At 63.1% G+C, this 43,238-nt stretch carries 46 protein-coding genes, 1 tRNA gene and 1 rRNA gene (1 of these 48 running past the window's edge); 28 read left to right on the top strand and 20 right to left on the bottom strand.

Annotated features, from left to right (window positions below; all coding sequences use genetic code 11):
* Nucleotides 1–7: 7 nt before the first annotated feature.
* The 5 genes from rrf (at nt 8) to DDE76_RS10020 (ending at nt 5,625) form a co-directional block, all read left to right on the top strand.
* A 5S ribosomal RNA gene (gene rrf, locus DDE76_RS10040) occupies nt 8–123 on the top strand.
* Between the two features lie 125 nt (nt 124–248).
* On the top strand, nt 249–755 hold the full coding sequence (locus DDE76_RS10035; RefSeq protein ID WP_104893003.1) for a hypothetical protein: 507 nt from the start codon (nt 249–251) through the stop codon (nt 753–755).
* A 101-nt stretch (nt 756–856) separates the two neighbouring features.
* The gene (locus tag DDE76_RS10030) at nt 857–3,076 is read left to right on the top strand and encodes a mechanosensitive ion channel domain-containing protein (protein WP_157955745.1); all 2,220 of its coding nucleotides are present in this window, start codon (nt 857–859) and stop codon (nt 3,074–3,076) included.
* 131 nt (nt 3,077–3,207) lie between these two features.
* Nucleotides 3,208–4,413, top strand: coding sequence for a lytic murein transglycosylase (locus DDE76_RS10025; protein ID WP_104893005.1), 1,206 nt, complete (start codon nt 3,208–3,210; stop codon nt 4,411–4,413).
* Nucleotides 4,414–4,626: 213 nt separating this feature from the next.
* Nucleotides 4,627–5,625 (top strand): alpha/beta hydrolase, encoded by a 999-nt coding sequence (locus DDE76_RS10020; protein ID WP_245891871.1) that lies wholly within the window; start codon nt 4,627–4,629, stop codon nt 5,623–5,625.
* A 536-nt stretch (nt 5,626–6,161) separates the two neighbouring features.
* On the opposite strand, the gene DDE76_RS10015 is transcribed toward DDE76_RS10020, so the two are convergent.
* The 3 genes from DDE76_RS10015 to DDE76_RS10005 all read right to left on the bottom strand — a co-directional run bounded on the left by DDE76_RS10015 (nt 6,162) and on the right by DDE76_RS10005 (nt 7,423).
* Nucleotides 6,162–6,575, bottom strand: a complete 414-nt coding sequence (locus tag DDE76_RS10015; protein ID WP_104893006.1) for a VOC family protein — start codon at nt 6,573–6,575, stop codon at nt 6,162–6,164.
* Nucleotides 6,576–6,660: 85 nt separating this feature from the next.
* Nucleotides 6,661–7,146 carry a bacterioferritin gene (gene bfr / locus DDE76_RS10010; RefSeq protein WP_104893007.1) on the bottom strand — a complete coding sequence of 162 codons (486 nt, stop codon included), beginning with the start codon at nt 7,144–7,146 and terminating at the stop codon, nt 6,661–6,663.
* Nucleotides 7,112–7,423, bottom strand: coding sequence for a (2Fe-2S)-binding protein (locus DDE76_RS10005; protein WP_104893008.1), 312 nt, complete (start codon nt 7,421–7,423; stop codon nt 7,112–7,114). Before DDE76_RS10005 ends, bfr begins: the two co-directional genes overlap by 35 nt.
* Nucleotides 7,424–7,434: 11 nt before the next feature.
* Here DDE76_RS10005 and DDE76_RS10000 point away from each other — a divergent pair, with 11 nt between their 5' ends.
* Complete coding sequence (locus DDE76_RS10000) at nt 7,435–8,463, top strand: alpha/beta hydrolase (protein WP_104893009.1); 1,029 nt, start codon at nt 7,435–7,437, stop codon at nt 8,461–8,463.
* Here DDE76_RS10000 and DDE76_RS09995 read toward each other — a convergent pair.
* Complete coding sequence (locus DDE76_RS09995; RefSeq protein ID WP_104893010.1) at nt 8,393–9,118, bottom strand: DUF599 domain-containing protein; 726 nt, start codon at nt 9,116–9,118, stop codon at nt 8,393–8,395. The genes DDE76_RS10000 and DDE76_RS09995 overlap by 71 nt on opposite strands.
* 108 nt (nt 9,119–9,226) lie before the next feature.
* The gene (locus DDE76_RS09990; protein ID WP_104893011.1) at nt 9,227–10,264 is read right to left on the bottom strand and encodes an aldo/keto reductase; all 1,038 of its coding nucleotides are present in this window, start codon (nt 10,262–10,264) and stop codon (nt 9,227–9,229) included.
* 244 nt (nt 10,265–10,508) lie between these two features.
* Between DDE76_RS09990 and DDE76_RS09985 the strand changes: the two genes are divergently transcribed.
* Nucleotides 10,509–10,585, top strand: a tRNA-Met gene (locus DDE76_RS09985).
* Nucleotides 10,586–10,698: 113 nt separating this feature from the next.
* On the opposite strand, the gene DDE76_RS09980 is transcribed toward DDE76_RS09985, so the two are convergent.
* Nucleotides 10,699–11,820, bottom strand: a complete 1,122-nt coding sequence (locus tag DDE76_RS09980) for a 5-methyltetrahydropteroyltriglutamate--homocysteine S-methyltransferase (RefSeq protein ID WP_104893012.1) — start codon at nt 11,818–11,820, stop codon at nt 10,699–10,701.
* Nucleotides 11,821–11,948: 128 nt separating this feature from the next.
* Between DDE76_RS09980 and DDE76_RS09975 the strand changes: the two genes are divergently transcribed.
* The 3 genes from DDE76_RS09975 to DDE76_RS09965 are packed head-to-tail and all read left to right on the top strand — an operon-like array spanning nt 11,949 to nt 14,699.
* Nucleotides 11,949–12,995, top strand: coding sequence for an aromatic ring-hydroxylating dioxygenase subunit alpha (locus tag DDE76_RS09975; protein WP_104893013.1), 1,047 nt, complete (start codon nt 11,949–11,951; stop codon nt 12,993–12,995).
* A complete protein-coding gene (locus DDE76_RS09970) occupies nt 12,992–13,726 on the top strand; it encodes a GntR family transcriptional regulator (RefSeq protein WP_104893014.1) in 735 nt (244 codons plus the stop codon). The genes DDE76_RS09975 and DDE76_RS09970 overlap by 4 nt, the downstream gene beginning before the upstream one ends.
* Before the next feature lie 4 nt (nt 13,727–13,730).
* Entirely contained in the window at nt 13,731–14,699 is a 969-nt protein-coding gene (locus DDE76_RS09965) for a PDR/VanB family oxidoreductase (protein WP_104893015.1), read from the top strand.
* A gap of 3 nt (nt 14,700–14,702) precedes the next feature.
* Here DDE76_RS09965 and DDE76_RS09960 read toward each other — a convergent pair whose 3' ends face one another.
* Nucleotides 14,703–16,097, bottom strand: coding sequence for an L-serine ammonia-lyase (locus DDE76_RS09960; RefSeq protein ID WP_104893016.1), 1,395 nt, complete (start codon nt 16,095–16,097; stop codon nt 14,703–14,705).
* Between the two features lie 140 nt (nt 16,098–16,237).
* Here DDE76_RS09960 and DDE76_RS09955 point away from each other — a divergent pair, with 140 nt between their 5' ends.
* Together DDE76_RS09955 and DDE76_RS09950 are read left to right on the top strand one after the other, a co-directional pair.
* Nucleotides 16,238–16,825, top strand: coding sequence for an alpha/beta hydrolase (locus DDE76_RS09955; protein WP_104893017.1), 588 nt, complete (start codon nt 16,238–16,240; stop codon nt 16,823–16,825).
* 58 nt (nt 16,826–16,883) lie between these two features.
* Entirely contained in the window at nt 16,884–18,665 is a 1,782-nt protein-coding gene (locus DDE76_RS09950) for a sensor domain-containing diguanylate cyclase (RefSeq protein ID WP_104893018.1), read from the top strand.
* Nucleotides 18,666–18,711: 46 nt separating this feature from the next.
* Here DDE76_RS09950 and DDE76_RS09945 read toward each other — a convergent pair whose 3' ends face one another.
* Both DDE76_RS09945 and DDE76_RS09940 read right to left on the bottom strand, forming a co-directional pair.
* Nucleotides 18,712–19,008 (bottom strand): GNAT family N-acetyltransferase, encoded by a 297-nt coding sequence (locus DDE76_RS09945; RefSeq protein WP_104893019.1) that lies wholly within the window; start codon nt 19,006–19,008, stop codon nt 18,712–18,714.
* Nucleotides 19,009–19,092: 84 nt separating this feature from the next.
* Entirely contained in the window at nt 19,093–19,662 is a 570-nt protein-coding gene (locus DDE76_RS09940; RefSeq protein WP_104893020.1) for a tetratricopeptide repeat protein, read from the bottom strand.
* A gap of 126 nt (nt 19,663–19,788) precedes the next feature.
* On the opposite strand from DDE76_RS09940, the gene DDE76_RS09935 reads away from it, so the two are divergent.
* Nucleotides 19,789–20,175: a RidA family protein gene (locus tag DDE76_RS09935; RefSeq protein ID WP_198650887.1), complete on the top strand. Its 387-nt coding sequence runs from the start codon at nt 19,789–19,791 to the stop codon at nt 20,173–20,175.
* Here DDE76_RS09935 and nadA read toward each other — a convergent pair.
* Nucleotides 20,172–21,239 (bottom strand): quinolinate synthase NadA, encoded by a 1,068-nt coding sequence (gene nadA / locus DDE76_RS09930; protein ID WP_104893021.1) that lies wholly within the window; start codon nt 21,237–21,239, stop codon nt 20,172–20,174. The two genes, DDE76_RS09935 and nadA, sit on opposite strands and share 4 nt — an antisense overlap.
* A gap of 207 nt (nt 21,240–21,446) precedes the next feature.
* Between nadA and eda the strand changes: the two genes are divergently transcribed.
* From eda to DDE76_RS09910, 4 genes are all read left to right on the top strand, one after another.
* A complete protein-coding gene (gene eda / locus DDE76_RS09925; protein WP_104893022.1) occupies nt 21,447–22,082 on the top strand; it encodes a bifunctional 4-hydroxy-2-oxoglutarate aldolase/2-dehydro-3-deoxy-phosphogluconate aldolase in 636 nt (211 codons plus the stop codon).
* A gap of 113 nt (nt 22,083–22,195) precedes the next feature.
* Nucleotides 22,196–22,897, top strand: a complete 702-nt coding sequence (modA, locus tag DDE76_RS09920) for a molybdate ABC transporter substrate-binding protein (RefSeq protein WP_245891869.1) — start codon at nt 22,196–22,198, stop codon at nt 22,895–22,897.
* Nucleotides 22,897–23,577 carry a molybdate ABC transporter permease subunit gene (modB, locus tag DDE76_RS09915; RefSeq protein WP_104893024.1) on the top strand — a complete coding sequence of 227 codons (681 nt, stop codon included), beginning with the start codon at nt 22,897–22,899 and terminating at the stop codon, nt 23,575–23,577. Before modA ends, modB begins: the two co-directional genes overlap by 1 nt.
* Before the next feature lie 63 nt (nt 23,578–23,640).
* Nucleotides 23,641–24,816 (top strand): alpha-hydroxy acid oxidase, encoded by a 1,176-nt coding sequence (locus tag DDE76_RS09910; protein WP_104894871.1) that lies wholly within the window; start codon nt 23,641–23,643, stop codon nt 24,814–24,816.
* Here DDE76_RS09910 and DDE76_RS09905 read toward each other — a convergent pair.
* From DDE76_RS09905 to DDE76_RS09895, 3 genes are read right to left on the bottom strand one after another with little or no spacing between them, the layout of a single operon-like run.
* A complete protein-coding gene (locus DDE76_RS09905; RefSeq protein ID WP_157955743.1) occupies nt 24,813–25,613 on the bottom strand; it encodes an anti-sigma factor family protein in 801 nt (266 codons plus the stop codon). The two genes, DDE76_RS09910 and DDE76_RS09905, sit on opposite strands and share 4 nt — an antisense overlap.
* Nucleotides 25,610–26,116: a sigma-70 family RNA polymerase sigma factor gene (locus tag DDE76_RS09900; RefSeq protein WP_104893026.1), complete on the bottom strand. Its 507-nt coding sequence runs from the start codon at nt 26,114–26,116 to the stop codon at nt 25,610–25,612. The genes DDE76_RS09905 and DDE76_RS09900 overlap by 4 nt, the downstream gene beginning before the upstream one ends.
* A 31-nt stretch (nt 26,117–26,147) precedes the next feature.
* A complete protein-coding gene (locus tag DDE76_RS09895; RefSeq protein WP_104893027.1) occupies nt 26,148–26,540 on the bottom strand; it encodes a COG4315 family predicted lipoprotein in 393 nt (130 codons plus the stop codon).
* A gap of 250 nt (nt 26,541–26,790) precedes the next feature.
* Here DDE76_RS09895 and DDE76_RS09890 point away from each other — a divergent pair, with 250 nt between their 5' ends.
* Both DDE76_RS09890 and DDE76_RS09885 read left to right on the top strand, forming a co-directional pair.
* Nucleotides 26,791–27,894 carry a TRAP transporter substrate-binding protein gene (locus DDE76_RS09890; protein ID WP_104893028.1) on the top strand — a complete coding sequence of 368 codons (1,104 nt, stop codon included), beginning with the start codon at nt 26,791–26,793 and terminating at the stop codon, nt 27,892–27,894.
* Nucleotides 27,895–28,063: 169 nt separating this feature from the next.
* Nucleotides 28,064–29,686, top strand: coding sequence for an ABC-F family ATP-binding cassette domain-containing protein (locus DDE76_RS09885; protein ID WP_104893029.1), 1,623 nt, complete (start codon nt 28,064–28,066; stop codon nt 29,684–29,686).
* A gap of 8 nt (nt 29,687–29,694) precedes the next feature.
* Here DDE76_RS09885 and DDE76_RS09880 read toward each other — a convergent pair whose 3' ends face one another.
* Nucleotides 29,695–30,405 (bottom strand): SDR family NAD(P)-dependent oxidoreductase, encoded by a 711-nt coding sequence (locus DDE76_RS09880; RefSeq protein ID WP_245891868.1) that lies wholly within the window; start codon nt 30,403–30,405, stop codon nt 29,695–29,697.
* A gap of 173 nt (nt 30,406–30,578) precedes the next feature.
* Here DDE76_RS09880 and DDE76_RS09875 point away from each other — a divergent pair, with 173 nt between their 5' ends.
* Together DDE76_RS09875 and DDE76_RS09870 are read left to right on the top strand one after the other, a co-directional pair.
* The gene (locus DDE76_RS09875; protein ID WP_198650882.1) at nt 30,579–31,922 is read left to right on the top strand and encodes a TrkH family potassium uptake protein; all 1,344 of its coding nucleotides are present in this window, start codon (nt 30,579–30,581) and stop codon (nt 31,920–31,922) included.
* Nucleotides 31,915–32,586: a potassium channel family protein gene (locus DDE76_RS09870; protein ID WP_104893030.1), complete on the top strand. Its 672-nt coding sequence runs from the start codon at nt 31,915–31,917 to the stop codon at nt 32,584–32,586. The genes DDE76_RS09875 and DDE76_RS09870 overlap by 8 nt, the downstream gene beginning before the upstream one ends.
* Nucleotides 32,587–32,676: 90 nt before the next feature.
* Here the strand turns inward: DDE76_RS09870 and DDE76_RS09865 are convergent, their stop codons facing one another.
* Both DDE76_RS09865 and DDE76_RS09860 read right to left on the bottom strand, forming a co-directional pair.
* The gene (locus DDE76_RS09865) at nt 32,677–34,065 is read right to left on the bottom strand and encodes a TRAP transporter large permease (protein WP_104893031.1); all 1,389 of its coding nucleotides are present in this window, start codon (nt 34,063–34,065) and stop codon (nt 32,677–32,679) included.
* Nucleotides 34,065–34,643, bottom strand: coding sequence for a TRAP transporter small permease subunit (locus DDE76_RS09860; RefSeq protein ID WP_104893032.1), 579 nt, complete (start codon nt 34,641–34,643; stop codon nt 34,065–34,067). The genes DDE76_RS09865 and DDE76_RS09860 overlap by 1 nt, the downstream gene beginning before the upstream one ends.
* Before the next feature lie 189 nt (nt 34,644–34,832).
* Between DDE76_RS09860 and DDE76_RS09855 the strand changes: the two genes are divergently transcribed.
* The 5 genes from DDE76_RS09855 (at nt 34,833) to DDE76_RS19545 (ending at nt 37,948) form a co-directional block, all read left to right on the top strand.
* Nucleotides 34,833–35,777: a carbohydrate kinase family protein gene (locus DDE76_RS09855; RefSeq protein ID WP_104893033.1), complete on the top strand. Its 945-nt coding sequence runs from the start codon at nt 34,833–34,835 to the stop codon at nt 35,775–35,777.
* 85 nt (nt 35,778–35,862) lie between these two features.
* On the top strand, nt 35,863–36,579 hold the full coding sequence (locus tag DDE76_RS09850; protein ID WP_157955742.1) for a cytochrome c biogenesis CcdA family protein: 717 nt from the start codon (nt 35,863–35,865) through the stop codon (nt 36,577–36,579).
* A gap of 12 nt (nt 36,580–36,591) precedes the next feature.
* Nucleotides 36,592–37,002 (top strand): thioredoxin family protein, encoded by a 411-nt coding sequence (locus DDE76_RS09845; RefSeq protein ID WP_104893035.1) that lies wholly within the window; start codon nt 36,592–36,594, stop codon nt 37,000–37,002.
* 70 nt (nt 37,003–37,072) lie between these two features.
* Nucleotides 37,073–37,681: a c-type cytochrome gene (locus DDE76_RS09840; protein WP_104893036.1), complete on the top strand. Its 609-nt coding sequence runs from the start codon at nt 37,073–37,075 to the stop codon at nt 37,679–37,681.
* 99 nt (nt 37,682–37,780) lie between these two features.
* Nucleotides 37,781–37,948: a hypothetical protein gene (locus DDE76_RS19545; RefSeq protein ID WP_157955741.1), complete on the top strand. Its 168-nt coding sequence runs from the start codon at nt 37,781–37,783 to the stop codon at nt 37,946–37,948.
* Here DDE76_RS19545 and DDE76_RS09835 read toward each other — a convergent pair whose 3' ends face one another.
* A complete protein-coding gene (locus DDE76_RS09835; protein WP_104893037.1) occupies nt 37,949–39,535 on the bottom strand; it encodes an L-aspartate oxidase in 1,587 nt (528 codons plus the stop codon).
* A gap of 157 nt (nt 39,536–39,692) precedes the next feature.
* Here DDE76_RS09835 and DDE76_RS09830 point away from each other — a divergent pair, with 157 nt between their 5' ends.
* Together DDE76_RS09830 and DDE76_RS09825 are read left to right on the top strand one after the other, a co-directional pair.
* Entirely contained in the window at nt 39,693–40,268 is a 576-nt protein-coding gene (locus tag DDE76_RS09830) for a TetR/AcrR family transcriptional regulator (RefSeq protein ID WP_158672395.1), read from the top strand.
* Entirely contained in the window at nt 40,265–41,431 is a 1,167-nt protein-coding gene (locus tag DDE76_RS09825; RefSeq protein ID WP_104893039.1) for an FAD-dependent monooxygenase, read from the top strand. Before DDE76_RS09830 ends, DDE76_RS09825 begins: the two co-directional genes overlap by 4 nt.
* An 81-nt stretch (nt 41,432–41,512) precedes the next feature.
* On the opposite strand, the gene DDE76_RS09820 is transcribed toward DDE76_RS09825, so the two are convergent.
* The 3 genes from DDE76_RS09820 to DDE76_RS09810 all read right to left on the bottom strand — a co-directional run.
* Nucleotides 41,513–42,364, bottom strand: a complete 852-nt coding sequence (locus DDE76_RS09820) for a fumarylacetoacetate hydrolase family protein (protein WP_104893040.1) — start codon at nt 42,362–42,364, stop codon at nt 41,513–41,515.
* A 77-nt stretch (nt 42,365–42,441) separates the two neighbouring features.
* Entirely contained in the window at nt 42,442–42,876 is a 435-nt protein-coding gene (locus DDE76_RS09815) for an RbsD/FucU family protein (RefSeq protein WP_104893041.1), read from the bottom strand.
* 18 nt (nt 42,877–42,894) lie between these two features.
* On the bottom strand, nt 42,895–43,238 hold the final stretch of the coding sequence (locus tag DDE76_RS09810; protein WP_104893042.1) for a GntR family transcriptional regulator. 406 nt of this gene lie beyond the right edge of the window; 344 of the gene's 750 nt are visible here — the last part of the coding sequence; the start codon falls outside the window, past its right edge — the gene reads right to left on this strand; its stop codon occupies nt 42,895–42,897.

The following is a 43,238-nucleotide window of genomic DNA, read 5'->3' as shown; positions in this document are numbered from 1 at the left end:
TCGCTGACCTTGTGGTTCTTGCGAGGGGCCCAGGACCCGATCCCATCCCGAACTCGACCGTCAAATCCCTCCGCGCCAATGGTACTAAGTCTCAAGACTTGGGAGAGTAGGTCACTGCAAGGTCTGCAAAAAACACTCAAATCTCGTCACAATCCAAAACAAACAAAAGCCCCCGCAAAAGCGGGGGCTTTGTCGTATTCAGAACAAGCTGATCAAGAGCCCCTCGAACCCAGGCCCACAGGTGCAGCATGGACGAGATCGCGTTTTCCGCCGATTGCAGCAAGTGTTTTGGCCTTTGCTGCACGGCTCTGTCCTTTGAGCGCTCAAGCCAGTTTGGACATGACAAGCTGGCCGGACAGCCATGCCAGTATTTGGCCGATGACTTCCGCTGCCGCATCCACGAGCGGCTGGAAGATCTGGGTTATGGCGGTTGTGACGCCTTCGACTGTCTGGGTGCCGGGCAGCGCGCCAGTGCTGCTTTTGCCACGGAGAACTGGCGGCGCGATACGGCGATTGCCCGGCGGCTTTATGCGCGGTTTTCGCAATTGCTGTTGCTGCAGGAAATGCGGCAGGCTCTGGTGACTGCAGCAAGTCTGGATATTCCGGCAGAACTGCATCAGCGTCGCCTCGCACTGCTGGACCGGGTGGGCGACGAGGCCGACAGCGATGACAAGGATACCACCGCGGCGGCGCAGGCCGTTCTGGCTGATGGCAAGGCCTTCCTCAAGAGCCTGGCGGCAGTGCTTGCGGCGTAGTTGGGTTGGCTGACGCAAAGCGTGAGCGGTGAAGGGGTTGACCTTGTGGCCGCAAAGGCCATGCTGGCGCCAACAATCCTGCCAGCCAAATGAGCCGCATGTTGCTGATCCGTATTCTTTTTCTGTCCCTGCTTCTGGTCTTTCCCGCCACCGCGCAAGACATCCTGACGGGTGGCTCAACCACGTCGGCCGAGGAGAGCGCTGACCCTGGGGCCAGCTCGGCCGCTGTCGACGACCTGATCCGCATTCTGCAAGACGACACTGCACGCGCCGCGTTGATCGAGCGGCTGCAGCAGGCTGCCCCTGAGACCGATGGGGCGCAGGCACAAGAAGCCGCCGCGCCGGATATGAGCATTGCGCGGCAATTGGCGGAATATACGCAGAGCGTGGCGGAAGGCGCTGCCACTTCAGTGCGCTCGATCGGGACGGCATTGTCCAATCTCCAGGCACTGTTCAGTGGCTCGATCAGTGCGGATAGCACGGCGCTGCGGGAGTTTGCCGTCAATATTGGCCTGTTGCTCCTGGCCTTGTTCGGCAGTTTCTTTGTTCTGCGGTTGATCACCAACGGGTTGGGGCATGGCATCGCCGCGCGCGCCACAGAGCGGGGCATTCTGGCACGACTGGCGGCTTTGGTTGGGGTGGGAATGATTGACGCTGCCAGCATCTTTCTGGCCTGGGGGCTGGGCTATGTATTGGCGCTGAATTTCGGCACCACCTCGCGCGGCACGATGGGGATCAACCAGTCCCTGCTGCTCAATGCCTTTGTCGTGGTTGAAATGATCAAACTGATGGTTCGATTGGTTTTGATGCCGCGTTTCCCGGCGCTGCGCTTCCTGCCATTGGCCGATACCAATGCTGCCTATTGGTCGTTCTGGAGCGCGCGGATCATTTCTCTGCTGGGCTATGCCTTCATGTTCGTTGCCCCAATGCTGAGCGGCTTGGTATCGCGGCCGGCCGGTGGCGCCGTGCAGGTGCTGGCGATGGCAACGGCCGTGACTATCGGTGTCATCATCACCTTGCAGAACAAGGACGATGTGCGAGACTGGCTGGCCGAAATCAGTGCCAAGCGGGATAATGACGGGTTGGGGCGCCTGTTGGCGACAATCGGGCGGCAATGGCACGTGCTGGTCATTGCCTATCTGCTGGCGCTGCTGGTGGTGTGGTTCGCCAATCCCGAGACAGCGCTGCCCTTCATGCTCAGCGCCACTGTACAGTCGGCCCTGGCTATTCTGGTCGGGTCACTGATCGTTGGGTTCATTACCCGTTTTGTCAGCGCCGGCTTGAGCCTGCCTGATGATGTGCGCCAACGCCTGCCCTTGCTTGAAGCGCGGCTTAAATCCTTTGTGCCGGCGGTGATGCGCGTGGTCCGTTGGGTGGTGATCGCTGGGGTGGTGGTGGCTATTGGCCAGGCCTGGGCCCTGTTCGACTTTGCCGCCTGGATCGGCAGCGAAGAGGGGTTGGCAGTCGCCGGGTCGGTGGTTTCGGCCGCCTTGATCATCCTTGCGGCCATCGTGCTCTACGTGGTGGTGGCGTCCTGGGTCGAATTTCGGCTCAACGCCAATTTCGGCAAGGTGCCGACCTCGCGCGAAAAGACGCTGCTCAACCTGTTCAAGAACGCCTTCACCATCGCCCTTGTAGTGTTTGGGTCGATGCTGGCCCTGGCCCAGATCGGGGTCAATATTGCGCCGCTGCTGGCTGGCGCAGGCGTGGTTGGCCTAGCCATTGGTTTTGGTGCGCAGAAGCTGGTGCAGGACATCATTACAGGCATCTTCATCCAGTTCGAGAACATCATGAACGAGGGCGATGTGGTTGCCGTGGGCAGTTGGACCGGGGTGGTGGAGAAGCTCACCATCCGCTCGGTGACCATTCGCGACCTGTCCGGCACGGTGCACCTGATCCCGTTCTCATCGGTCGATCAGGTCAGCAATATGATGCGCGGCTTCTCCTATCATGTCGCCGAGATCGGGGTGGCCTATGACAGCGATATCGACGTGGTCAAGGCGGCCATGCAGGAGGCGTTCGCGCGGCTGATGGAGACCGAGCACAAGGAGGATATCCTGGACGAGCTGGACATGCAGGGCGTGACTGCGTTCGGCGACTCGGCGATCACCATGCGGGCCCGCATCAAGACGCTGCCGGGCAAGCAATGGGGCGTGGGGCGCCGCTACAACGAATTCGTCAAGCTGGTATTTGCCGAAAAGGGTATCGAGATCCCCTATCCCCATGTCACCTATGTGCCCGCCGCAGGCAGCGGCGGCGCATCCAAATCGCCACCGCCGGCCGGGCGCGTCGAGGACCAGAGCGAAGACAGCACGGACTGACAGCGATGTGAACGGGGAAGGCGGTTTGCCTTAAGGTCATCTTAATCGGGTGCGTTAATGATTTGATACGCGCGCCCGGCATGGCCGGTGCGTTCGTGACTTCCTGTTACCGCGTATGCACGAGGCCCGAGATGATCCGATCCGGTGGTTCTTCCAATTTTCTTCGCCTGCTGATGAGCGCTGTTCTGGCTGGCCTGGCCTTGGCGGGGCCAGCCCAGGCCAACAGCGCCAGTTTCGTGCGCGATCTCTGGCCCGAGGCGGAACGGGCCGGGGTCAGCCGTCAGGCGTTTGAGGCCGCCTTTGCCAGCTACAACCCGATCCCCCAGGTGATCGAGCTGACGCAGAAGCAGCCCGAGTTCACCCAGACCGTGCAGCAATATGTCGACAAGCGTGTCACCGCCTCGCAGGCTGCCAAAGGCCAGGCCATGCGCGGGGAATGGGCACAGACGCTTGCCGGTGCCGAGCAGCGCTATGGGGTGCAGCCGGAAATCGTGCTCGCCATCTGGGGCATGGAAACCAATTTCGGCAGCTTCATGGGGGGCAACAATACCATCCATGCGCTGGCCACGCTGACCGAGAAGGGCTACCGCGCGAGCTTCTTCCGCTCCGAACTGGTCACGGCGTTGCGCATCGTTTCGGACGGGCATATCGCGCCCAATGCCATGGTCGGCTCCTGGGCCGGAGCGATGGGGCATACCCAGTTCATGCCCTCGAGCTTCATGCGCTATGCGGTCGACTATAATGGCGACGGGCGCAAGGACATCTGGAACTCGGTGCCCGATGCGCTTGGTTCGACCGCCAATTATCTCAAGAGCTTTGACTGGCGGCCGGGGGAAACCTGGGGCTATGAGGTCAAGCTGCCGCAAGGGTTCAATTTCGCGGCGGCCCGGGAGATGGGCAAGGCGCCGCTGAGCCAATGGCAGGCCATGGGCATCAGCCGTGCTTCGGGCAGCGCCTTTCCGCGCCCCGGCGACATGGCCCGGCTCTATCTGCCGGCAGGGGCCAGCGGCCCGGCCTTTTTGCTGCTGCCCAATTTCGACGTGATCAAGCGCTACAACAATTCGGACAGCTACGCCCTGGCCGTGGGTCATCTGGCTGACCGGATTCTGGGCGCCGGCAGCTTTGTGACGCCCTGGCCTGCGGGTGATTACGCGCTGAACAAGGCGCAGCGGGCCGAAGTGCAGACCCTGCTCGGGCGGGCCGGTTTCGATGTCGGCACGGCCGATGGGGTGGTCGGCCCCAAGACCCGCGCCGGGGTGATTGCCTATCAGCAGGCGCGCGGTTTGCCAGCCGATGGCCATGTTTCGGGGCTGCTGCTGGAGCGGCTGAAACGCTGAGATTGGCGTCAACAAGCTGTTAACGAACTGGGTGCAAAGTTTTCCCGCTTAAGTAGAGGGCAGGCCAGCGACCGGAGGACCGGCGCGCCTGCCCTCGCCCATTCTGGCGGCCCTCTGATCACAACTCCGGCACATGGCTGCGCGCCACAAAATCCCCGATTTTTCGGCGCACACACCCGGCCTTATCTTTCCAACAGACCTGATTGATTTTCGATGCCCTTGCTTCGCACCCTGCTTGCCGCCCTGACCATGGCCGCCTTGCTGCTGCCCAATGCGGTCCAGGCGGTTTCCATCATGGATCCGTTCAACATCCCCGCGGCCATGGATGGGGGGACTTCCAAGGTGGGCGACGGAATTGCCTATGCGGATGGGGCGCGCACCAAGCTCGATGTCTATGCGCCCGAAGAGCGGGGCGCGCCCGCGCCGGTGGTGTTCTTCATCTATGGCGGCGGCTGGAGCCGGGGCGAGCGCGGGGAATATGAATTTGTCGGCCGTGCCCTGGCCTCGCGCGGTTTCGTCACCGTGATTGCCGATTACCGACTCTATCCAGAGGTACGCTATCCCGATTTTCTTGAGGACGGCGCCCGCGCCCTGCGCTGGGTGCAGGACAACATCGCCAATTATGGGGGCGATCCAAACCGGCTGTTCCTGGCCGGCCACTCCGCAGGCGCCTATAACGCGGTGATGCAGGCGCTCGATCCTGCGTTCCGCGCCGAATATGGCGTCACCATGCCGATCCTGGCGGTTGCGGCGCTGTCGGGACCTTATGATTTCTACCCCTTTGAATACAATGAAGTGCGCGATGTGTTTGGCGAGGCACCCAATCCGCAGGGCACCCAGCCGATCAATCTGATTACCGCCGAAGCGCCACCCATGTATCTGGCCACCGGCACCACCGACCCGATCGTGCGGGTACAGAACACCGAGCGCTTCGCTGAACGGCTGCGGGCGCAGGGCGTGTGGGTCACCAGCCAGTACTATGACGGGTTCGGGCATATGGAGCCGGTGCTGGCCATGGGCGCGCTATGGCGCTGGCGCATGCCGGTGCTTGACGACATGGTCGGCTTTTTCCAGCGTTTCGGGGCCTTCCCCAGCGGCGTGCCCTATCTGGCGGTGGCGCCGGAAGAGCCGCAAATGCTGCCCGACTCGGTCGCACCGATCGACCAGATCGTGAGCGAGCTCAACGCGAAGTTCCAACCGATCGAGGACTAGCGGGCAGGGTCGCCGCCCTCTGTCATGGCGCATGTCAAAGAGCGTTCCGCGCTGCGCGATGGCATGCCGAAGAGCCGGATAGCCAGAGGCCTCCGGTTGCATGTGGACGTGTCCCGAGGCGCGTGCGTCTCAGTAAACTAGAATAAATAGAGACGTCGCCGCCTCGGAACACCGGGTTTCTCCTGCTGTCGTGGCCCCTATTGATCGCTCGTCGCAAGGTGGCCCAACGAGCAGGCAGGCCCTGGAGCGACCCAGCACCCAACCGGCTCCCCCCGCAAAAGTTCGCTGCAGTCCGTCCGCGCGGGAGTGATGAGAAGGATTATGGGAGAGGTTTGGGTGCCGGGGATTATTTTGTGATTAGCCTGTCAACTCAATGCGTTGAGAGCCATAGACCCCCACCCTGCTTGTCTCAACGGACATTGCGATAGGCTCAGTCCTGTCTGGCTTGCCCCAAGCAAAGGGGGAGGCGGGCGGGAGCCGATGTCTGGCCGATGTCTGGGGACGGCGCGTTGACCAGACAAAGTCGGCTGTTTGGCTCAGGGCGTCGGCTCGATAACAACCGAAGGGGCGGAGCGGGTGCTGGGGCCGTGAAAAACGGCCTCAATGTTGTTGCCATCGGGATCGAGCACGAAGCAGGCGTAATAGCCGGGGTGGTAATAGCGTTCGCCGGGCGCGCCATTGTCGGCGCCACCGGCGGCCAGGGCTGCCTTGTGGAAGGCATCGACGGTTTGGCGGTCCTTCGCCTGGAAAGCCAGATGAACGTGGCTGGGCGTGGCGCGGGCATCGAGCCCGTCGACAAACAATTCATCGACCTGGAACCAGCCTTCGCCACGCGCGGTGATGGGGATGCCCAGAACCGCCAGGACATTTTCATAAAAATAGCGGGCAGCAGCGACATTGCGGGCGCGCAGATGCACGTGATCGATGAGCCGGCCGGTGTGAAATTGCATCGGGAACTCCAGGTGAGATGGGCAAAACAAAACCGCCCGGACAATGCCCGGGCGGCTGGACGGGATCCGTCAGCAATATTCTGGTTTATTCGGCTTCGTCGGCCGGGGCCGAATTGAGCTGGCCATATTTTTCCGCGCCGATCTTGTCGAGCAGTTCGAGCTGGGTTTCCAGGAAGTCGATATGGCCTTCCTCGTCGGCCAGCAGTTCCTCGAACAGGTTCTTGGAGACATAATCGCCCAGCTCTTCGCAGAGCTCACGGCTGGCCTTGTAGGCCGCGCGGGCGTCATATTCGCCGGCGAGGTCCGCCTCAAGCACTTCCTTGATGGTCTGTCCGATGCGCAGGGGGGCGACCCGCTGCAGATTGGGATGGCCTTCAAGGAAGATGATGCGCTCGATCAGCTTGTCGGCGTGGTGCATTTCTTCAATGGATTCGGCGCGTTCCTTGGACGCGAGGCGCTTGTAGCCCCAATCATCCAGAAGGCGGTAATGCACCCAATACTGGTTGACTGCGCCGAGCTCGAGGAAAAGGGCCTCGTTAAGCCGCTCGATGACTTGTGCTTCGCCTTTCACGACGTACTCCGTTCCGTTGCTTTTTGAGCTTTTCCAGCCCCGACTGGAGTTCGACCAGTTCGGCAGGCTGATGGGCTTGCTGTGCGTGATAATTTTCGGTGACGCGGACGATAATGTCCACCACATTCGGCACACAGCCGGAGCATTTCGCACGTCGATTGAGTTCTGCATAGACCTTTGCAGGCACAACAAGCTGCCACGGATCGGCCTTCAACAGGTCGAGCACGATATCCTCGATCTCTCTCGAGGTGATCATATTGCACTGGCAGACGAGCATGGCGGGGCCATATCAGGTTCTCAACGGGCGGGAATAAACGCCGCTCATTCCTGAATGTCAACGTCATAAATTGCCGCGCCGGTCAACTTTGGTGGCATCCCGCCCGGCATGGATGCGGCGCGAAACTCATTGCGGGCTGCTGCGTATTTAAGGGACACAGCCCCGGGAGCAGACCGATCCAATTCACAGATGTCATCAGTGCACTGGTCCCCAAGGACAGCTCATCCCGACGCATTGCCAGCAGTCTGTCCTATGGGGCCGGTCCTCGTCGGAAGCTCGATGTTTATGGGCCGCGTCGACGCGATGACACACCCTTGCCAGTTGTGGTGTTCTTTTATGGCGGCGCGTGGAACTCGGGGAGCCGCACCCATTATGGCTTTGCCGCGCGGGCGCTGGCGGCGATGGGCTATATGGTCGTGGTGCCGGACTATCGGCTGGTACCGGAAATCGAATATCCCGCATTTCTCAAGGATTGCGCGGCGGCCGTGGCCTGGGTCAGCGATCATATCGCCGCCTATGGTGGCGATCCCGGGCGGCTCGTTCTGGCCGGGCATTCGGCCGGCGCCTATAATGCTGCGTGCCTGGCGCTCGATCCGCGCTGGCTGGGGCCTGAACTGCGCAACGCGATAGTGGGTCTGATTGGACTGTCCGGTCCCTACGACTTCTATCCTTTTGACGGGCCGATATCGCAACGCGTGTTCGGCAAGGCCGACAATCCGCGCCAGACCCAGCCGATCAATCATGTCGGGCCCGATGCGGTGCCCATGCTGCTGGTCAGCGGTGGGCGGGATCGATTGGTGCTGCCGCGCAACAGCGTCAATCTGAGCGCGGCGTTGCAGGCGTTCGGCGTGCCGGCAACGCTACGGCTCTATCCTCGCCTCGGCCACGCCGGCATCTTGTTCTGCCTCAGCCTGCCGCTGCGCTGGATGGCGCCGGTGCTGAAGGATTGCCGCGCCTTTCTGGCCGAAGTCACAAATCCCGGGATGGGGCCGGGCGATCCGACCGCGCCGGAGCATCGCGCCGCAGCCGCGCGGCAATGACGGCCGCCGAGGCGGCGGTGCGATGGGCGGAAGAAAAGAACTCGCGGTGGGCCAGGATCAGCACGGTGACGAGGCACGCCGCAATCGCAAGCCATTCGGACACGAACCAGGCAACGGTGGCGACGGAAAAATAATAGGCGCGGATGCCGGAATTGAAATTGCGGGCGCCCAGCCCGTTCATCTGGGCGATGGCGTCAATTTCCTCTTCAGTGGCGTCTCGATCATGTTCGAGGGCGCCGAGCATGATGCAGAAATGGTTGAACTGGCGCAGGGACAGGGTGAAGGCGAAAAAGGCCATGACGAACATGGCCAGCATGACGCCGAGATGGATCTGTACGTCGAGCACGGTATAGGTGCGTTCGAGCGAGAGGGAATCGAGCGCCTGCATCAGGGTGGGCAACTGGCCGAAGACGGCAAAGACCGCCAGCACCAGCAGCACCGAGGTGGAGGCCAGAAAGCTCACCGAGCCCATGATGTTGCCCGAAAGGATGGCATCGAACGGGCTTTCCCGCCTGGAGGCGTTGGCCACCCAGCGGCGGCGCTGCATGTTCATGATCACCGAGAGCGAGGGGCGCGCCCGCTCGATCAGCGGCACGATGATGTTATAGGCCAGATAGGCCAGCAGCGGGAAAACCGAGGTTATGAGGGTGGTCAAGGGCTGGCTCCGACGCAGGGCTGATCGGGCCGACTATAGCGACGCCACCAGCCTGCACCAGTCCGAGGAAAAGAAAATGGGCCGGACGGGCCGGCCCATGCGGTCTCATCAGACCGGGCGTGGGAAGCGCCGGTAGGTGGCGTCAATATCGGCCAGCACTTCGGGCGACAGGGTCACCTCAAGAGAGCCGAGCACCTGGGTCAGCTGGTCGGTGCTGGTGGCCCCGATAATGGTCGAGGTGATGAAGGGCCGGGTGCGGCAGAAGGCGATGGCCATCTGCACCGGGTCGAGCCCGTGACGGGCGGCGACGTCGTGATAGGCCCGGGTGGCGGCGTCGGACTGGTCGTTCAAACGCCAGAAGCCCTTCTGATAGTCCTTGCGGCTGCCCTTGGGCGTCGCGCCATTGAAATACTTGCCCGAGAGCATGCCGCCGGCCAGCGGCGAATAGGCCAAGAGGCCCACATCCTCGTGGTGGCTCAGTTCAGCCATGTCGTGATCGAAGATGCGACGGATAAGGCTATATTCGTTCTGCACCGAGACGGCGCGCGGCAGACCCTTCTCCTCGGCGAGCCGTACCCACTGGGCCAGGCCCCAGGTGGTTTCATTGGAGAGGCCGAAATGGCGGATCTTGCCCTCGCGGACCAGATCGCCCATCGCGCCGAGCACTTCTTCCATATTGGCAAGTGCGTCGGCTGTGTCCTGCTTTTCGGGGGCGTAGCGCCAGTAATTCTCGAAGTTATAGTGGCCGCGGCTGGGCCAGTGGATCTGGTAGAGATCGACATAGTCGGTCTTGAGACGTTTCAGGCTCCCCTCGATCGCCTCGCGCACCGAGGCGGCGTCCGGACGGCGGCCATTGCGGATATGGGCATTGCCGCCCCCCACGATCTTGGTGGCCAGCACCCATTTGTCGCGGTCGCCATTGGCGGCAAACCAGTTGCCGATGATTTCCTCGGTGCGGCCGCTGGTCTCCGGACTGCCCGGCACGGCATAGACTTCGGCGGTGTCCATGAAAGTGATGCCGGCGTCGCGCGCCATGGCGATCTGGGCATGGCCCTCGGCCTCGGTGTTCTGGCTGCCCCAGGTCATGGTGCCCAGGCAAATATCGGTGACCGAAACGTCCGTACGGCCGAGCTTTTTCAAGTTCATATGTGGTGTTCCCCGAGACCTTTGGCGTGAATCGCGCCGGACCCTAAACCAGGCGGCACTGGTATGGAAGCGGTTCAGCGGCATTTGCCGATGAATAGGCTTTTCCACAGGGCCAGGGATGGCAATCGGGCGCTTTTGCTGGCGGCGTCAAAAAAGCGTCACGGAAAGCGCCGGAGGGGGTTGAGGTCTGCCAGTTCACCCCCTATATAGCCCTCACACCGCGCCGCAAGGCAGCGCTGTTTGACGCGGGATGGAGCAGCCCGGTAGCTCGTCAGGCTCATAACCTGAAGGTCGCAGGTTCAAATCCTGCTCCCGCAACCAAAGAACCCCAGTAACTCGCCCGAGTTGCTGGGGTTTTCCTTTTTTGGACGCACGCTCAAGATGGGCCAGGAAGGCCCGCGTCGCTGCGACACGGGCCTGTATGCTAGAGGAGACTAGACCTTGCCCCAGATTGCTTCGGCGGTTTCGACCAGGAGGTCGAGCTTGCGGCGCTGGTCGTCCTGGGTCAGGTCATTGCCTTCCTCGGTCGAGGCGAAGCCGCATTGCGGGGCGATGCCGAGCTGATCGAGATCGGCATATTTGCCCGCTTCATCGAATTTGCGCTTGAGGTCGTCGAGCTTTTCGAGCTCGGGCGTCTTGGTGGTGATGAAGCCGGGCAGGACGCGCTTGGTGCCCTTGGGCAACAGGCGCAGGGGCTCAAGTCCGCCAGCGCGATCAGTGTCGTATTCCATGAAATAGATATCGACATCGGTCTGGTTGAAAATGGCGTCGGCCGCCGGGTCATAGGCGCCTTCGGCCACCCAGGTGGATTTGAAATTCCCCCGGCACATGTGCATGCCGATCAGCATGTCGTCCGGCCGATCGGCAATGGCGTCATGCATCATCTTGGCGTAGCGCCCGATCAGCCAATCGGGGTCCTCGCCATTGGCCTTGCGCTCGGCACGGATTTTCGGGTCGCAGAGATAGGCAAAGAAGATGTCGTCCATCTGCAGGTAACGGCAGCCGGCATCGTAAAAGGCCTTTACCGCGTCCTTGTAGGTGGCGGTGATGGCCTCGAAATAGGCCTCGGCATCGTGCTTGTATTCGGTGACGGCGATGTCGTCATCGGCAATGCGGAAGTGGATGGCGCTGGGGCCCGGAATGGAGATTTTCGGCGTCACCTTGGTATTGGCGGCGACGAATTTATAGTGCTCCAGCATGGGATGATCGGCGGGGAAGCTGAGCTTGTCGCTGATCACCGGCACGTCCTGCTTGGTATGGACGCCGTGAAACTGGATGCCGCCGCCTTCGCGCTGGATGATATCGAGGCCGTTGAGCATGCCCATGAAGTCGAAATGCCACCAGGCGCGGCGGAATTCGCCATCAGTGACCGCCTTGAGGCCGGCATCTTCCTGCATCCGGATGACATCGATAATGGCCTGATCCTCGATGGCAGCGAGCTCTTCGGCGCTGATGGACTTGTCCTCGAAGCGGGCCTTGCGGGCCTGTTTGATGCTGTCGGGGCGCAGGAACGAGCCGACGACATCGGCGTGGTAGGGCGGCTTTGCAACGGCCATGGGAGCTCCTCTCAGGGTTCTTGATTTGTGTGCAGTGATGGCCGCTCGACGCGGCTTTGGCAATGGCCCTCTTGATTTCTGTATACAGGTGGTATTTTTTAGGCGGAAACAAGAGGAGGACCTGGATCATGGCTGGCCCCACTTTTCCGCTCAATGCGTGGTATGCGATTGCCTGGGATGTCGAGGTAAAGCGCGATCTGCTGGCGCGCACCATCTGCAATAAGCCCGTTGTTCTCTATAGAAAGCAGGATGGAACGGCGGTTGCGCTGGCCGATGCCTGCTGGCACCGGCTGCTGCCGCTCTCGATGGGCGAGCTTTACGGCGACAATGTCATTTGCGGCTATCATGGCCTGGAATTCGACGATACCGGCCGATGTGTATACATGCCGTCGCAGGACACCATTAATCCCTCGGCCTGCGTCAAATCCTACCCGCTGGTCGAGCGGCACCGTTTCGTCTGGCTCTGGATGGGCGACCCGGCGCTGGCCGATCCCGACCTGGTGCCGGACCTGCACTGGAACCAGGATCCGAACTGGGCGGCGGACGGCAAGTACATCCACGCCAAATGCGATTATCGCCTGGTGGTGGACAATCTGATGGACCTGACGCACGAGACCTATGTGCATGGCTCGTCCATCGGCAATCGCGCCGTGGCCGAGGCGCCGTTCGAGGCGACCCATACTGATCGCACCGCGACGATTACCCGCTGGATGAAGGATATCGACGCGCCGCCCTTCTGGCGTGGCCAGCTCGGCAAGCCGGGCAATGTCGACCGCTGGCAGATCATCAACTTCCAGGCGCCCTCGACCATTGCCATCGATGTGGGCGTGGCCCCCACCGGGACCGGCGCGCCGGAAGGCGACCGCAGCCAGGGTGTCAACGGCTTCGTGCTCAACACCATGACGCCGGAAACCGACAAGACCTGCCATTATTTCTGGGCCTTTGCGCGCAACTACAAGCTGGACGAGCAGGCGCGCACGCATGAACTGCGCGAGGGCGTGTCATCGATCTTCCGCGAGGATGAGCGGATTCTCGAAGCCCAGCAGAAGGCCATCGACGACAATCCCGATCACGTCATCTACAACCTCAATATCGATGCGGGGTCGATGTGGGCGCGGCGCCTGATTGATCGCATGATCGAGGACGAAAATGCGGTGCAGGTGGCGGCGGAATGAGCGGCGTGTCCAACCGTGCGGCCCAGTCCCAGCGCGCCCTGATGGGGGTGCGCGACCTGATCGTCTCGGGGGAATTGCGCGCCGGCACCCGGCTGTCGGAGCTGATACTGGTCGAGCGGCTGGGCATTTCGCGCACGCCGCTTCGGGCCGCCCTGGCGCAACTGGGGCAGGAGGGGCTGGTGGAGGCCATTCCCTCGGGCGGCTATGCGGTGCGCAGCTTTTCGCGCGAAGAGGTGATCGACGCCATCGAATTGCGCGGCACCCTTGAAGGCCTCGCGCTGCGCCTGGCCGCCGAGCGCGGCGTGGCCCCGGCGCGGATGGGCGAGCTGACGCGGCTGCTCGAAGGCATTGACGAGGCGCTCAAGGGCGATGTCGCCGACATGGATTTTGATGGCTATGTCGACCTCAATGCCGCGTTTCACGAAAAGCTCTGGGGGCTGGCCAGCCAGACCATCCGCCGTGAAATCGAGCGGGTAACCAGCCTGCCCTTTGCCTCGCCCAGCGCCTTTCTCGACAAGCAGGCCAATGTCGAGGCCTTTCGCCGCTCGCTCTACGGCGCGCAGACCCAGCACCGGGCAATGGTGGAAGCGATTGCACTGCGTGAGGGTAGCCGCGCCGAGGCGCTGGCGCGCGAACATGCGCGCCTGGCCCGGCAGAATTTGGAATTCGTGCTCGACCAGGATCGTAGCCTGATCCGCCGCGTGCCGGCGCTGTCTCTGGTGGTGGGGTAAGCTCATGCGCAACAAAGTGGAATGGCGGGACGCGAAAGTCGCCGAACTCCGGCAGATTGCCGAGGATGTGCGCTATATCGGCTTTGCGGTGGATGGGCCGGTGCCGCGCTTCGATCCCGGCTCGCACAGCAATATTCGCGTCGAGATCGACGGGGAGGCAGCCAACCGCACCTATACGGTCATTCCCGCTCCGCCGGGCCAGATCGCGGTGGCGGTAAAGCTGCATCCGCAGAGCCGTGGCGGCTCGCGCTATATGTGGAGCCTTGAGGAAGGGCAGGACGTGCGCCTGACCCTGCCGGAGAACCGGTTCGAGCTGAGCTGGCGCGCCAAGCATTATCTGTTGCTGGCCGGCGGCATCGGCATTACCCCGATCTATGGCATGGCCAAGGCGCTGGTGGCGCGGGGCGCATCGGTGCGCGTGGTCTATGCCGCGCGGTCGCGGGCGCTGATGGCCTTTGCCGACGAGCTGGAGGCGCTGCTGGGTGACCGGCTGGTCCTGCGCGACAATGCAGAAGGCCAGCATATCGACCTTGCGGCTGAATTTGCCGCCCTGCCGGCCGATGCCGAATGCTATCTTTGCGGCCCCATCGGCATGCTGGAAGCGGCCAAGGCGGCCTGGTCGGCGGCGGGACGTCCGGTGAGCCGGCTGCGCTATGAAGTGTTCGGCGATAGCGGGCTGTTTGCCGAAAAGCCGTTCAGCGTCGAAGTGCTCAATCGCGGCACCAGGGTGGCGGTGCGTTCGGACCAGTCGCTGCTCGATGCGCTGATCGGCGCGGGCGTCGAGATGATCCACGATTGCCGGCGCGGCGAGTGCGGGCTGTGCGCCGTGCAGGTGTTGGGGGAGGGCGTGGAGATCGACCATCGCGACGTGTTCTTCAGCGCCGAGGAAAAGGCGGAGGGGCACAAGATGTGTGCCTGCGTTTCGCGCCTGACCGAGGGTCACGCGGTGATCGATGTGGGCTATCGGAGTTAGGCGTCAGCAGGCCACCACATTGACGGCGAGGCCGCCAAGGCTGGTTTCCTTGTATTTCTCGCTCATGTCCTGGCCGGTCTGGCGCATTGTTTCGACGCAGGCGTCGAGCGGCACGGCGTGGGTGCCGTCGCCCTTCAAGGCCAAAGAGGCGGCGGTGACGGCCTTGACCGCGCCGAAGGCATTGCGTTCGATGCAGGGGATCTGCACGAGGCCCCCGACGGGATCGCAAGTCATGCCCAGATGGTGTTCGAGCGCGATTTCAGCGGCGTTTTCCACCTGCTCCGGCGTGCCGCCCAGGATGGCGCAAAGGCCTGCAGCGGCCATAGCCGAGGCCGATCCCACTTCGCCCTGGCAACCGACTTCGGCACCCGAAATCGAGGCGCGGTGCTTGATGATGCCGCCAATAGCGGCGGCGGTGAGCAGGAAATCCCGAATGGCCGTGTCGCCCGTGCCGGCATTGAACTGGATCGCATAGCGCATGACCGCCGGGATGACCCCGGCCGCACCATTGGTGGGCGCGGTCACGACCCGGCCACCGGCGGCGTTCTCCTCATTGACCGCCATGGCAAAGACACTGAGCCAGTCATTGGCCGCCAGCGGGTCGATGTCGTTGCGTTGCCACTTGTCCTGCAGGGTGGCATGGATGGCGGCGGCGCGCCGCTTGACCTTGAGACCGCCCGGCAGTTCGCCGCGTTGATGCAGGCCGCGGTCGATGCAGCCCGACATGGTCTGCCAGATCTCGTCAAGCTGGCGGTCGAGGCGGGACCGGCTGAGGCGCGCTTCCTCATTGGCGCGCTTCATGGCGGCAATCGAGAGGCCCGAGCGCCCGGCCATGTCGAGCATTTCGCGCGCATCGGCAAAGGGCCAGGGCACGTCCGCCTCTGCGGGTGAGGCGGTGCGCACGGCGTCCAGTTCCTCGGCCGTCACCACGAATCCGCCGCCGATGGAATAATAGACCCGGCGCAGAAGGAGCTGGCCGTCGCTGTCAAAGGCGCAGAACTGCAGTCCATTGGGATGGCCTGGCAGCGGCGTCTGCTTGTCGAGCACCAGATCGACCGCCGGGCGGAACCGATAGGCGGGGTGGCCCGGCGGGCTCACGCGGCCGGTTTGGCGGATTTCGGCGATGATGGGGTCCATGGCGTCGGGGTCAACCGTGCGCGGATCCTCTCCGGCGAGGCCCAGAATGACGGCGCGGTCGCTGCCATGGCCGATGCCAGTAAAGGCGAGCGAACCGTGCAGACTGGCGGTGATGGCGGCTGGCCGGGCGCGGGCGGCGCGCGGCCAGGTGCCGGCACCCAGATCATCGAGGAAACGGCGTGCGGCGGTCATGGGTCCCATGGTGTGGGAACTGGACGGGCCGATACCGATCTTGAAGACGTCGAAGACGGACAGGAACATGGCTCATCATAGCCCGATCTGGGCGGCGCGCAATTGGGGCAGCGGCGCGATTGTTTCGCATTGCTCAACAGTGCGTGGTCCGGCTGGTGCATTGCCCTTCGGGCCGAAAGCTTCAATATCGGGGGCAAAGGAGTTCTGCCATGTCCAGCTATCAGTTTCGCGCCGATCCTGCCGGCGATGCCGCAGCGCCGGTGATCTTTCTGTTTCACGGCACGGGTGGCGACGAAAACCAGTTCTTCGAGCTGGCGGGGCAATTGCTGCCGGGCGTCAGGCGTGTCGCGCCGCGCGGCGATGTCAGGGAACAGGGCGCGCTGCGCTATTTCCGGCGCACCGGGGAGGGCGTCTATGACATGGACGATCTGGCCCTGCGCACCAGGGCGATGAGCGAATTCGTGCGCGAACAGACCGGGTCGGCCTCACGAGTAATCGGGCTGGGCTATTCGAACGGCGCCAATATCCTGGCGTCCATGCAGTTTGCCCGTCCCGACCTGTTCGACCAGACGGTGCTGATGCATCCGCTGATTCCCTTTGCCCCACCGGCGGTGGATTTTGCGGGCCGGCAGGTGCTGATCACGGCCGGGCGGCGCGACCCCATCGCCCCGGCGAGCGCGACCCAGGTGCTGGCCGATTATTTCAGCGCCAATGGCGCCCAAACCAAACTGGCCTGGCATGAGGGCGGGCATGAACTGCGGCAGGACGAGCTGACGGCAATTCAGGCTTTCCTCTGAATTGTGTTCAGACTTGCCAAAGCGTTAACAGCTTCTTGAGGCGTTTGCGGGCAGGTTGATGGCAGTTGGTGCCAATAGCTGGACGAGGGCGGCCATCTTCAACTTTGGGCGTCGCATATCCGATACTCTCTCCCTGAGGGTTCTGATTTTTGTGCTGCTGGGCTTTGGCGCAGTCGCCGTGCCGGCCTATTTTGCCTTTAACTGGGTGATCAATTCGACGGTCATCCAGCTCGGTACGCTGTTTGCGGAAAAACAGGTTCTGTATGACCGGCACCGGGGCCTCGGGGCGCTGGTGCGGGAAGTTTCGCTGGCCGAAACGCTGGCGGGCAGCCAGGCCATTCGCGACTGGGCGCTGGATGAGGACAATCCGGTGCTGGCGCGGCGCGGTATCGCCGAGCTGGAGCATTTCCGACAGAATTTTGCCGACCACTCCTATTTCTTCACCATCGACGCCTCGGGCAATTATTACTTCAACGATGCGGCCAATGCCTATGCCGGGGATCAGTTGCGCTATGCCGTCGACCCCCAGAACCCCCGCGACGCCTGGTATTTTGCCACCAAGGCGCTGGGTGAGGGTTGCCACCTCAATGTCGACAATGACGCCAATCTGCGCGTGACCAAGGTCTGGATGAACTGCGTCATCCGCGAGGGGCAAAAGGTGCTCGGCGTGCTCGGCACCGGCATCGACCTGAGCGATTTCATCCAGGAAGTGGTCAATGTGCCCCAGCGCGGCGTGGTCTCCATGTTTGTCGACCGCCAGGGGCAGGTGCAGGCGCATCGGGACGAAAATCTGGTGAGCCTTGCCAGCCTGTCCTCGGACATGAGTGACAAGCGCAGCGTTTATTCCCTTGTCGATGGGCCGGAAGACAAGGCGGTGCTGCAGCGCCTGTTTGAAAGCGTCACCGGCGGGGCAGCGCTGGCGCAGTCTGCCTTTGTCACCATTGATGGCAAGCAGACGCTGGTGGGTGTGGGCTATCTCGACAAGCTCGGCTGGTACAATGTGACGCTGATGGACCTCGACGCCATCATTGACCGCCGGTTGTTCCTGCCCGTGGGGCTGCTGCTGGTTGCGGTGATGGCGCTGGTGACGGGGCTGGCCATGGTGGTGTTCAAGCGGGCTGTCCTCGACCGGATGAAGGCGCTTGAAGGCGTGGTGCGCAGCGCCCGGGGTGGTGACTACGGGCCGGCGCTCAGCATGGGCACCGGAGCCCAGGACGAGATCGGGCGGCTGGCCGCCAGCTTCACCGAAATGGCGGCCGCGGTGGACGACAATACGCGGCTGCTGGAAGCCCGGGTGCGCGAGCGGACCCGGGAACTGGAGCAATTGGCGTTCAAGGACGGGCAGACCGGTATTCTCAACCGGCGCGGGTTCCAGGCCGCTCATGCCGATGCGAGCCTATTGGGGAGCTATGGTCTGCTGCTCGTCGATATCGATCGCTTCAAGACGATCAATGACACTCATGGCCATGCGGCCGGCGACGCTGTGGTGCTCGAAGTGGCGCGGCGCATTGCCGGCGCGCTCGGCCCCAAGGATAGCTGTGCACGCTGGGGCGGGGACGAGTTCATTGTGCTCTTGCCCGAATGCAGTCCGGAACGGCTGCGCGGCATGGCCCATGCGGTGATGCTGGCGATCGACGAAAATCCCATCCAGATCGAAGAGGCCCGGACTGTGTCGGTTTCGGTCAGTGCCGGCGCCTGTCTGGCGGAGGCCGGAGATGGTCTAGAGATTGCCACGGACATGGCCGACACCGCGCTCTATATGGCCAAGGCGCGCGGCCGCAACATGGTCGTGGTGTTCGACGCCGAGTTGATGCAGCCGCCGCAGAGTGCACGGGGGTGACGCGAACGCGTCAGATCACCATGGCGAATGCGAATATGCCCAGGCGCTAGGCCAGCAGGTCGCGCCATTCCGGGTGACGACGGAACTGCACCACGACATAGGGGCAGACCGGTGTGATCTTGAAGCCCTGCTCGCGCGCATCCGCGATGGACGCCTTGACCAGTTGGAGCGCGATGCCGCGCCCCTCGAATTCGGGGGGCACGCCGGTGTGATCGATGATCATCGGCCCATCGCCGGTCCTGCTATAGGTCATCTCGGCTTCCGCGCCGGGGGCGAGGCGGATGAAATAGCGGCCGCGCGTCGGGCCCTGTTCGTGGTGAATGGTGTAGTCGCCATCACTCATAATGTGGTCTGTCCTATTTGGGCTTGCTGTCTATTTTCCGCGCTTCCGAACCGCAAAGCCGTTGCCAGTTTGGCCGGAAGCACTCTAGCTGCGGATGGGGGGCGGGCCCAGTTCGGGAAACAGGGCGCGTTCGGCGAGGAAGGGATGGATATCGAGCGCCTGCGCGATCGCTTCAAGGGCCAGGTCGCGCTTTCCCTGAGCATGGTAGATCAGGGCCCGGCCGGACAGTGCCCCGAAATGACGCGGTTCGCGATCAAGCGTTTCGACAATGTCGGCAAGCGATTGCTCATAGGCGCCATTGAGGAAGTGCGCGGTGGCGCGCAGATTCCAGCCTTCGGCATAGTCGGGATAATCGGCGATCAGCGCGTCGATCAGCGGAATCTGGCTGGCCGGCCCGGCAAAGCCTCCAGCCGACATGATTTCGGCCACCCGTGCCGCAAGGACCGGATCATCGGGCCGGATCCAGATCTGCCAGATGTCGTTTGCGATGGTGCGGGCGGTCTGGGCGTCGGTGGCCGCGGAGAGCTGATCGAAAAGCACATCCAATTGGGCCGACTGCGCCTCGCTTTGCCCATAGGATTGGGCGAGGCCCGGGGTGATTGGCGCCGGGGCCAGCAGCAGTGCAGCAAAGACCAGTCGGTGCAGCGTGCTCATAGCAAAGGCAAGTCTGACGGGTTCGACCCGCCGGGGCAAGTCACTTCACGGGCGGTTGACAGGCCCCTCCGGGCAGGCTCGTCTTGCGGGTCTGATCCGCTAGAGGTTGCCACGCCGATGAGTGAGTTGTTCTACCACATGATTTCCTCCGGGCCCCGTCCGGTTGCTCCGTTCAGCCATGCGGTGGAAACCGATGGCTTTGTCTTTGTCACCGGACAGATGCCGACTGACCCGGCGGCGCCGGATGCGCCCTTGCCCGAAGGCATCGAGGCGCAGACCGAACGGGTGATCGACAATCTCAGGATCGTGCTGGACGGGATCGGGCTGGGACTGGAGCATGTGACGATGGCGCGCATCTATCTCACCCAGTTCGAGCGCGATTATGCGGCGCTCAACGCGCTATGGCCGCGTTTCTTTGCACCGGGCAAGCTGCCGGCACGCACCACCATTGGTGTCACGGCGCTGGCGGTCGGGGCGCTGGTGGAGATCGACCTGATCGCGAAGCGGCCCTAATCGCCCTTGCGGCTGAGTTCGATCATCCGCTCCACCGCGCGGCGAGCCGGGGCGATGATGTCCTGCGGAATGGTCACTTCCTCGGTGCCGGTATGCAGCGACCACAGGACGTTTTCGAGATTGATGCGCTTCATGTGCGGGCAGATGTTGCAGCCGCGCAGGAAATCAACGCCTGTGGTCTCGCTGGCCACATTATCGGACATGGAACATTCGGTGACCATGACGACGCGGGGCGGCTTGTTGGTCTTGACCCAATCGATCATGGCGGCGGTGGACCCCGCGAAATCGACGGCGTCGATCACCTCGGGCGGACATTCGGGATGGGCGATGATCTTGGCGGTGGGATAGGCGTGCCTGAGCTCTGAAATGTCCTCGGCGGTGAAGGTCTCGTGCACCTCGCAAGCGCCGGCCCAGGTGATGATCTTCTTTTTCGTCTTCTTGGCGGTATTGGCGGCCAGATATTGATCCGGGATCATGATGACCGTGTCGCCTTCGACGCGATTGACGATGTCGAGCGCGTTGGAGGAAGTGCAGCACACATCGGTGACCGCTTTTACGGCGGCCGAAGTGTTCACATAGGTGACGACCGGGGCGCCGGGATATTGTTCGCGCATGGCCACGACATCCTCGGCGGTGATGCTCTCAGAGAGTGAACAGCCGGCGCGGCTGTCCGGAATGAGGACGGTCTTGTCTGGATTAAGCAGTTTTGAGGTCTCGGCCATGAAGTGCACGCCGCATTGCACGATCACCGACTGGGTGACCTTGGTGGCCTCCACGGCAAGCTGCAGGCTGTCACCCACCACATCGGCCACGCCGTGATAAATCTGCGGCGTCTGGTAGTTATGGGCGAGGATGACCGCGTCCTTCTCCTTTTTGAGCCGGTTGATCTGGAAGATCAGCGGCGCATAGAAGGGCCATTCGATCTCGGGGATCTTGTCCCTGACCCGGTCGAAGATCTTGTCGGTGGCGCGTTCGACCGCCTTGGAATATTTGAGGTCGAAGCTGTCGGCCAAAATGGCGCGGGCCTCGGTGAGCGGGGTCACCGCGTTGATCGTGTGCACCATATGGGCCTCCCGGTCTCACCATCGGGGCTTTGCCAGACGCGAGGGCCGCGCCGGCGCTGTCCAAGGACCGACAGTTGATAGCGCGTCTCGTCGCGCCGTGGCGGAACCTAGGTATTTTTGACTTTCATTTCAATGAACGCTCTTGCAGGAAATTCACCATCCGCCTAACCCTCAAAACCAGCTTCTTCCCACCAAGAGATCAAAGCCATGCCGCAGGACGCCAACGCCATCCGCTCCATTCTATCGCTTGCCCCGGTCGTGCCGGTCATCATTCTCGATGACGTGGCCCAGGCGCGACCGCTGGCCGAGGCGCTGGTGGCTGGCGGATTGCCGGTGCTGGAAGTGACGCTGCGCACACCCAATGCGCTCAAGGTAATGGAAGAAATGGCCAAGGTGAGCGGGGCTATCGTTGGCTCGGGCACGGTGCGCAATGCGGCACATATGAAACAGTCGGTGGATGCCGGCTGCCGCTTCATGGTGTCGCCGGGCGCCTCGCCGCGCCTGCTCGATGCGGCCGAGGACGTGGCCATTCCGCTGCTGCCGGGCATCGGCACCCCGACCGAGGCGATGACGGCGGCCGAGCGCGGCTACAGCTTCCTCAAATTCTTTCCGGCTGAAGCGCTGGGCGGTGCACCGGTGCTCAAGGCCTTTGCCTCGCCATTGCCCGACATCACCTTTTGCCCCACCGGCGGTATCGACCCGGCCAAGGCCAAGACCTATCTGGCGCTGCCCAATGTGATCTGCGTGGGGGGCTCCTGGATCATGCCGGCGGACGCGCTGGCGAATGGCGATTTTGCGCGGATCGAGGCGCTGGCGAAGGAAGCCAGCGCGCTGAGGGGGTAGTCTCCTTGCCAGGGTCCCCCACCCGACCTCCCCGCAAGGGGGAGGGTGCTGAGCCGGTGGTAGCGGTGGCGCGGAGCACCAAGACAAATGTCCCTAGTATCGCATTTCTTGCTTTGCTCACGCTATCGGGTGGCGTGGTCCCCGCCGGGGCTGAAACCGTCAATGTAGCGGTTGCGGCTAATTTTACGTCGGTGGCGGAGCAACTGGCGGCGGTTTTCAAGGCTGAAAGCGGGCATGAAGTGGTGCTGAGCTTTGGCGCGACCGGGCAGCTTTATGCGCAGATCAGCCAGGCGGCGCCGTTTGATGTGTTCCTGGCGGCGGATACGGCGCGACCGGAACGGGCGATTGCCGAGGGGTTGGCGGTCGCAGGCTCGTTCTTCATCTATGCCGAGGGGCGGCTGGCACTCTATGCGCCCGGTCTCGACGCCAAGCAAAAGCTTCCGTCCGGCGACTTCTCCAGAATCGCCATCGCGGAACCGGATGCGGCGCCCTATGGGCAGGCGGCGGTAGAAACGCTGCAGGCGCTGGGGCTTTATGACGCCATAGCAGCAAAGCTGGTCACCGGCGCGAACATCTCGCAGACGCTGCAATTTGTCGACAGCGGCAATGCCGAGCTGGGACTTGTTGCGGCCAGCCAGGTGCTGGGCAAGGACAGTGTCTGGCTCGTGCCGGCCGACTTGCACCAGCCTATCGCGCAGGGGGCGGTGCTGCTCAGCTATGGCGCGGACAACGCGGCAGCGCTGGCTTTTCTGGACTTTTTGAGGCGTGATGCGGCGGTGGCGGTGATCGAGGCGGCGGGATATTCTGTCCCCTGATGGACCTTACCCCACTGCTCTCACCGATCCTTCTGACATTGGCGCTGGCGCTTTGCGTCACGGTGATCCTGATCGTGGTTGCGACCCCTATTGCCTGGTGGCTGGCGCATGGTCGGGGCCGGGGGCGCGAGATGGTGGGCGCGCTGGTGACGCTGCCGCTGGTGCTGCCGCCGACGGTCTTGGGATTCTATTTGTTGCTGGCGCTGGGGCCGAGCGGGCCGGGCGGCTGGCTGGCGGGCTTGTGGGGTGCGCGGACGCTGGCCTTTTCCTTTGCGGGGCTGGTGATCGGCTCGGTGATCGCCTCGCTGCCCTTCATGGTGCAGCCGCTGCGCAACGCCTTTGCCGCCATCGAAACCGAAGTGCTCGAAGTGGCCGATACGCTGGGCGCCTCCCGCTCGCAGCGGTTTTTCCGTATCGCTTTGCCTCTGGCGCGCCCGGGCTATCTGGTGGGCGCCATCATGGCCTTTGCCCACACGATGGGCGAGTTCGGCGTGGTGCTGATGATCGGTGGCAATATTCCAGGCCAGACCAAGGTGCTCTCCATTGCCATTTACGACTTTGTCGAGCGGCTCGAATGGGACAAGGCGCATGTGCTGGCCGGCGCCATGGTGATGTTCGGGTTCGTGACGATTTTTTCGACCCTGGTGGTGGGGCGGGGGAAGGACAATCGGCTCCATTGACTGCTAACATGTTAGTTGTTAGGGCAGGCGCAAACAGCCGGAGATAGATGCGCCATGACCGCCATGGACAAGGTCCTTACCGTTGATGAAATGAAGCGGCTGGCGCATCGGCGTGTGCCCAAGATGTTCTTCGAATATGCCGATAGCGGGTCCTATACCGAAGGGACCTATCGCGAGAACGAGAGCGATTTTGGCAAGATCAAGCTCAACCAGAAGGTGGCAGTGAACCTTGAGGGGCGCAATCTCAAGGTCAAGATGCTGGGGCAGGACATCGCCATGCCGGTGGCGATTGCTCCAGCGGCAACGGGCGGCATGCAGACCGCCGATGGCGAGATCAAGGCAGCCAGGGCGGCCGAAAAATTCGGCATTCCATTTTCGCTTTCGACCATGAGCGTTTGCTCGATCGAGGACGTTGCCGAAAACACCAGCGCGCCGTTCTGGTTTCAGCTCTATGTCATGCGCGACCGTGATTTCATCAACCGGTTGATCGACCGCGCCAAGGCCGCCAAGTGCTCGGCGCTGGTGCTGACCATGGATTTGCAGATCCTGGGGCAGCGGCACAGGGACATCAAGAACGGGCTGGCCACGCCGCCCAAGTTCACGCCCTATTCGATCTGGCAGATGATGCAGCATCCGCTGTGGTGCCTGCGCATGCTGGGCACCAGGCGGCATACCTTCCGCAATATTGTGGGGCATGTGGGCGGTGACCATGACCTGGCCTCGCTTTCGGCCTGGACCGCCAGCCAGTTCGATCCAACGCTCAACTGGGGCGATGTCAAATGGATCAAGGAGCGCTTCGGCGGTCCGGTGATCGTCAAGGGTGTGCTGGATGCCGATGATGCGCAGGCGGCGGTAGACAATGGCGCCGATGCTGTCGTGGTCTCCAATCACGGTGGCCGCCAGCTCGATGGAGCGCCCTCGACCATTCGCGTGCTGCCGGAGATCGTGGATCGTGTCGGCAACAGGACCGAGGTTTATCTCGATAGCGGCATCCGGTCGGGTCAGGACGTGATCAAGGCGCTGGCCTATGGGGCGAAATCAACCTTTATCGGCCGGCCCATGCTGTATGGCCTTGGAGCAGGCGGCGAAGCGGGTGTGACCCGCGTGCTCGAGATCATCCGCAAGGAACTCGACACCACCATGGCGCTATGCGGCGAGCGCGACATACTCAATGTCGGGCTGCACAACATATACTCGAACGATATTCCGCCGCGCAACGCACCAGCGCCGCGCAGCTAGAGTTCGCGATAGGCCGGTGCCGTGGCTGCAGGGGTCAATTGCGCGAAGACGCTGTCGGCGAGGGCCTGCAGGGTCTCGGCGGATTGCGGACCGACAATAGTGCAGGTGATGGTGGCACTGGCCCAGTACAGCGCGTTGTCGCTGCCCAGGCGCACCAGTTCGAGATTGGGACCATCAATGCCGGCACTGGGGGTGATGTAGAGCGTGACCCGCTCGCCAGCGCTATCCTCGTACATCAATTGCGCCGCGCGGCCGCCGGGAATGGCGGGGGCAGGCAGCAGGCGGCCACCTAGAAAACTGAGACCAGCGGTGGCCAGGTCGGGCATGGCGAGCCCGGTGCCCAGACGATTGGAGAGCCAGCTTGTCAGGTGGTCTGTTTCGGTTCCGGCCACTTCGACGGCATGGCGGTTTTCGGCGACAAAGACCGTGTGCGCGCTGACCGCGTCGGCAATCAGGCGATTATGGAGCGCGGGCGTGTCGGTGACCGGGCGCAGCAGCCAGCCGGCGGCAATGCCGATGCCCAATACGCCCACAATCATGGCGGCGCGCGCTGCACCCTGCCAGCGGCGCCGGGATTGCGCCAGCGCCAGGCGATGGGGATTGAGGCGGGGCGGCACCGGTTCGCTCGCCACCGGGCCAAACAGGGTGTTGATGGCTTCGTTCTGCCGCTGCAATTGGGCCAGCTCGATGGCGGCATCGGGATTGTCGGCCAGCCAGGCATCAACGGCGGCGCTGGCATCGCCATCAAGCTGGCCGTCGAGATAGGCCATCAGCGTATCGCGGGTGACGTCCATCATTTGACCGACCTCAGATGCGGTTCCTGGGCCTCGCCGGTTGACAGGCGCAGATTGGCGCGGGCGCGGCCCAGCCGGCTCATCAGCGTGCCCAGCGGAATATCGAGAATGCTTGCGGCCTCGGCATAGGCCATGCCTTCGAGGGTAACCAGCAGCAGCGTTTCCTTCTGTTCGAGTGGCAGGCCATCAATGGCGCGGGAAAGCTCGGCCAGCGCCAGATGGCTGTGTTGCGGCGCCGGCGTGCCCAGATCGGGCAGGCTGTCGGCGTCCAGATGCGGGCCGCGGCGTTGCTCGCTGCGGCGCGCATTGCGGTGCAGATTGACAAGAATGGTAAAAAGCCAAGGGCGCATGGGGCCGCTGGGGCGAAACAGGCCCCGGCGGGAAATGGCACGCTCCAGGCAGTCCTGCACCAGGTCATCGGCATGGTCGATATTGCGCGTGAGCGCGCGGGCATAGCGGCGCAGGGCCGGTACGCAGGCTTCGAGCTCATCGAGAAAATCGACCACGCCAAAGATATCCTGAGCGGAACCGCTCTATTTACTCGATGGCAAGATGCCAGACGCCGCCGACGCCGTCACCCGTGGTGTCGCCGGGGGCCATGTCATTGACCCAGTAGTAGAGCGGCATGTCCTTATAGGCCCACATCTTGCTGCCATCGGTGCGTTCGACGATGGAAAAATCGCCTTCGGCCATCGCGGTATCATCAGCAAAAAGCGGGGGCCAGCGCTCGGCACAGGTGTCATAGCAATTGGTGACGCCTGGCTCGTCATTGTCGAAAATGTAGAGCGTCATGCCATTGGCATCGGTCAAGACCATCTGGCCGCCAATGTCGGTCGACATGACCGTGCCGCCGAGATATTCGGCGGCCATTGCCGGGGTTGCGAGCAAGGCCAGCGCTGTGGCACCGGCAAGAAGCGAACGGAAATGCATGGGATCATCCCTCCTGTTGGCGGACCGCAATTGCGGGTCCGCTAAGAGCACAAACACCGGCGCACGATCTTTAATCCCTGACGCTCGAGATTTTTTCGCATGGTGGGGCGCTACCCGGAATTCGCTATATCGGACAACAAGCTGCTGGACAGAATGAGCGCGGATTGATTTGTTAGCGCCCAAGCACGGCGCGGCTGGCTCAGCGGCGCGGTGAAACAATAATCTTTGTCAGTCTATCGGGAGGACACCCATGAAAAGACGCGAATTCTTCAAGCAGGCTTCGGTCGCCACCATCGGCGCTGCGGCAGCGGCCACGACGCTGGCGACGCCAGCCATTGCCCAGGGCAATATCACCTGGCGCATGGTCACGACATGGCCCAAGAATTTCCCGGGCCTGGGCGTTGGCGCGCAGAAGCTGGCCGACCGCATCACCAAGGCTTCCGGCGGCCGTCTGACCGTCCAGGTGTTCGCCGCCGGTGAAATGGTCCCCGGCCTGCAGGCGCTGGACGCGGTGATCGACGGTTCGGCCGAGATGAGCCATGGCGCTGCCTACTATTGGCAGAACAAGAGCCAGGCGCTGTCGTTCTTTACCGGCGTGCCCTTCGGCATGACCAACCGTGAGCTGGGTGCCTGGGTGCGCTATCTGGGCGGCCAGGAAATCTGGGACAAGATCTATGACCAGTTCGGCCTGCAGGGTTTCCTTTCGGGCGACACCGGCACCCAGGCGGGTGGCTGGTTCAAGAACGAGCTGACCGGCGTTGCCGATGTGCAGGGCCTGCGTTTCCGTACGCCGGGCCTGGGTGGTCAGGTCTGGGCCAAGCTGGGCGCTTCGGTGACCAATCTTGCCGCGGGCGAAATTTTTGCCGCGCTGCAGTCCGGCACGCTGGATGCCGCCGAATTCGTTGGCCCCTATAACGATCTGGCACTCGGCTTCCACCAGGTTGCCAAGAACTATTACTTCCCCAGCTTCGTCGAGCCGGGCCTGGCCACCGAAATCGTGGTCGACAAGGCCAAGATGGCCGAGCTGCCCGAAGACCTGCAGGAGATCGTCCGCATTGCGGCCCAGGCCTCCTACGACGATGTGTCCTCGGATATGTATGCCAATGACCCGCGCGCACTGCAGGCCCTGGTCAACGAACATGGCGTCAATGTGCGTCAGTTCCCCGAGGAAATCATCGAAGCCGGCGCGACTGCGTCGATGGAGCTGATCTCGGAGATCCGCGAAGGCGGCGATGCGCTGACCAAGGAAACGGCCGAGAGCTTCATCTCCGCTTTCAACCTGCTGCGTGCCCGCACCGAAGGCACCGATATGCCGTTCCTGGTGGCCCGCGAAAAGTACATCAAGTACGAATAGTCGCGGCCCGCTTCGGCAGCCAAATCAAGACCCCGCTGCGCCCGCAGCGGGGTTTTCTGTTTGGGCATGGCAGGTGACCGGCCAGGTCCCTTGCCCGGAGCGGTCGGGGATGCTTTAGGAGCGCTTCGTTTTCTTCGGCGTCAAGGCGCCGCGCATCCCAGGCCTTCCCATGATCAAACTCGACAATATCTCCAAGCAGAACGGCAAGCAGATTATCTTCATCGAAGCTTCCGCCGCGCTGCAGAAGGGGGAGAAGATCGGGCTCGTCGGGCCGAACGGGGCGGGCAAGACCACGCTGTTCCGGATGATTACCGGCGAAGAGCCGCCCGATGAAGGGCAGGTGTCGGTCGATCGGGGCACCTCCATTGGTTATTTCAGCCAGGATGTGGGCGAGATGAGCGGGCAATCGGTGGTCAGCGCCGTGATGGACGGGGCCGGGCCGGTCAGCGACTTGATGGCCGAAATGGCGGTGCTGGAAGCCGACATGGCCGACCCGGACAAGGCCGATGCGATGGACGCCATTATCGAGCGCTATGGCGAAGTGCAGGGGCGGTTCCAGGAGCTGGACGGCTATTCGCTGGACGGGCGGGCGCGTGACGTGCTGGCCGGGCTGGGGTTTTCCGCCGAGATGATGGAGGGCGATGTCGGGGCGCTCTCCGGCGGCTGGAAGATGCGCGTGGCGCTGGCGCGGATCCTGCTGATGAAGCCCGATGTGCTTCTGCTCGATGAGCCGAGCAACCATCTCGATCTTGAAAGCCTGATCTGGCTGGAAAATTTCCTCACCAACTATAGTGGTGCACTGTTGATGACCTCGCACGACCGGGCCTTCATGAACCGGATCGTCAACAAGATCATCGAGATCGATGCCGGGGTCTTGACCAGCTATAGCGGCGACTATGATTTCTACCAGGGTCAGCGCGAGATTGCCGACCGCAACCAGCAGGCCCAGTTCGAGCGGCAGCAGGCCATGCTGGCCAAGGAAATCGCCTTTATCGAGCGGTTCAAGGCGCGCGCCAGCCATGCCGCGCAGGTGCAGAGCCGGGTGAAGAAACTCGACAAGATCGACCGGGTCGAGCCGCCCAAGCGGCGGCAGACCGTGACCTTCGAGTTCCGCCCGGCGCCGCGCTCGGGCGAGGATATCGTGCGCATCGAGAAGGTGAAGAAGGCCTATGGCAGCCGCTCGATCTATGACGGGCTGGATTTCCATGTGCGGCGGCGCGAGCGCTGGTGCATTCTGGGGGTCAATGGCGCGGGCAAATCGACCTTGCTCAAGCTGGTCACCGGGGCCGCCGAGCCCGATGCGGGATCAGTGTCACGCGGACCGAGCGTCAAGCTGGGCTATTTCGCGCAGCACGCCATGGATGTCATTGATGGCGATATGACGATTTTCCAGACGCTGGAGGCCGCCTTTCCGCAAGCGGGGCAGGCGCCCCTGCGCGCGCTGGCCGGATGTTTCGGCTTTTCCGGGGACGATATCGAAAAGAAGTGCCGCGTGCTTTCAGGCGGAGAGAAAGCGCGGCTGGCCATGGCGTTGATCCTGTTCGATCCGCCCAATTTCCTGGTGCTGGACGAGCCGACCAACCATCTCGACATCCAGACCAAGCAGATGCTGATCGAGGCGCTGTCGAACTTCGAGGGCACCATGCTGTTCGTCAGCCACGACCGGCATTTCCTCGCCGCCCTCTCCAATCGCGTGCTGGAGCTGACGCCGGAAGGCGTCCATGCCTATGGCGGGGGTTATAGCGAATATGTGCAAGCCACCGGGCAGGAAGCGCCGGGTCTGCGTGGCTAGGCCAGATTCTACCAGGGCAATGGCTGGCCGGTGTGGTCGAGCATGCGGCCATTGTCCGCGGCGCGCAGATTGTCGATGACCCCGAGTAGCCGTGCGGCCGCGAATTCTGCCGTTACGGGGTCATGGCCGGAGGCTGTGAAGGGTGCCGAGAGCGGCGTGGCGACCGTCCCCGGATGCAGCGTCACACAGAAGGCATCGGGGCGGGTGCGTTGCAGTTCGATGGCGGCAGTGTGGATCAATTGGTTCAGCGCCGCCTTGGCTGCACGGTAACCATACCAGCCACCTAAGTGATTGTCGCCGATGCTGCCGACCTTGGCGGAGATGGCAGCAAAGACCGCCTTGCCCTCGCGCGGCAGGAGCGGCAGGAAGTGCTTGGCGATAAGGGCAGGTCCGGTGGCATTGACGGCAAAGCTGCGGGCCAGCCGGTCCGCATCGAGGTGACGCCAGCTCTTTTCGGGCTGCAACTGGTCATCATGCAGAAGCCCCGTTGCCACCAGGACAAGCCGCAGGGGCATATCGATGGCCTTGATGGCTGCCGCCGCGGTGGCGATGGACTGTTCGTTTGTCAGGTCGATACTGCCGGCGCTGCGCGAAAGTCCAACCACCTGACCAAACCGCGAGGATCGCGCCAGGGGCCGGAACAGCGCACTGCCAAGGCCGCCGCTGGCGCCAATGACGACAGCAATTCCAGCGGGTGGAAATGAGTTCATATTGTGCATTGCCATACCTCTTAACCAACTTACGATGTGAGGTGCGCATTGGTTCACGGCACGCGGCCCTCGTCACAGGCACGCGCTCAATGCAGAGCTGATGTGCCTGATAGGGGTTGTCATTTGGGCAGGACAGGCAGACAACCCCGGCGCCGACGCGTTTGACGTTCGAAAGTGAAACTGTGACTGGTCAACTGACGCATCCCACCAGGCTGGTGCCGCTGGCATTCCTGTTTGCCATCACGCTGGGCACCATCCTTCTGATGCTGCCCATCGCCCGCACGGAAGGGGAGTTTACGCCCTTCCTGACAGCGCTGTTCACGGCGACTTCGGCGGTCTGCGTGACCGGCCTGATCGTGGTGGACACCCCCGTTTACTGGTCTTCGTTTGGGCAGGGGGTAATCCTTGTCCTGTTCCAGATCGGTGGTTTCGGCATCATGGCCGCAGCTACCCTGCTTGGCCTGCTGGCCGGCCGGGGTTTTCGGCTGAGCGACCGCCTGCGGACCCAGACGGAACGCAGCCATTTCGACATGTCCGATGGGGGCAGCGTGCTGCGCCTGATCCTGCTGGTCACGGTCGTGGTCGAAGGCTTGCTGACCCTGATGCTGACACTGCGCCTGCATTTCTTTTATGGCCATGACTGGGGATCGGCTGCCTGGCACGGGCTGTTCCACGCCGTCTCTGCCTTCAACAATGCGGGTTTTTCGACCTATTCGGACAGCCTGATGGGCTTCCAGAAAGATTGGCTGATCCTGTTGCCGATCATGGTTGCCATCATATTCAGCTCGCTTGGTTTTCCGGTGATCCATGAAATGCGCCATCGGCTGGGGCGCAAGAGGGCCGGCCCGCAGAACTGGACGCTCCACAGCAAGATCACGCTTTGGGGCACGGCGATCCTGTTGTTCGTCGGCTTTGTCACGGTGTTGCTGGTCGAGTGGCAAAACCCGGCAACGCTGGGGCCCATGGGCATTGCCGACAAGCTGCTCAACAGCGCTTTTCAATCGGTGACCACGCGCACGACCGGGTTCAACGCGCTCGACACGAGCGCGCTGTCCGACGAAACGCTGGCGGTGACCTATGTGTTGATGTTCATCGGTGGCGGCAGCGCCGGTACCGCCGGTGGTATCAAGGTCACGACCTTCTTCATCCTGGGTATCGTGGTGTGGTCAGAGGCAAAGGGCGAACGCGAGGCAGCCATGTTCGGACGCAGCATCGGAACGCCGATCGAGCGGCAGGCCCTCACCGTGGTATTGCTGTCGCTGTCGCTGATAGCGCTGGGCACGATGACCATATTGTCCGTGACGGAACATTCGCTGACCGATGTGCTGTTTGAAACAATCTCTGCCTTTGCCACGGTGGGTCTTTCCACCGGCATCACCGGCCAATTGCCGCCGTTGGCAGAACTGGTGCTGATCGTGCTGATGTTTGTGGGCAGGGTGGGTACTATCACCATTGCGACGGCCCTGGCCATTGGTCGCGGCCGTAACGCTTTCCGCTATCCAGAGGAGCGAGTTATCGTTGGCTAGACATTCATTCGGAAAGGCCGAGACCGTTCTGGTCATCGGCCTGGGACGGTTCGGCAATTCGGTTGCATCCGCACTGATCCGCATGGGACATGAAGTGCTCGGCGTCGATGAGGATGCTGGACGCGTCCAGGACGCCGCCAGCCGCCTCACCCATGTGCTGCAGGCGGACTGCGCGAACCCCGAAGCTCTGCGGCAATTGGGCATAGCCGAGTTCAAGACGGTGGTCGTTGCCATCGGCTCCGATCTGGAGGCCAGTATTCTGACCGCCCTGGCGGTTATCGAGGCCGGCGTGCCGACCATCTGGGCCAAGGCGACAAATGAACGCCATGGCAAGATACTCAAGAGCATCGGCATCAAGAACGTGGTCTATCCTGAGGCGCGGATGGGGCAGATGGTGGCGCACATCCTCACCGGCAAAATGATGGACTTTGTCGATCTCGACAATGATTTCGCCATGGTCAAGACGCGTGCGCCCTCCGACATTATCGGCCAGACCCTGGAGCAGGCACAGATCCGCCAAGCGCATGGTGTCACAGTGGTGGGCATCAAGCGCCCGGGCGAGACCTTCACCTATGCGCAGGCAAGCACGGTGGTGCAGAAGGACGACCTGCTCATCGTCCTGGGCGAGACCGAGCGGGTCGAGCGCTTCGCCTCGCGGACCTGATACACTGGCGATTGACGATATGGGACGGCCCGGATGGGAAACTATCCGGGCCGTGCTGTTTCATTGTTCCCGCTTATCGAGCGCAGCGCGCTAGTAAAGCAGATCCGGCAGCCAGGTGATGAGCTGGGGGAAGGTGAAGAGCAGGGCGATGCCGATCAGTTGCAGGATCACGAAGGGGACCGCGCCGCGGTAGATGGCGCCGGTCGAGACCGCATTGGAGGCGACGCCGCGCAGGTAGAAAAGGGCGAAGCCGAAGGGCGGGGTGAGGAAGCTGGTCTGCAAATTGACGCCCACCATGACGCCAAGCCAGATCGGATCGACATCGAGCGCCAGCAGCACCGGTGCGGTGATCGGGATGACGATGAAGATGATCTCGAACGTGTCGAGGATGAAGCCGAGCAGGAACATGATCAGCATGACAATGATCATGGCGCCGATGGCACCGCCGGGCATGGAGGAGAGGAATTCGTGCACCAGATTGTCGCCGCCCATCATGCGGAAGACGATGGAAAACACCGCCGCACCAAACAGGATGATGAACACCATCGAGGTGATGGTGGCGGTGGAGATCACCGCCTGACGCAAAATGGAGAAATCGATGCGGCGGCGCAGCACGGCCAGCAGCATGGCGCCGACCGAGCCAACCGAGGCGGCCTCGGTGGGTGTGGCGATGCCGCCCAGGATCGAGCCGAGCACGGCCACGATGAGCAGCAGCGGCGGTACCAGGGCGACGAAGACTTCGCGCATCAGCCCGGCTTTTTCATCCTCGGGAACCGGGGTTGCGGGGCAGGACTTGGGATCGGTGATGGCCTTGAAAATCATGTAGGCGGCGTAGAGTCCAACCAGCAGCAGACCGGGCAGGATGGCGCCGGCAAACAGCGCACCGACCGAGACCGGCTCGGGGGCGAAATTGCCCTTTTCCATCTGCACCTGGGAATTGATGCCGGCCAGCATGTCGCCCATGAAGATGAGTACGGTAGAGGGCGGAATGATCTGCCCCAGCGTGCCAGAGGCGCAGATGACGCCGGTGGCCAGTTTCGGGTCATAGCCAGCGCGTAGCATGGCAGGCAGGGAAATCAGGCCCATGGTGACGACGGTGGCGCCGACGACGCCGGTAGAGGCGGCCAGGAGCGCGCCCACGACGATGACCGACAGGCCCAGCCCGCCGCGCAGATTGCCAAAGAGCTTGCCCATGGTGAGCAGGAGCTGTTCGGCAATACCGGAGCGTTCGAGCACGACACCCATGAAGATGAAGAGCGGCACGGCGACCAGCACTTCATTGGTCATCAGCCCGATATAGCGCCCGGCCAGCGAGCCATAGTTGGAGGGGTCATAGACGCCCAGCCACCAGCCGACCAGGCCGAAGATCAGCGCGGTGCCGGCCAGCGAGAAGGCCACCGGAAAGCCCAGCATGAGCACGCCGATGACACCAAAGAACATGATGGCGGAAAGGATCTCGCCAAGCAGCACGGGATCCATCAGGCGATCTCTCCAGTATGTGGGGTGTCATCGTTCTGCTGCTCATAGCGCAGATGCTGGGGCAGGAGCTCTTCCTTGCCGGCCAGCACCAGAATGGCGCGGGCAGCCATGGCCAGGCCCTGCAGGCCGACCAGAATGGCAAAGAGCAGGATGAAGCTTTTCAGGACAAACAGGCCAGGCATGCCGCCAATGTTGGCCGAACCTTCCATAAAGCCCCAGGAGCGGGCGACGGCGGTAAAGGTGTAGGTCCAGACGACATAGACATAGGGGAGCAGGAACAGCAGCACGCCGATCAGATCGGCAATGGCTTTGCGGCGGACTGAAGCGGGACGGTAGAACACATCAACCCGCACATGGTCGTTGCGCAGCAAGGCAAAGCCGGCCACGCCGGTGAACATGGCGCCGCCGAGCCAGACATAGAGGTCCTGCATCCACAGGGTCGAGGTGTTGAACACATAGCGCTGCACGACCACGGTGAAGCACACCAGCACGCAGGCCAAGGCCAGCCAGGACAATATCTGCCCCACAAGCCAATTGATGGCGCTGATCATCCGGACCAGCACGGCGAGCGCTTGCATGTGAATGCGCCTCCCCAGAGTTCAAAAAGCCGCGCTGTTCCGCGCTTATTCCCGGAACCGATTGAGCATTATCCGTTCGGTGGGTCAACGTGATTGTGGCGGAAATGCGGGAGTTTGCCGTATCTGGCTGGTGACATCTGATACGAAAGTGGTAAGCAGCGGCCCAATGCCTGTGCTTGGGAGGAATGCATGTTCGTTGTCGGTGGCGAAAGCCTGATCGATCTGGTGCCGGTCTCGGCCGAGCCGGGCGCGGAGCGGGTGGCGCATGCGGGCGGATCACCGTTCAACTGTGCCATTGCCCTGTCCAAGCTGGGCAACCAGACCGGGTTTCTGTGCCCGATCAGCCAGGACGAATATGGCGATGTGCTGCTGGCGCCGCTGGCCGAAGCAGGGGTTTCAGTGCTGCTGGAGGGGCGTGTCGAAGCGCCGACCACCAGGGCAATCGTCAGCTTCAACGCCAAGATGCAGGCCAGCTATGTATTTGAACGCGGCGCCGACCGGGCCTTTACCCGGAACAGCCTGCTGGCGGCGCTGCCCGAACAGGTGGACCTCTACCAGATCGGCGGCTTCTGTCCGATCCTGGAAGAGGACGCAGTCGTGTGGGCCGATGTCGTCGATGCGGCTGCAGAGCGGGGCGCAACAATCTCCATCGACATCAATGTGCGCGACAAGCTGATCGCGGACGAGGCCGGCTACCGGGCGCGGCTGAGCCAATTTCTCGACAAGGCGCATCTGGTCAAGCTTTCGGACGAGGATCACGCCTGGCTCGAGCCGGGCAGGAGCGTGGAGGACCACGCCGCCGCGTTGCTTGCGCGGCCGCATTGCGAACTGGTCGTGGTGACAATGGGCGAAGAAGGCTCGCGGGCGTTTTCGCGTGCGTCCAATGCGGCCGCGCCAATCTACGCACCCGAAGTGTTTGGCGATACGGTCGGTGCCGGGGACAGCCTGATGGCCGGCATCCTGACCTGGCTGGAGGAGGCCGGTGCCCTCAAGCCAGGCGCGCTGGCCGCGCTCGATGCATCGCAACTGCAAGCCATGCTGCGGTTCGGCGCCGTGGTCGCAGGCATCAATTGCAGCCGGATCGGCTGCCAGCCGCCCAGCCGGGCGGAGGTAAATGCGGTGCTTGCGGCCTGATCACGGGCTGTTCAACGCGATGCTGTAACTTTGTGCCCGGCGCCCCCGTATAGTCTCTCGACGAGAGCGGAATGGGAGTGCGGCTTTGCTCGATCTGGTTCTGGCATTTGCAGCGGGGCTGCTGACGCTGATCAATCCGTGCGTGTTGCCCTTGCTGCCGCTGATCGGCGCCAGCGCTCTGGCGCGGCACCGGCTGGCCCCATTGGCGATGGCCGGCGGCATGGCTGTGAGTTTTACCGTGGCCGGATTGGGCGCCTTTGCGCTGACCCGTGCGCTGGGCCTGCCGCAGGACGTCATCGCTCTGGGGGCAGGCTGGGCCATGCTGGGTTTCGGCCTGGTCATGCTGACCCCACCCCTGCAAACCCAATTTTCCCGCCTTGCCGGGGCTACGGCCAGCGGCAGCACGCGCCTGCTCGGCCAGGTCGAGGGGCGCGGGCTCTGGGGTGAGGCTGCGGCCGGTGCACTTTTGGGCCTGGCCTGGTCACCCTGTATCGGCCCGACGCTGGGTGGCGCCATCGGGCTGGCCGCCCAGGGTGAGGACCTGTTTTATGCCGGGCTAATCATGGCGTTCTTCGCGCTGGGTGCCGCGAGCATCGTGCTGGGCCTGGCCTATGGTACCCGCGCCGCGCTATCCGGGCGCCGTGCGTTGCTGATGCAGTTCGCGCCGCATGCCAAGACGGCGCTGGGCGTGGGCCTGGCAGTGGTGGGCCTGGCGATCATTTTCCGTATCGACCGTTTGCTGGAAGCCTGGGCGCTGGGCGTGTTGCCGGCCTGGCTGGTCGATCTGTCCGTGAGCATCTGAGGAGAAAATAGCATGATCACACGCCGACACCTATTGGCCGGGCTGGCCGGCATCAGCGTTGCGAGCCTTGTGGCTGGTGCCGCAGGAGCGCTGGAGTTCATCGACTATACCGGGGCCGAACTTGAGGGTCTTGCCGGCAGCGGTGCGCCGTATCTGATCAATTTCCATGCAAGCTGGTGCCCGACCTGCGCGGCCCAGCAACGGGTGCTCGACGCCTTGCAGGGCGAAAGCGCGGCCTATGCGGCTATCCCCATCCTGCGGGTCGACTGGGACAATTATGGCAATAGCGAACTGGCCCGGAACCTGGCCATTCCGCGCCGTTCGACCCTGGTGCTGATGCGGGGCACCAGCGAGTTGGGGCGGCTGGTGGCCGAAACACGCAAGGACCGGATTGCCGGGCTGCTCGATCTCGCAGCCTCTTGATTGACGCACCGATTGCGCGCTGCAAATGGTTCTGGTCTGATCCGGCCAGCGGATAGCAGCGGGGACGGGCATGAGAAAACGGTGGTGGGCGGCGATCGCTGTTGCGGTCATCGGAGTTGGCACTGGAGCCTTTCTGCTCAAGCCGGTGGCCGGGCCGGCACGCGAGCTGGACCTGGTCGGGGATGTGGCGCGCGGCGACTATCTCATCCGGCTGGGCGGCTGCGTTGCCTGCCATACCAACCACCAGGCCGGTACCGGATTTCTGGCCGGCGGATTTGGGCTGGAAACGCCGTTCGGCACCTTTGTGCCGCCCAATATCACCTCCCATCCCGAGGCCGGGATTGGCGACTGGACCCTGGCAGAGTTTGCCGACGCCATGAGCAATGGCATGGGCCCGGAAGGGCACCTCTACCCCGCCTTTCCCTACGAAAACTATACGCTGATGAGCGACCAGGAGATCGCCGATCTCTATGCCGCTTTGATGGCCACCGAGCCGGTCGCCACGCCTGCCGCCCCAAGCCAGATCCCGTTTCCGTTCAATATCCGTCTGGCCATGGCCGGATGGCAGAACCTGTTCTTTTCTCCCAACCGCTTCGAGCCTGAAGAGGGGCAGTCCGAAATCTACAATCGGGGCAAGTATCTCGCATTTGGGCCGGCCCATTGCGTGGCCTGTCACTGACCCCGCAATGCCCTCGGCGCGCTGGAGTGGGACAAGGCGCTGACCGGCTCGCCCGGCGGCACCGGAGGCCGGGCGCCGGCCATTACCGCTGATGCGCTGGTGGCGGAGGGCTATGACGTTGCAACCCTGGTGCAGACGCTCAAGGACGGGTTCACGCCGGGTTTCGATGTGCTGGGCGGCTCCATGGGCGAGGTGATCAGCGATTCCACATCGCACTGGACTGATGAGGACCTGACAGCTCTGGCGACCTATCTGCTGGCGGAATAGTCAAGCCCCGGCACGGATCGCGAGGGCCTCGCCCAAAGTCATCTCCGTATGATGTTCCCATTCCGCGCTGGGGTCGGGGAAGTCGAGACGGAAGTGGCCGCCGCGGCTTTCGGTGCGCTTCAGCGCGGCCGCAGCGACCAGCGTGGCCGAGGTCGTCATGTTGAGAAAGGCGCTGGTGACCTGCTCAGCCGTCGCCTCGAGATGGGCGATCTGCCGGAGGGCGGCCCTGAGGCCTGCTTCATCGCGCTCTACGCCCACCAGGTCGCCCATGATGCGGCGCAACTCCTGCACCGCGATCGTGTTGCGTAGCACTTCCTCGGCCCTGTTGCCTTCCGCCTCGTTCCATTCGATGCCGTCAAAGGGGGTCAGTTCGCGCGCCGGCTCGAGCCCGCCAATGTCCTCGGCAATGCGGGCACCAAACACCACGGCCTCAAGCAGGGAGTTCGAGGCCAGGCGATTGGCGCCGTGCAGGCCCGTGCAACTGGCTTCGCCGCAGACCCAGAGGCCGGGCAGGGACGAGCGGCCGCGTTCATCCACCTTGACGCCGCCCATATGGAAATGGGCCGCCGGGGTGACCGGGATCATGCCATTGACCGGGTCGATGCCGGCATCGTGGCAATATTTCGAAACGGTGGGGAAGCGGGTGAGGATTTCGGCGCCGAGGACTTGCCTTGTGTCGAGAAACACCCGGCGGCCGGACTGGATCTGGCGGAAATTGGCACGGGCAACGATGTCGCGCGGGGCCAGTTCTGCTTCGGGATGGATGGCGGGCATGAAACGCTCGCCCAGATCGTTGACCAGGATGGCCCCTTCGCCGCGCAGGGCCTCGGTGGCGAGTGGCGCCGGATCGGCCCCGGTGGCGATGGCGGTGGGATGGAACTGGACGAATTCGGGGTCGGCGATGATGGCGCCGGCGCGAGCCGCCATGCCCATGGCGTGGCCGCGCACGCCGGGCGGATTGGTGGTGACGGCATAGAGCCCGCCCAGGCCGCCAGCGGCCAGGATCGTGGCGCGGGCGCGGATATAGATGGGCTCGGAGTAGCGGTCGCCCAGGCGCCGGCAATAGACGCCGACAATGCGGCCATTGTCGCGGGCCAGGCTGAGGGCGGTGATGCCCTCAACGACGCGAATGGACGGGGTGCGCCTGACCTCGGCGATGATGGCCTGCATAATGGCCCAGCCGGCCCGATCACCCTCGACCTTGACGATGCGATTGGCCGAATGGGCCGCCTCCCGGCCCAGTTCGAAATTGCCGAAATCATCGCGGTCGAAGGGCGTGCCCCAGCGGGCAAGGTCTTCAATACGGGCCACGGCCTCGGCGGTGACCCCTTCAGCGGTGCCGTGATCGACAATGCCTGCGCCGGCCATTTCGGTGTCCTGGGCATGGGCATGGGGGCTGTCACCTTCGCCCATGGCCGCGGCGACACCACCCTGTGCCCAGGCTGACGACGCGCCCATGCCGAGTGGCTTGGGCGAGAGCACGGTGACCGGGCGCGGCGCCAGCTTGAGCGCGGTAAACAGGCCCGCCAGGCCGGCGCCGACGATCAGGGCGCCATCGGCATCAAGCGTATTGTCGAAAATGGTCATGCTGTCCCCCAATTCCCGAGTGAGGGCCATAGCCTTCCTGCGGTCCGGCCACAAGCTAAGCCTTGGCACGGCAGACCGCACGCTCCGCAAAAACTCCCTCAAGCACTTGCAGACCGATCGATCGGTCAGTATATTGGTGACAAGCAGGAGTGATTGCATGAGCAGGACAAACAAGCGGCAGGACATCGTCGAGGCGGCGATCGGACTGTTGGCGGAAGGCGGCGGGGAAGCGCTGACGGCATCGGCACTGGCCGAGCGGGCGGGGGTCAGCAAGGCCAATGTGTTTCATCATTTCGCCCGGCTCGACGACATCGTGCTCGAGGCCTTCGAAGCCTTTCTCATGGCCATGCCCAGCATGCAACCGGCGCCCGACATGACACTGCCGGACTGGCTGATGGCGCTGGGTGCCGATACGACGGCCAGCATGGATGCCGACCCGGCCTTGTCGGGCGCCTATTTCGGTTTTGTGGCCAAGGCCCGGACCGATGCGCAGTTGCGGGAAAAGCTGGCCGAGATGGCCTTGCGGGTCAGGGCGCAATTTGAAGCAGCCCTGTCAGCGCTGGCGCCAGACCGGGTTTCAGAAGCTGATCGGCAGGCCCTGGCCGCGTTGATCCTGGTCACCGGAGACGGGCTTGCGCTGCACCGGCATCTGTTCCCCGACCAGGCCGCAAGCCAGGCGGTGGCCTGGGCGCGATTTGTGGAGATGATCTGCGCCAAGGAGGCCCGGCCATGAAAGCGATCATATCGGGCGCGGGTATTGCTGGATTGTCTGGAGCATTGGCGCTGCAGCGCGCCGGCTGGTCGGTGACACTGCTTGAAAAGGCGACCGGGCTGCGGGATGGCGGCTATATGCTGGACTTTTATGGGCCGGGGTTCGAGGCAGCGGCTGATCTGGGGGTTATCGGCGCGCTGGAAGCCAGGGCGCGTGGGGTCGGGCGGATCGATTTTGTCGACCAGCAGGGCCGCACCGGATCATCGATGGACTATCGCCAGATCAGCCGGGCCACGCAGGGCAAGCTGTTTCCCATTCTGCGCGGCGATATCGAGCGGGCGCTGCATGATGCGCTGCCCGAGACAGTCGAGATCCGCTATGGCACAAGCATCGCCAAAATCGACAACCGGGCCGATGGCGTGACGCTGACGCTGGAGGATGGTGCGGTCCTTAGTGCAGACCTGCTGGTGGGGGCCGATGGCATTCATTCGCACACACGCAGCCTGGTCTTTGGCGCCGAAGACCCTTTCATCCGCCCATTGGGCTATCACACCGCCGCCTATTTCTTTGAGAGTGCCAAGGTCGCGGCGGCGCTGGGCGGGGACTTCAAGATGATGGCGATCAGGGAGCGGCTGGTCGGGCTCTATGAGGTCGAACCCAACCAGATCATGGCGTTTTTCGTGCTGCGTGCCGATACGCAGGAGCGGCCCCGTGATCCTGCGCCGATCCTGCACCAGGCCTTTGACGATCTGGGCTGGGTGGTGCCGGAGGTGCTGGCGAAGATGCCTGAACCGGGCGAGATCTATTACGATGTGGTGGCACAAATCGCCATGCCGCGCTGGCACGACAAGCGCGTGGTGCTGATTGGCGATGCGGCCCATGCCGTTTCGCTGATGGCCGGGCAGGGCGCATCGCTGGCCATTGCCGGCGGCCGGGCGCTGGGGCAGGCGATGACCGGGGAGAGCGATATCGATGCGGCGCTCGAGCGGTTCGAGACGCAGTTGCGGCCATTGGTGCTGGACAAGCAGCAGGCCGGGCGGCGCATGGCCGACTGGTTCGTCCCGAAAAGCAACCGGCATGTCTGGCTGCGCGACCTGACGGTCAATGTGATGAACTGGCCGCCTCTGGCGGGGCTGATCGGGCGCTATTTTGCGGTCAGCCCGAAGGGGTTTTCACTAAGATAACCCCCACCCGGCTTTGCTATGGCCCTGCGGGCGAGGCGCCGCTACCTCCCCCTCAACAGGGGGAGGTGAGGAGGGATGGTGTCAGGCGGAGTAGGCCTTGACGTTCTGGGTCTGCTCGCCCAGCCCCTCGATGCCCAGGCGCATGACATTGCCGGGCTGGAGCCAGACCGGCTCGGGCTTGATGCCCATGCCGACGCCCGGCGGGGTGCCGGTGGTGATGATGTCGCCCGGCTGCAGGCTCATGAACTGGGAGACATAGGAGACCACATTGGCAACGCCGAAGATCATGGTCCTTGTCGAGCCGTCCTGATAGCGCTTGCCATCGACTTCGAGCCACATCTTGAGGTTCTGCGGATCGGCGACCTCATCTTTGGTGACGAGCCAGGGCCCAATGGGGCCAAAGGTATCGGCGCCCTTGCCCTTGTCCCAGGTGCCGCCGCGCTCGGTCTGGAAATGGCGCTCGGAGACGTCATTGCAGACGCAATAGCCGGCGACGTGCTCCATGGCATCGGCCTCATCGACATAGCGGGCTTCCTTGCCGATGACGACGGCCAGTTCAACCTCCCAGTCGGGCTTGATGGCATTCCTGGGAATGATGACATCGTCATTAGGACCGATAATGGCGCTGGTGGCCTTCATGAAGATAATCGGCTCTTCAGGGATCTTGGCGCCGGTCTCGGCGGCATGGTCGGCATAGTTCAGCCCGATGCAGATGAATTTTCCAACGTTCGCCACGCAGGGGCCGATGCGCTCGTCAGAAGAGAGCGTGGGCAGTGAATCGAGGTCCGTGTTGGCAATGATCGCCAGACCCTCGGGGAGCAGCGTTGCCCCACCAATATCCGCCACGACCCCGGTCAGATCGCGGATCGAACCGTCTGCGGCGAGAATGGCGGGCTTTTCAGCGCCCTTGGCGCCGACGCGAAGCAGTTTCATGGCGGGGTCCTCCAAATGATGGGTCGGCCTATAGAGCTAACATGTTAGTCTGTCGAGGGCGGCCAGGGTCGAATCCGTCAGCCTTGCGGGCGAATGACGCCCTTCTTGAGAATGATATTGCCATAGAGCCGGGTTTCGCCGCTCTGGATGACGGCCGCCGCCTTCTTGGCGCGGTCGTAAAAGGCGAAGCGCTCGATCTTGGCGTAGCGCTTCTCCGGCTCATGCCGGGCAATAATGGCTTCGAACTCGTCGTCGATGGGCTGGCGGGCGGTCGGGTCGCCCACCACTTCCATGCCGATTGCGGTTTCTTCCACGAACTGGTCGAGCGGCAGCAGGGTCAGCACTGCGTCGAGCATGTCGGTGGCCGAAATGCCATCGGCGCGGATGACCATGGGTCCGAGGAATTCGGCCGGGAAATTGGCGTCGGCAATGACGATTTCGTCGCCATGGCCCATGGCGCGCAGGGTCGAGAGCAGTTCGGGGCCAAGCAGGGCAGGGATGAGTTTGAGCATGGAATAGGCGTCTCGCGGCTAGCCGAAGGGGAAGTCGTTGTCTTCGGTGGTAAATTCGGCGCCGTCGGCAAACAGCGCAGGCTGCTCCTGGGCGAAGGCAAACAGTTCGATCATCACCGCGTCGATATGGGCACGAATGGCGGCAATGGCCTGGGGGGCATCGGCGGCCAGAATGCCGTCGAAAATCGCCTGATGCTCGGCAATGGTGTGGTTGAGGCGGCGCGGCGTGATGATCAGGCGCCGGGCGCGGTCGAGATTGGCGCGGGCCTTGTCGATGATCGACTTGACCTTGGTCAACCGCATGGAGCGGAAGATGATATCGTGAAACTCGACATCGATCTGGTGGAAGGTTTCCGCGTCGT

The organism is Devosia indica, assembly GCF_003056405.1.
Taxonomy (GTDB): Bacteria; Pseudomonadota; Alphaproteobacteria; order Rhizobiales; family Devosiaceae; genus Devosia; species Devosia indica.
Note: the sequence above shows the minus strand (reverse complement) of the source record. Positions and strands in the feature narration are given on the sequence as shown.

Coding starts and splice junctions, on each gene's coding strand:
- DDE76_RS10035 (WP_104893003.1), top strand. CDS start 249: ATGGACGAGATCGCGTTTTCCGCCGATTGCAGCAAGTGTTTTGGCCTT.
- DDE76_RS10025 (WP_104893005.1), top strand. CDS start 3,208: ATGATCCGATCCGGTGGTTCTTCCAATTTTCTTCGCCTGCTGATGAGC.
- DDE76_RS10020 (WP_245891871.1), top strand. CDS start 4,627: ATGCCCTTGCTTCGCACCCTGCTTGCCGCCCTGACCATGGCCGCCTTG.
- DDE76_RS10015 (WP_104893006.1), bottom strand. CDS start 6,575: ATGCAATTTCACACCGGCCGGCTCATCGATCACGTGCATCTGCGCGCC.
- DDE76_RS10005 (WP_104893008.1), bottom strand. CDS start 7,423: ATGCTCGTCTGCCAGTGCAATATGATCACCTCGAGAGAGATCGAGGAT.
- DDE76_RS09990 (WP_104893011.1), bottom strand. CDS start 10,264: ATGAACTTGAAAAAGCTCGGCCGTACGGACGTTTCGGTCACCGATATT.
- DDE76_RS09980 (WP_104893012.1), bottom strand. CDS start 11,820: ATGGCCGTTGCAAAGCCGCCCTACCACGCCGATGTCGTCGGCTCGTTC.
- DDE76_RS09975 (WP_104893013.1), top strand. CDS start 11,949: ATGGCTGGCCCCACTTTTCCGCTCAATGCGTGGTATGCGATTGCCTGG.
- DDE76_RS09970 (WP_104893014.1), top strand. CDS start 12,992: ATGAGCGGCGTGTCCAACCGTGCGGCCCAGTCCCAGCGCGCCCTGATG.
- DDE76_RS09965 (WP_104893015.1), top strand. CDS start 13,731: ATGCGCAACAAAGTGGAATGGCGGGACGCGAAAGTCGCCGAACTCCGG.
- DDE76_RS09960 (WP_104893016.1), bottom strand. CDS start 16,097: ATGTTCCTGTCCGTCTTCGACGTCTTCAAGATCGGTATCGGCCCGTCC.
- DDE76_RS09955 (WP_104893017.1), top strand. CDS start 16,238: ATGTCCAGCTATCAGTTTCGCGCCGATCCTGCCGGCGATGCCGCAGCG.
- DDE76_RS09950 (WP_104893018.1), top strand. CDS start 16,884: ATGGCAGTTGGTGCCAATAGCTGGACGAGGGCGGCCATCTTCAACTTT.
- DDE76_RS09945 (WP_104893019.1), bottom strand. CDS start 19,008: ATGAGTGATGGCGACTACACCATTCACCACGAACAGGGCCCGACGCGC.
- DDE76_RS09940 (WP_104893020.1), bottom strand. CDS start 19,662: ATGAGCACGCTGCACCGACTGGTCTTTGCTGCACTGCTGCTGGCCCCG.
- nadA (WP_104893021.1), bottom strand. CDS start 21,239: ATGGTGCACACGATCAACGCGGTGACCCCGCTCACCGAGGCCCGCGCC.
- eda (WP_104893022.1), top strand. CDS start 21,447: ATGCCGCAGGACGCCAACGCCATCCGCTCCATTCTATCGCTTGCCCCG.
- modB (WP_104893024.1), top strand. CDS start 22,897: ATGGACCTTACCCCACTGCTCTCACCGATCCTTCTGACATTGGCGCTG.
- DDE76_RS09910 (WP_104894871.1), top strand. CDS start 23,641: ATGGACAAGGTCCTTACCGTTGATGAAATGAAGCGGCTGGCGCATCGG.
- DDE76_RS09905 (WP_157955743.1), bottom strand. CDS start 25,613: ATGATGGACGTCACCCGCGATACGCTGATGGCCTATCTCGACGGCCAG.
- DDE76_RS09895 (WP_104893027.1), bottom strand. CDS start 26,540: ATGCATTTCCGTTCGCTTCTTGCCGGTGCCACAGCGCTGGCCTTGCTC.
- DDE76_RS09890 (WP_104893028.1), top strand. CDS start 26,791: ATGAAAAGACGCGAATTCTTCAAGCAGGCTTCGGTCGCCACCATCGGC.
- DDE76_RS09885 (WP_104893029.1), top strand. CDS start 28,064: ATGATCAAACTCGACAATATCTCCAAGCAGAACGGCAAGCAGATTATC.
- DDE76_RS09880 (WP_245891868.1), bottom strand. CDS start 30,405: ATGCACAATATGAACTCATTTCCACCCGCTGGAATTGCTGTCGTCATT.
- DDE76_RS09865 (WP_104893031.1), bottom strand. CDS start 34,065: ATGGATCCCGTGCTGCTTGGCGAGATCCTTTCCGCCATCATGTTCTTT.
- DDE76_RS09860 (WP_104893032.1), bottom strand. CDS start 34,643: ATGCAAGCGCTCGCCGTGCTGGTCCGGATGATCAGCGCCATCAATTGG.
- DDE76_RS09855 (WP_104893033.1), top strand. CDS start 34,833: ATGTTCGTTGTCGGTGGCGAAAGCCTGATCGATCTGGTGCCGGTCTCG.
- DDE76_RS09845 (WP_104893035.1), top strand. CDS start 36,592: ATGATCACACGCCGACACCTATTGGCCGGGCTGGCCGGCATCAGCGTT.
- DDE76_RS09840 (WP_104893036.1), top strand. CDS start 37,073: ATGAGAAAACGGTGGTGGGCGGCGATCGCTGTTGCGGTCATCGGAGTT.
- DDE76_RS09835 (WP_104893037.1), bottom strand. CDS start 39,535: ATGACCATTTTCGACAATACGCTTGATGCCGATGGCGCCCTGATCGTC.
- DDE76_RS09830 (WP_158672395.1), top strand. CDS start 39,693: ATGAGCAGGACAAACAAGCGGCAGGACATCGTCGAGGCGGCGATCGGA.
- DDE76_RS09825 (WP_104893039.1), top strand. CDS start 40,265: ATGAAAGCGATCATATCGGGCGCGGGTATTGCTGGATTGTCTGGAGCA.
- DDE76_RS09820 (WP_104893040.1), bottom strand. CDS start 42,364: ATGAAACTGCTTCGCGTCGGCGCCAAGGGCGCTGAAAAGCCCGCCATT.
- DDE76_RS09815 (WP_104893041.1), bottom strand. CDS start 42,876: ATGCTCAAACTCATCCCTGCCCTGCTTGGCCCCGAACTGCTCTCGACC.